The sequence below is a fragment of the Pseudomonas sp. PF05 genome (assembly GCF_056521845.1).
Window position 1 is genome coordinate 346,029 of sequence record NZ_JBWLPW010000002.1, and the last position, 55,753, is coordinate 401,781.

Annotated in this window: 56 protein-coding genes (1 of these 56 running past the window's edge); 25 read left to right on the forward strand and 31 right to left on the reverse strand. The window is 62.1% G+C overall.

Annotated elements, in window-relative coordinates:
- Positions 1 to 312: 312 nt before the first annotated feature.
- A complete protein-coding gene (locus AC09SL_RS06545) occupies positions 313 to 654 on the reverse strand; it encodes a nuclear transport factor 2 family protein (protein WP_058544412.1) in 342 nt (113 codons plus the stop codon).
- Between the two features lie 51 nt (positions 655 to 705).
- Positions 706 to 1,422, reverse strand: coding sequence for a helix-turn-helix transcriptional regulator (locus AC09SL_RS06550; RefSeq protein WP_058544413.1), 717 nt, complete (start codon positions 1,420 to 1,422; stop codon positions 706 to 708).
- Between the two features lie 286 nt (positions 1,423 to 1,708).
- On the opposite strand from AC09SL_RS06550, the gene AC09SL_RS06555 reads away from it, so the two are divergent.
- Positions 1,709 to 2,179, forward strand: a complete 471-nt coding sequence (locus tag AC09SL_RS06555) for an LEA/WHy family protein (RefSeq protein ID WP_058544414.1) — start codon at positions 1,709 to 1,711, stop codon at positions 2,177 to 2,179.
- Here AC09SL_RS06555 and AC09SL_RS06560 read toward each other — a convergent pair whose 3' ends face one another.
- Positions 2,180 to 3,103: a carbon-nitrogen hydrolase family protein gene (locus tag AC09SL_RS06560; protein WP_058544455.1), complete on the reverse strand. Its 924-nt coding sequence runs from the start codon at positions 3,101 to 3,103 to the stop codon at positions 2,180 to 2,182.
- Between the two features lie 85 nt (positions 3,104 to 3,188).
- Here AC09SL_RS06560 and AC09SL_RS06565 point away from each other — a divergent pair, with 85 nt between their 5' ends.
- On the forward strand, positions 3,189 to 4,097 hold the full coding sequence (locus AC09SL_RS06565) for a LysR substrate-binding domain-containing protein (RefSeq protein WP_058544415.1): 909 nt from the start codon (positions 3,189 to 3,191) through the stop codon (positions 4,095 to 4,097).
- A gap of 3 nt (positions 4,098 to 4,100) precedes the next feature.
- On the opposite strand, the gene AC09SL_RS06570 is transcribed toward AC09SL_RS06565, so the two are convergent.
- Positions 4,101 to 4,355 (reverse strand): hypothetical protein, encoded by a 255-nt coding sequence (locus AC09SL_RS06570; RefSeq protein ID WP_003181187.1) that lies wholly within the window; start codon positions 4,353 to 4,355, stop codon positions 4,101 to 4,103.
- 160 nt (positions 4,356 to 4,515) lie between these two features.
- Here AC09SL_RS06570 and AC09SL_RS06575 point away from each other — a divergent pair, with 160 nt between their 5' ends.
- Positions 4,516 to 4,833 (forward strand): ElaB/YgaM/YqjD family protein, encoded by a 318-nt coding sequence (locus tag AC09SL_RS06575; RefSeq protein ID WP_014338130.1) that lies wholly within the window; start codon positions 4,516 to 4,518, stop codon positions 4,831 to 4,833.
- A gap of 127 nt (positions 4,834 to 4,960) precedes the next feature.
- On the opposite strand, the gene AC09SL_RS06580 is transcribed toward AC09SL_RS06575, so the two are convergent.
- The 3 genes from AC09SL_RS06580 to AC09SL_RS06590 form a co-directional block, all read right to left on the reverse strand.
- Complete coding sequence (locus tag AC09SL_RS06580) at positions 4,961 to 6,838, reverse strand: feruloyl-CoA synthase (RefSeq protein WP_058544456.1); 1,878 nt, start codon at positions 6,836 to 6,838, stop codon at positions 4,961 to 4,963.
- Between the two features lie 141 nt (positions 6,839 to 6,979).
- Positions 6,980 to 8,428, reverse strand: coding sequence for an aldehyde dehydrogenase (locus AC09SL_RS06585; RefSeq protein ID WP_058544416.1), 1,449 nt, complete (start codon positions 8,426 to 8,428; stop codon positions 6,980 to 6,982).
- Positions 8,429 to 8,536: 108 nt separating this feature from the next.
- Positions 8,537 to 9,367 (reverse strand): p-hydroxycinnamoyl CoA hydratase/lyase, encoded by an 831-nt coding sequence (locus AC09SL_RS06590; protein WP_003202420.1) that lies wholly within the window; start codon positions 9,365 to 9,367, stop codon positions 8,537 to 8,539.
- 213 nt (positions 9,368 to 9,580) lie between these two features.
- Here AC09SL_RS06590 and AC09SL_RS06595 point away from each other — a divergent pair, with 213 nt between their 5' ends.
- On the forward strand, positions 9,581 to 10,066 hold the full coding sequence (locus tag AC09SL_RS06595; RefSeq protein WP_058544417.1) for a MarR family winged helix-turn-helix transcriptional regulator: 486 nt from the start codon (positions 9,581 to 9,583) through the stop codon (positions 10,064 to 10,066).
- Positions 10,067 to 10,190: 124 nt separating this feature from the next.
- Here the strand turns inward: AC09SL_RS06595 and AC09SL_RS06600 are convergent, their stop codons facing one another.
- Complete coding sequence (locus tag AC09SL_RS06600; RefSeq protein ID WP_058544418.1) at positions 10,191 to 11,498, reverse strand: OprD family porin; 1,308 nt, start codon at positions 11,496 to 11,498, stop codon at positions 10,191 to 10,193.
- Between the two features lie 312 nt (positions 11,499 to 11,810).
- Between AC09SL_RS06600 and mhpT the strand changes: the two genes are divergently transcribed.
- The gene (mhpT, locus tag AC09SL_RS06605; RefSeq protein WP_116642344.1) at positions 11,811 to 13,037 is read left to right on the forward strand and encodes a 3-(3-hydroxy-phenyl)propionate transporter MhpT; all 1,227 of its coding nucleotides are present in this window, start codon (positions 11,811 to 11,813) and stop codon (positions 13,035 to 13,037) included.
- 106 nt (positions 13,038 to 13,143) lie between these two features.
- Here the strand turns inward: mhpT and AC09SL_RS06610 are convergent, their stop codons facing one another.
- The 4 genes from AC09SL_RS06610 to AC09SL_RS06625 form a co-directional block, all read right to left on the reverse strand.
- Positions 13,144 to 14,601 carry an amidase gene (locus tag AC09SL_RS06610; RefSeq protein WP_058544419.1) on the reverse strand — a complete coding sequence of 486 codons (1,458 nt, stop codon included), beginning with the start codon at positions 14,599 to 14,601 and terminating at the stop codon, positions 13,144 to 13,146.
- Between the two features lie 17 nt (positions 14,602 to 14,618).
- A complete protein-coding gene (locus tag AC09SL_RS06615; RefSeq protein ID WP_058544420.1) occupies positions 14,619 to 15,875 on the reverse strand; it encodes an MFS transporter in 1,257 nt (418 codons plus the stop codon).
- A 12-nt stretch (positions 15,876 to 15,887) separates the two neighbouring features.
- On the reverse strand, positions 15,888 to 16,820 hold the full coding sequence (locus AC09SL_RS06620; RefSeq protein ID WP_058544421.1) for a SphA family protein: 933 nt from the start codon (positions 16,818 to 16,820) through the stop codon (positions 15,888 to 15,890).
- 69 nt (positions 16,821 to 16,889) lie between these two features.
- A complete protein-coding gene (locus AC09SL_RS06625; RefSeq protein ID WP_058544422.1) occupies positions 16,890 to 17,882 on the reverse strand; it encodes a helix-turn-helix domain-containing protein in 993 nt (330 codons plus the stop codon).
- 148 nt (positions 17,883 to 18,030) lie between these two features.
- On the opposite strand from AC09SL_RS06625, the gene AC09SL_RS06630 reads away from it, so the two are divergent.
- The gene (locus AC09SL_RS06630) at positions 18,031 to 19,041 is read left to right on the forward strand and encodes a GlxA family transcriptional regulator (protein ID WP_116642347.1); all 1,011 of its coding nucleotides are present in this window, start codon (positions 18,031 to 18,033) and stop codon (positions 19,039 to 19,041) included.
- Between the two features lie 27 nt (positions 19,042 to 19,068).
- Here the strand turns inward: AC09SL_RS06630 and AC09SL_RS06635 are convergent, their stop codons facing one another.
- The gene (locus AC09SL_RS06635) at positions 19,069 to 20,010 is read right to left on the reverse strand and encodes a LysR family transcriptional regulator (protein ID WP_058544424.1); all 942 of its coding nucleotides are present in this window, start codon (positions 20,008 to 20,010) and stop codon (positions 19,069 to 19,071) included.
- A gap of 415 nt (positions 20,011 to 20,425) precedes the next feature.
- On the opposite strand from AC09SL_RS06635, the gene AC09SL_RS06640 reads away from it, so the two are divergent.
- From AC09SL_RS06640 to AC09SL_RS06660, 5 genes are all read left to right on the forward strand, one after another.
- Positions 20,426 to 21,877, forward strand: coding sequence for an ATP-binding protein (locus AC09SL_RS06640; RefSeq protein WP_058544457.1), 1,452 nt, complete (start codon positions 20,426 to 20,428; stop codon positions 21,875 to 21,877).
- On the forward strand, positions 21,874 to 22,524 hold the full coding sequence (locus AC09SL_RS06645; RefSeq protein WP_058544425.1) for a response regulator transcription factor: 651 nt from the start codon (positions 21,874 to 21,876) through the stop codon (positions 22,522 to 22,524). The genes AC09SL_RS06640 and AC09SL_RS06645 overlap by 4 nt, the downstream gene beginning before the upstream one ends.
- Before the next feature lie 102 nt (positions 22,525 to 22,626).
- Positions 22,627 to 23,001 (forward strand): response regulator transcription factor, encoded by a 375-nt coding sequence (locus AC09SL_RS06650; protein ID WP_058544426.1) that lies wholly within the window; start codon positions 22,627 to 22,629, stop codon positions 22,999 to 23,001.
- Positions 23,002 to 23,237: 236 nt separating this feature from the next.
- Positions 23,238 to 24,440: an NAD(P)/FAD-dependent oxidoreductase gene (locus tag AC09SL_RS06655; protein ID WP_058544427.1), complete on the forward strand. Its 1,203-nt coding sequence runs from the start codon at positions 23,238 to 23,240 to the stop codon at positions 24,438 to 24,440.
- A 214-nt stretch (positions 24,441 to 24,654) separates the two neighbouring features.
- Positions 24,655 to 25,566, forward strand: coding sequence for a LysR substrate-binding domain-containing protein (locus AC09SL_RS06660; RefSeq protein ID WP_003201562.1), 912 nt, complete (start codon positions 24,655 to 24,657; stop codon positions 25,564 to 25,566).
- Between the two features lie 315 nt (positions 25,567 to 25,881).
- Here AC09SL_RS06660 and AC09SL_RS06665 read toward each other — a convergent pair whose 3' ends face one another.
- From AC09SL_RS06665 to AC09SL_RS06685, 5 genes are all read right to left on the reverse strand, one after another.
- Entirely contained in the window at positions 25,882 to 26,862 is a 981-nt protein-coding gene (locus tag AC09SL_RS06665) for an ABC transporter substrate-binding protein (RefSeq protein WP_413468856.1), read from the reverse strand.
- Positions 26,863 to 27,106: 244 nt separating this feature from the next.
- Positions 27,107 to 28,276, reverse strand: a complete 1,170-nt coding sequence (argE, locus tag AC09SL_RS06670; RefSeq protein WP_058544429.1) for an acetylornithine deacetylase — start codon at positions 28,274 to 28,276, stop codon at positions 27,107 to 27,109.
- Entirely contained in the window at positions 28,269 to 28,943 is a 675-nt protein-coding gene (locus AC09SL_RS06675; RefSeq protein WP_058544430.1) for a DUF1028 domain-containing protein, read from the reverse strand. The genes argE and AC09SL_RS06675 overlap by 8 nt, the downstream gene beginning before the upstream one ends.
- Before the next feature lie 10 nt (positions 28,944 to 28,953).
- Complete coding sequence (locus AC09SL_RS06680; RefSeq protein ID WP_003201555.1) at positions 28,954 to 29,364, reverse strand: RidA family protein; 411 nt, start codon at positions 29,362 to 29,364, stop codon at positions 28,954 to 28,956.
- On the reverse strand, positions 29,364 to 30,689 hold the full coding sequence (locus AC09SL_RS06685; protein WP_058544431.1) for a flavin-containing monooxygenase: 1,326 nt from the start codon (positions 30,687 to 30,689) through the stop codon (positions 29,364 to 29,366). The genes AC09SL_RS06680 and AC09SL_RS06685 overlap by 1 nt, the downstream gene beginning before the upstream one ends.
- A gap of 24 nt (positions 30,690 to 30,713) precedes the next feature.
- Here AC09SL_RS06685 and AC09SL_RS06690 point away from each other — a divergent pair, with 24 nt between their 5' ends.
- Genes AC09SL_RS06690 through AC09SL_RS06720 form a run of 7 tightly spaced genes read left to right on the forward strand, consistent with a single transcriptional unit; the run spans position 30,714 to position 36,130 of the window.
- Entirely contained in the window at positions 30,714 to 31,118 is a 405-nt protein-coding gene (locus tag AC09SL_RS06690) for a hypothetical protein (protein WP_479571939.1), read from the forward strand.
- Between the two features lie 46 nt (positions 31,119 to 31,164).
- Positions 31,165 to 31,587: a nuclear transport factor 2 family protein gene (locus AC09SL_RS06695; protein ID WP_058544432.1), complete on the forward strand. Its 423-nt coding sequence runs from the start codon at positions 31,165 to 31,167 to the stop codon at positions 31,585 to 31,587.
- Complete coding sequence (locus tag AC09SL_RS06700; protein ID WP_058544433.1) at positions 31,584 to 32,339, forward strand: SDR family NAD(P)-dependent oxidoreductase; 756 nt, start codon at positions 31,584 to 31,586, stop codon at positions 32,337 to 32,339. The genes AC09SL_RS06695 and AC09SL_RS06700 overlap by 4 nt, the downstream gene beginning before the upstream one ends.
- A 3-nt stretch (positions 32,340 to 32,342) precedes the next feature.
- Positions 32,343 to 33,590, forward strand: coding sequence for an NAD(P)/FAD-dependent oxidoreductase (locus AC09SL_RS06705; protein ID WP_058544434.1), 1,248 nt, complete (start codon positions 32,343 to 32,345; stop codon positions 33,588 to 33,590).
- Positions 33,587 to 34,411: a DUF1365 domain-containing protein gene (locus tag AC09SL_RS06710; protein ID WP_058544458.1), complete on the forward strand. Its 825-nt coding sequence runs from the start codon at positions 33,587 to 33,589 to the stop codon at positions 34,409 to 34,411. The genes AC09SL_RS06705 and AC09SL_RS06710 overlap by 4 nt, the downstream gene beginning before the upstream one ends.
- Positions 34,374 to 35,642 carry an SAM-dependent methyltransferase gene (locus tag AC09SL_RS06715; RefSeq protein WP_058544435.1) on the forward strand — a complete coding sequence of 423 codons (1,269 nt, stop codon included), beginning with the start codon at positions 34,374 to 34,376 and terminating at the stop codon, positions 35,640 to 35,642. Before AC09SL_RS06710 ends, AC09SL_RS06715 begins: the two co-directional genes overlap by 38 nt.
- On the forward strand, positions 35,642 to 36,130 hold the full coding sequence (locus AC09SL_RS06720; RefSeq protein WP_058544436.1) for a DUF2878 domain-containing protein: 489 nt from the start codon (positions 35,642 to 35,644) through the stop codon (positions 36,128 to 36,130). Before AC09SL_RS06715 ends, AC09SL_RS06720 begins: the two co-directional genes overlap by 1 nt.
- 46 nt (positions 36,131 to 36,176) lie before the next feature.
- Here AC09SL_RS06720 and AC09SL_RS06725 read toward each other — a convergent pair whose 3' ends face one another.
- The 4 genes from AC09SL_RS06725 to AC09SL_RS06740 form a co-directional block, all read right to left on the reverse strand.
- A complete protein-coding gene (locus AC09SL_RS06725) occupies positions 36,177 to 36,482 on the reverse strand; it encodes a DUF6482 family protein (protein ID WP_058544437.1) in 306 nt (101 codons plus the stop codon).
- The gene (locus AC09SL_RS06730) at positions 36,479 to 37,003 is read right to left on the reverse strand and encodes a DUF3833 domain-containing protein (RefSeq protein WP_058544438.1); all 525 of its coding nucleotides are present in this window, start codon (positions 37,001 to 37,003) and stop codon (positions 36,479 to 36,481) included. The genes AC09SL_RS06725 and AC09SL_RS06730 overlap by 4 nt, the downstream gene beginning before the upstream one ends.
- A gap of 11 nt (positions 37,004 to 37,014) precedes the next feature.
- Positions 37,015 to 37,581 carry a chalcone isomerase family protein gene (locus AC09SL_RS06735; RefSeq protein ID WP_058544439.1) on the reverse strand — a complete coding sequence of 189 codons (567 nt, stop codon included), beginning with the start codon at positions 37,579 to 37,581 and terminating at the stop codon, positions 37,015 to 37,017.
- 122 nt (positions 37,582 to 37,703) lie between these two features.
- Entirely contained in the window at positions 37,704 to 38,162 is a 459-nt protein-coding gene (locus AC09SL_RS06740) for a metallophosphoesterase family protein (protein WP_058544440.1), read from the reverse strand.
- Positions 38,163 to 38,289: 127 nt separating this feature from the next.
- Between AC09SL_RS06740 and AC09SL_RS06745 the strand changes: the two genes are divergently transcribed.
- The 3 genes from AC09SL_RS06745 to AC09SL_RS06755 all read left to right on the forward strand — a co-directional run bounded on the left by AC09SL_RS06745 (position 38,290) and on the right by AC09SL_RS06755 (position 43,941).
- On the forward strand, positions 38,290 to 39,858 hold the full coding sequence (locus AC09SL_RS06745; protein ID WP_058544441.1) for a sensor domain-containing diguanylate cyclase: 1,569 nt from the start codon (positions 38,290 to 38,292) through the stop codon (positions 39,856 to 39,858).
- Positions 39,859 to 39,976: 118 nt separating this feature from the next.
- Complete coding sequence (locus AC09SL_RS06750) at positions 39,977 to 41,977, forward strand: peptidase U32 family protein (protein ID WP_058544442.1); 2,001 nt, start codon at positions 39,977 to 39,979, stop codon at positions 41,975 to 41,977.
- A gap of 224 nt (positions 41,978 to 42,201) precedes the next feature.
- A complete protein-coding gene (locus AC09SL_RS06755; protein WP_058544443.1) occupies positions 42,202 to 43,941 on the forward strand; it encodes a dipeptidase in 1,740 nt (579 codons plus the stop codon).
- Positions 43,942 to 44,169: 228 nt separating this feature from the next.
- Here AC09SL_RS06755 and AC09SL_RS06760 read toward each other — a convergent pair whose 3' ends face one another.
- The gene (locus tag AC09SL_RS06760) at positions 44,170 to 44,403 is read right to left on the reverse strand and encodes a DUF3079 domain-containing protein (RefSeq protein WP_081264407.1); all 234 of its coding nucleotides are present in this window, start codon (positions 44,401 to 44,403) and stop codon (positions 44,170 to 44,172) included.
- 203 nt (positions 44,404 to 44,606) lie between these two features.
- Between AC09SL_RS06760 and AC09SL_RS06765 the strand changes: the two genes are divergently transcribed.
- From AC09SL_RS06765 to AC09SL_RS06780, 4 genes are read left to right on the forward strand one after another with little or no spacing between them, the layout of a single operon-like run.
- Positions 44,607 to 45,137, forward strand: coding sequence for an iron transporter (locus AC09SL_RS06765; protein ID WP_058544444.1), 531 nt, complete (start codon positions 44,607 to 44,609; stop codon positions 45,135 to 45,137).
- A 2-nt stretch (positions 45,138 to 45,139) separates the two neighbouring features.
- Entirely contained in the window at positions 45,140 to 45,484 is a 345-nt protein-coding gene (locus tag AC09SL_RS06770) for a cupredoxin domain-containing protein (protein ID WP_058544445.1), read from the forward strand.
- A 22-nt stretch (positions 45,485 to 45,506) separates the two neighbouring features.
- On the forward strand, positions 45,507 to 46,361 hold the full coding sequence (locus AC09SL_RS06775) for an FTR1 family iron permease (RefSeq protein ID WP_058544446.1): 855 nt from the start codon (positions 45,507 to 45,509) through the stop codon (positions 46,359 to 46,361).
- The gene (locus AC09SL_RS06780) at positions 46,349 to 47,716 is read left to right on the forward strand and encodes a 4Fe-4S binding protein (RefSeq protein WP_058544447.1); all 1,368 of its coding nucleotides are present in this window, start codon (positions 46,349 to 46,351) and stop codon (positions 47,714 to 47,716) included. The genes AC09SL_RS06775 and AC09SL_RS06780 overlap by 13 nt, the downstream gene beginning before the upstream one ends.
- Before the next feature lie 186 nt (positions 47,717 to 47,902).
- On the opposite strand, the gene AC09SL_RS06785 is transcribed toward AC09SL_RS06780, so the two are convergent.
- The 8 genes from AC09SL_RS06785 to narJ all read right to left on the reverse strand — a co-directional run.
- Positions 47,903 to 49,522 (reverse strand): methyl-accepting chemotaxis protein, encoded by a 1,620-nt coding sequence (locus AC09SL_RS06785; protein ID WP_058544448.1) that lies wholly within the window; start codon positions 49,520 to 49,522, stop codon positions 47,903 to 47,905.
- 112 nt (positions 49,523 to 49,634) lie between these two features.
- Positions 49,635 to 50,330, reverse strand: coding sequence for an anaerobic ribonucleoside-triphosphate reductase activating protein (locus AC09SL_RS06790; protein WP_058544449.1), 696 nt, complete (start codon positions 50,328 to 50,330; stop codon positions 49,635 to 49,637).
- Complete coding sequence (gene nrdD / locus AC09SL_RS06795) at positions 50,327 to 50,488, reverse strand: anaerobic ribonucleoside-triphosphate reductase (protein ID WP_058544450.1); 162 nt, start codon at positions 50,486 to 50,488, stop codon at positions 50,327 to 50,329. The genes AC09SL_RS06790 and nrdD overlap by 4 nt, the downstream gene beginning before the upstream one ends.
- Positions 50,489 to 50,519: 31 nt before the next feature.
- Positions 50,520 to 52,535 carry a ribonucleoside triphosphate reductase gene (locus AC09SL_RS06800; protein WP_058544451.1) on the reverse strand — a complete coding sequence of 672 codons (2,016 nt, stop codon included), beginning with the start codon at positions 52,533 to 52,535 and terminating at the stop codon, positions 50,520 to 50,522.
- A gap of 350 nt (positions 52,536 to 52,885) precedes the next feature.
- Positions 52,886 to 53,878 carry a GTP 3',8-cyclase MoaA gene (gene moaA, locus AC09SL_RS06805; protein ID WP_058544452.1) on the reverse strand — a complete coding sequence of 331 codons (993 nt, stop codon included), beginning with the start codon at positions 53,876 to 53,878 and terminating at the stop codon, positions 52,886 to 52,888.
- 25 nt (positions 53,879 to 53,903) lie between these two features.
- A complete protein-coding gene (locus tag AC09SL_RS06810) occupies positions 53,904 to 54,872 on the reverse strand; it encodes a peptidylprolyl isomerase (protein WP_064106813.1) in 969 nt (322 codons plus the stop codon).
- Between the two features lie 10 nt (positions 54,873 to 54,882).
- Positions 54,883 to 55,563: a respiratory nitrate reductase subunit gamma gene (narI, locus tag AC09SL_RS06815; protein WP_064106812.1), complete on the reverse strand. Its 681-nt coding sequence runs from the start codon at positions 55,561 to 55,563 to the stop codon at positions 54,883 to 54,885.
- A protein-coding gene (gene narJ / locus AC09SL_RS06820) for a nitrate reductase molybdenum cofactor assembly chaperone (protein ID WP_058546162.1) crosses the window boundary here: on the reverse strand, positions 55,556 to 55,753 show its end. Its footprint extends 558 nt past the window's final position; only the last 198 of its 756 coding nucleotides appear in the window; the start codon falls outside the window, past its right edge — the gene reads right to left on this strand; it ends in the stop codon at positions 55,556 to 55,558. The genes narI and narJ overlap by 8 nt, the downstream gene beginning before the upstream one ends.

A 55,753-nucleotide genomic window follows, 5' to 3' on the forward strand; every position in this document is an offset into this window, starting at 1 on the left:
TCCGGAAAACGAAGGTGGGGAGTATGCCATGACAGCGATGGCGGATGGAGCTTGCTCCTGCTGGGCTGCGTCCGTAGGAGCTGTGTAGGTGCCTGTGTAGGAGCTGTGCAGGAGCTGTGTAGGAGCTGTCGAGTGCAACGAGGCTGCGATCTTTCCCCAGACGCTTGAATCCCAAGCGAAAGATCAAAATCAAAAGATCAAAAGATCAAAATCAAAAGATCGCAGGCTTCGCCAGCTCCTACAGAGCCCAGCGGGAGCAAGCTCCCTTGCCACAATAGCGTTCTCCTGGCACAACAGCGCCAGGCGCAGAACTTAGATCGAGATATCCAACCGACTGATCTTGCCCTGCTCATTGAGCCGGAAGGTATAACGCAACTCCAGCGGGCTGCCGGGGAAAGTCCCGGAAATCAGGTTGTGCACCAATACCTTACCGGTGCGCTGCTGCACATTGAGGACTTCCACCCGCGGCTGGAAGCGCCGGGCAGTGTCTTCCATCCATTGGGCGATGGCCTGGGTGCCGACACGGTGCTGGCCTTCATCGAACACGTTGGCATCCTCGGCGAAGAAACGCGTCACCGCCGAACTGTCACGGGCATTGGCGGCCGCAATGTAGCCGGCGATGGCCGGGGCCAGAGAAGAGACGGGATTGGACATGGTACGGCTCCTTGTTTTATCGATCTGGCACCATGCTAGAACAGCACTGTGTCAGTTTTTGTCAGGAGTGAAACGCCCGGTTTCGTCCAGCTTCATCAGCGCAAACCAGTCCCGCAGCAAGTCGCTGCGTCGGCCCGGATACCGCTCGCCCTGCTCGATGGCAGAGGCAATCCGGTCGGTGCGAAAAGTCCGATAGGCGCCGCGCAATTCGCACCAGGCCACCACCACCCGCGCCTCATTGAAAAAGCCCAGGGCCAGCGGCCAGATCAAGCGTTGGCTCGGGGTCTTGTTCACGTCGGCGTAATCGATGTGCAGCTTGGCCTGGGCGCGAATGGCCTGGCGGTACACATTCAGTTCCACCGCGTTCTGCGGATAGCCATAACCCGGTGGGCCGGGCAGTACCGTGGGGTTGCGCAAGGCGTCTCGCACATCGGGAGCCAGCACTGCGGCGACCTTCGCCAGGGCGTCGGCGGCCGCTTTGCCCAGTACCTCGTCGGCACGCTGATCAACGTAGCGCAAGCCCAGCACAATGGCCTCGATTTCATCGGCGGTGAACATCAGGGGCGGCAGGAACAGGCCGCTGCGCAAGACATAACCGATACCCGCCTCACCCTGGATCGGCGCGCCGAGGGCGGTGAGTTCGGCGATGTCGCGGTACAAGGTGCGCTCGGAGACGTTCAGTTCGCCCGCCAATGTCGCAGCGGTGACCGGGCAACGCTTGCCACGCAAGACTTGCAGCAAAGTGAGCAGCCGAGAGGTACGCGACACGATGGACTATCCAGAAGGAAAAAGTTGACGCAGATTAGCAGAGGCTGGTGTCAGAAACTGTCAGGAGCCATGAACCTTGTTTTGGACCCAAAGCAGGGCGGACTTTGCCCACAAGGCCGTGGGAGCAAAGCTTGCTCGCGAAACAGACACCTCGGTTCCTGAAAGAGCGCATCGCCTTCATCGCGGGCAAGCCTTGCTCCCACTGGGTGGTTTGCCGTTGTCATGGGGCCGCTGTGGGGTATCGTGCTTGATCGCTTGCGTTTTTTCATTCATTGAGAGCCTATCCATGCGCAGAATCCTCGGCCTTTTCGTCTTCCTGATACTGCTCAGCCTGAGCGCCTGCGCCCTCTTCCCGCACCGTGACCCGCTGAACATCAACGTGGTCGGCATCGAACCCTTGCCCAACCAGGGCTTGGAGGTGCGTTTCGCCGTGAAGCTGCGCGTGCAGAACCCCAACGAAACGGCCATCGACTACAACGGCGTGGCGCTGGACCTGGAGGTCAACGGCCGTACGCTGGCGACAGGGGTCAGTGACCAGACCGGCTCGATCCCGCGCTTTTCCGAGGCAATTCTCAGCGTCCCGGTGAGCATTTCGGCGTTTTCGGTGTTGCGCCAGACCCTGGGCCTGAGCCAGACCCAAAGCCTGGACAACCTGCCCTATGTGCTCAAGGGCAAGCTCGCCGGTGGCGTATTCGGCACCCTGCGCTTCGTTGACCGCGGAACCCTCGACTTGCCGGGCTCCGCCGCCAACTGGTGATCAGGCGGTGAAGCGAACACCGGGCTTGGCGCGCTCGTCCACCACCAGTTCGAACACATCCGGCCTGGCGTAATGCCCGACCACGTCATAGTCGTAGCGCGCCCGCACCAGTTCATCGGTATCGATTTCGGCGGTCAGTAACCCCGCCGTGTCTTTCAGCGGCCCGGCCAGCACGTCGCCCATGGGCCCCACAATCACACTGCCACCGGCAATCAACGGCCGCTCGGCCGGCCAGTTAGCAACGTCGATACCCAGGGCCTGCGGCGAAGCCTGGACCTGACAGGCACTGACCACAAAGCAGCGACCTTCGTGAGCGATATGGCGCATGGTCACCTGCCACATGTCCCGCTCATCGACGGTTGGCGCACACCAGACTTGCACACCTTTGGCGTACATCGCGGTGCGCAGCAGCGGCATCATGTTTTCCCAGCACACCGCCGCGCCGACCCGGCCGACCTGGCTGTCGATCACTGGCAAGGTCGAACCATCGCCCTTGCCCCAGATCAGCCGCTCGGTGCCGGTGGGCATCAACTTGCGGTGCCGGGCCACCAGGCCCGCATCGGGCTCGAAATACAGCGCCGTGCAGTACAGGGTGCTGCCGACACGCTCGATGACGCCCAGCACCAGGCTCGCCCCCGTACGCGCCGACAGCCCGGCCAACGCTTCGGTTTCCACGCCGGGCACGTCAATGGCATTGGCAAAATAGCGGGCAAACGCCTCGCGCCCCTCCGGCAGCCGGTAACCCAGTTGAGTCCCGAACCCCTCGCCCTTGGGATAGCCACCCAGCAGTGCTTCAGGCATCACCACCAGGCGCGCGCCGGCCTGGCGAATGGCCTCTTCGTAGGAAAGAATCTGTGCCAGGGTCTCGCCCTTGCCGCCAGGCAACGAGCCGATCTGCAGGGCAGCCACAATGGATTTGGGCATGGTTTTCAACTCCTTGATCATCAGGTGTTGCTGATTCTCAAGCAGCGGCCGATCATGAATAAAGCCCCGAATGCTGCTAAATGATATGAGCCTTATGAATATCGCCGACATCGACCTCAATCTGCTCAAGACCTTCGAAGCCCTGCACGACGAATCCAGCGCCAGCCGCGCTGCCGTGCGCCTGGGCGTGACCCAGTCGGCCATCAGCGCTGCGCTGCGCAGGCTCCGCGGTTTGTATGACGATCAATTATTCGTGCGCACGGGCCGGGGCCTGGCGCCGACGCTGCGAGCCAACCAGCTGAAGCCGGTGATCAGCGAAGCACTGGATAAATGCCGCCAGAGCCTGGCGATGGTCGACCCGGACGCCAGCCATTACGAAGGCCGCTCGGTCATCGTCGGCCTGTCGGACGATTTCGAGATTGCCCATGGGCGGCGCCTGATTGACGAAGTGGCCCGACGCGCGCCGGGCCTGCGCTTGATTTTCCGCCAGACCCACAGTCAGATCGTCGGCCGGGCGCTGATGGAGCGCGACCTTGACCTGGCGATCACGGCGGGCGGTTTCGCCCAGCGGTTGCTCAGCCGCCAGGTGTTGGGCGAAGGTGATTACGCCTGCCTCCTGGACCCGGCGAGCCTGACGCAAGGCCAACAGTCCCTCAGTTTGGAGGCGTTCGTGGCCCGTGAACATCTGCTGGTGTCTTCGGGTGGTTTCATCGGCATCACCGACGAAGGGCTGGCCGAGCTTGGCCTGAGCCGACGGGTGTGCGCCTCGACCACCCACTTTGCCGCATTGCCGTTCCTGCTCAAGGGCAGCCAGGCCGTGGCGACCATCCCGGCTCACGCCGCCCGGGCCGTCGCCGACCTCAGCGGCCTGGCCTTGCTGCCCTGCCCCCTGGCCTTGCCCCGCTACCCCATCGAACTGGGATGGCGAACCCACACGCAAATGGAACCGACAATGCTCAAGGTTCGCGAGGCCATTGCGGCAACATTCGCCTAAGGCTTACTTGTTGGCAGCCATCAGTCGATTGACTTCACTGCGCACCATGTTGGCGTACTCCGGGGGCGACATGCCGTCCAGTTCGGCACGCACCCACTCGGCCCACTTGCCCTTGCGTTTGGAGCGCTCGCCGAACAAGCGGGCAGCATCGCCCTTGGCTTTGCCCAGGTTGTTTTGCCACAGTTCAAAAAGTCGGGATTTTTCGTCTTCCAGCGCGGCGCGCTCGGCCAGGGGCTTGTCAGCCAGATTGAAGCTCATGGGAATTACCTGTTGCGTAAATAGGCGCCATCTTACACCTTGAAGGGAAACGTCTTAACCACGATTTGTGATGGGGCTGCGCTGCCAAGGCGAACGTTGCAACTTTTGTACAAGCGCAGCACTCCATTGTTCAATGCCATCATCAGCAAGGAGTACTTCAATGGCCCGTAAAAGCACCGTGCAAGCGAATGGAGAGCAAATCAAGGATCAAGCCTTCAGCGAACTGAAGGCATTGATCGAGGAGTCGGAGAAGCTGCTCAAGAGCAGTGCCTCGCTGGTGGGTGAAGAAGCTGACGACCTGCGCGGCCAGATCTCCCAGAAACTGCAGCAAGCGCTTGATTCGGTCGCCAGCGCACGGGAGCGCACACGTCCCATGGTCGACGCCACTGAGGTCTACATTGGCGGCCACCCTTGGCAGACCGTAGCAATTTCCGCGGGGTTCGGGTTGGTGGTGGGTTTGCTGCTGGGGCGGCGTTAAATAACACACACCAGCCCCTGGACCTGATGTGGGAGCGAGCTTGCTCGCGATGACGGTGTGTCAGGCAACATCTTTGCTGCTGAACCACCGCTATCGCGAGCAAGCTCGCTCCCACACAGTTTTGTGCCTAGCCTAAGGCTCCCGCCCGCAGGATCGACGCATCCTCCCCGCGATACAGCGCCTCGACCTTCACCGCCCGCCACTGCAACACTGCCCGCTGGTTGATCGAGCCCTTGTCGGTGATTTCACCGCGGTCGATGGAAGCCGGTTCATCGAGCAAGGCTATCCATTCCACGCGACTGGCGTTGCCACTGGCTTCGCGGTTCAGGCGTTGCAACCAGTCGGCGAACCATTGACGCACCGCCGCACTGGCAAGGACCTGGGCGTCGCTGGCGTCCGCGCCCAGGCCTGACAGGCGTCGGCATTCAGCAAGCCGCGGGAACACCAGCGCTCCCAGGCACTCTCGATCCGGGGCGGTGATCACCAGGTCCTGGACGTAGGGCGTGCCCTCCAGCACCGCCCGGTTGCGCAACGGCCCGACGCTGACGAATACACCGGAAGATAATTTGAAATCCTCGGCGATGCGCCCATCGAACATCAGCCCCAGTTGCGGATGGCGGGCATCGGCCAGCTTGATCGCATCCCCCGAGCAGTAGAAACCGTCCTCGTCGAACACCTCGGCAGTTTGCTGCGGCGAGCGCCAGTAGCCGGGCATGATGTGCGGCCCGCGAAAACGCCCTTCGAACTTGCCGTCCACCGGCACTAGGCGCACTTCGCAGCCGGGGGCCGGAAGGCCAATGTAGCCGGCCATGGACAACGGCCCAGTGGTGAAGGTGCAAGACGGCGCCGCCTCGGTCATGCCCAGGCCCGCCATCATGCGGATACGTTCGCCGCAGTGCTGCTCGGCGACCTTGTCCAGCCGGTCCCAGGTACTTTGGGACAGGCCCGCCGCGGCAAAGAAAAACAGGCTGATGCGCTTGAAAAAGCGCTCGCGCAACTCACCGTCCTGCTCCAGGGCGTTGACCAGTTCCTCCCAGCCCTTGGGCACGGTCAGGTAGGCAGTCGGCGAAATCTCCTTGAGGTTGCGCAGGGTTTCGGCGAAGCCCTGGGCAGTGGGTTTGCCGTCGTCCAGATAGAACGTGCCGCCGTTGTACAGCACGATGCCGACGTTGTGGCTGCCACCGAACGTGTGGTTCCACGGCAGCCAGTCCACCAGCACCGGCGGCGCCTCGCCGAATACCGGAAAGGTCTGCAGCAGCATCTGTTGATTGGCGCACAGCATACGCTGGGTGGTAATCACCGCCTTGGGCAGCCTGGTGGAGCCCGAGGTAAACAGGAACTTGGCGATGCTGTCCGGGCCGGTGGCGGCGAACGCCTGCTCGGCCTCGACGCCGCCGGGTTGGGCCAGCAGGCTGGCGAAGCTTGTCCTCGACCGGCCCGCCATTTCGCCACGCACCGTGATCAAGGGCACGTCCGCCGGCAATACGGTGCTGATCGCCCGCTCGAACGGTGCAGCTTCGCTGACAAATACCAGCCCCGGCTGCAACAGATCGCAGACGTGACGCAGCTTGGCGAAATCCTGGGACAGCAATGAATAGGCCGGTGACACCGGGCAATAGGGAATGCCGGCGTACATCGCGCCGAGGGCCATTTGCAGGTGCTCGATGTCGTTGCCGGAGAGCAGCGCCAAGGGTTTTTCCGCCGACAAACCGTAACCAAGCAGGCTTTGGGCGATGGCCCGGACACTGTCGAGCATCTGCCCGTAGCTGACTCGACGCCAGTCACCGCCCGCTTCACGGGCCGCGATAAACGTCTGCTGTGGGCGCACCTCGGCCCAGTGCACCAGACGCTCGAGCAAACGTGCCGGCAGCGGGGCCAGGGGTTCCAGCGAGCGCATGTGCAAGATGCCACGCTCTTCCCGGACTTCGACGGCAGGATGACCAATCGACACCTGGCGATACCGCCCGGCCTCGGGTCGGGAGGACGATCTGGACTCGGAACTCACGTACATTTCCTCCACCAAGGCACGCTCGGGTCGCGGTGCGAGCGGAGCGTGGCAGCACTGGGCTGCGGCCTTGTCATTATTATTCTGGCCTGCATCGGGGCGACGGCGTTCAAGGCACGACCGCCCGCGATGCAACGGGTTTCAGATCGGGTAATGCCGGGGACCGTTCTGCAAGGTCACCCAACGCAACTGGGTGAAATGCTCGATGGACGCCTTGCCGCCAAAGCTGCCGTAACCGCTGGACTTGACCCCACCGAAGGGCATCTGCGCCTCGTCGTGCACAGTCGGCCCGTTGATGTGGCAAATGCCTGACTCGACCCGCTGGGCCAAGGCTAGAGCACGGCTCGTGTCACGGCTGAAAATGGCGGCCGAGAGGCCGAACTCGGAATCGTTGGCCAGGCGCAGCAGTTCTTCATCGCCGTCGCCGCGCAGCAGCACCGCCACCGGCCCGAAGGACTCTTCGCGGTACAGGCGCATCTGCGCAGTGACGCCGTCGAGCAAAGTCGGCTGCAGGATGCTGCCTTCCAACTGCCCACCCGTGACCAGCGTTGCGCCCTTGGCCAGGGCATCGTCGATCAGCCCCTTGATCCGTTGACCGGCACTGGCATCGACCAACGAGCCCAGCACCGAATCAGCGGCCGCCGGATCGCCGGCGCGCAGGGTGGCGATCTTGGCGGTCAGCAGGGCAATGAACTCATCCGCCACGCGGGCATCAACGATCAGTCGCTCGGTGGACATGCAGATCTGGCCCTGGTTGAAGTACGCGCCGAAGGCTGCCGCTTGCACTGCGGCGTCAAGGTCGGCGTCGTCCAGCACCAGCAGCGGCGCTTTGCCACCCAGTTCCAGCAAGGCCGGCTTGAGGTGGCGCGCCGACAGTTCGCCGACGATGCGCCCGACGTGGGTCGAACCGGTGAAATTGACCCGGCGCACCGCCGGGTTGGCGATCAACCGCTCGACAATGGCCGGCGCATCCGCGGGTGCGTTACAGATCACATTGACCACGCCGTCACCCAGCCCTGCGTCCTGCAACACCTGGCCGATCAGCCGGTGCACCGCCGGGCTTATTTCCGAAGCCTTGAGCACCACGGTGTTACCGCAGGCCAGCGGCATGGCGATGGCCCGGGTGGCGAGAATCACCGGGGCGTTCCAGGGCGCGATGCCCAGCACCACGCCGCAAGGCTGACGCAGGGCCATGGCAAAACTGCCAGGCACGTCCGAAGGAATGATTTCGCCATTGATCTGGGTCGTCATGGAAGCGGCTTCGCGAAGCATGTTCGCCGCCAGGTGCACGTTGAAACCGTACCAATTGGCCATGGCACCGGTCTCGCCGGCAGCAGCGACGAATTCACTGCTGCGGGCCTGCAACTGCTCGGCCGCACGCAACAACCGCGTGCGGCGTTCGTTGGGCGCCAACGCGGCCCAGGCGGGAAACGCCGCTTGGGCTGCGGCCACCGCGGCGTCGGCATCTTCAAGGGTGGCGGCGGCCACGCGAGACACCACCTCACCCGTCACCGGGTTGCAGCGTTCGAAGGTCCGGCCGTCACGGGCCGGGCACGACTGGCCGCCAATCAACAGGGGCACGTCCAGCATGGTGATTCCTCTTTATTGTCTTTATCGGGAATACAGCGCAGCGGTGTAACAGTAGCGCCAGGGCGACGCAGCGAACAGCGGGATGCGGCCCGCCATTCACCGGTCGATTCAGCGCTTATAGGTTTGCAAGCCTGGCTTGATGCTCTTGTCGTCCAGGAACTGCTTCATACCCTGCTCGCGGCCACCTTCGGTGTCGAGCAGACGCGACTGGTCGAGCTTGGCGTACAGGTAATCCTCGTTCTGCTCCCAGGTCAGTTCACGGCAGCGTTTGAAACCATGCTTGGCGGCCCGCAGCACCACCGGGTTCTTCTCCAGCAGGTTGCGCGCCAGCTCCACCGTGACTTCACGCAGCTGCGCCAGGGGCACGCTTTCGTTGACCAGGCCCATTTCGGCGGCTTTCTGCCCGCCGAACGTCTTGCCGGTCATGATGTAGTACAACGATTGGCGATGGCCCACGGTATCGGCCATGGCCTTGCTGACGAGGTTGCCCGGTGGGATGCCCCAGTTGATTTCCGAGAGCCCGAAGGTTGCTTCGTCGGCGCAGATCGCCAGGTCGCACGCCACCAGCGGGCTGAAACCGCCACCAAAGCACCAGCCGTTGACCATGGCGATGGTTGGCTTGGCATACATGCGCAGCAACTTCCATTGCCATTGCGACGCTTCGCGACGGATTTTTTCCTGAAGGATTTCCGGCCCGGCATCCACTTCGCGGAAATACTCCTTGAGGTCCATGCCGGCGGTCCAGGCATCACCGGCCCCGGTCAGCACCAATACGCCAGCGGCCGGATCCTGCTCCAGCGTCTCGAGCACGTCGATCATCTCGCGGTTGAGGGTCGGGCTCATGGCGTTGCGTTTTTCCGGGCGATTGAGGGTGACCCAGGCGATACCCTCCTCGATATCGACCTTGACCGTTTTCCAGCGACCTTCGTAATTGCTCATGATGCGTGCTCTCTTGTTCTTGGCTGAAGATGATCAAAAACTAAACCGGAAAATTAGTTATGTCAATTAACTATTAATCGATTTATCTGTATTTTCCCGACCCTGGATCGAAGGTTAAAAATTTCGAATATGCGCAAGGCCATAGCCAGGGCGCCACAACACCGGCAAACTGGATAGCCTTGTTAATCACTTACCTTGAGGAAGCTCACTTCGATGGCCAAGTCTTCCAAGCTTGCCGAACCCGCCGAGCCCCTGGCCGCCGGTACCGATGCGCAAGCGCCGCTGGACTCTGCACTGGACGACCTGATCGGTTACGCCCTGCGCCGCGCTCAGTTGAAACTGTTCCAGAACCTGATTGGCCGGCTCGCCGTCCACGATCTGCGCCCTGCCCAGTTCTCTGCCCTGGCGATCATCGACCAGAATCCCGGCCTGATGCAGGCTGACCTGGCCAAGGCCCTGACGATCGAACCGCCGCAAGTGGTGCCGCTGCTGAACAAGTTGGAAAGCCGGGCCCTGGCTGTGCGCGTGCGCTGCAAGCCGGACAAGCGCTCCTACGGGATTTTCCTGAGCAAGACCGGCGAAACCCTGCTCAAGGAACTCAAGCAGATCGCCGCCCAGAGCGACCTTGACTCCACGGCTACCCTCTCCGGGGCCGAGCGTGAGGAGTTGCTGCGGTTGTTGAAGAAGGTTTACCTGTAGGAGCTGCCGAGCGAAGCGAGGCTGCGATCTTTCCATTGTCCATTGAATCGAAAGCGAAAGATCCAGATCAAAAGATCGCAGGCTTCGCCAGCTCCTACGCAGACCTGAGCTGCGCCTCGGCGTATCACCAGATCGGCACGCTGTACGTTACCAGGAACCGGGTCTGGTTCTCGTCGCGAAACGCCGCCGTGCCCGGGAAGTCGTTGCGATAGATCGATTTGCGTGCCAGCAGCCCGACGTTCTTCAGCGGACCACTCTGGATCACGTACCCCAGCTCCATCTGGAACTCGCGCTCCTTGCGATCCTCGGCATTGAGGGCCGCCAGTTCGATGTGATCGCCACGCACATACCGCAGCCGACTCCGCAGGCCCGGCACGCCCACGGCGGCAAAATCATAGTCATGGATCACCTGCCAGGTGCGTTCCTTGGCATTGAGGAAGTCCGAGCTCATGGTCATTTCGCTCAAGCCCATCAGTTCGGTGCCCGACACATAAGGCGTGGCCGTATCGCCACTGGCATGCATGTAGCCCAGGCTCACGCGATGCCCGCCCAGGCGATAGCCGACCAGCGCCGAGACATTGCGGTTATCCACCTTCCCGGCCTTGGCCGCGCCGTCTTCGTCACTGAAAAAACTGCGCAGGTCGGTGGTCAGGACGCCATCGCCCAAAGGCAGGTTATGCAACAGCGCCAGGGTGTCCTGTTGGTACAAGTCTGCCACTTCGGCATGGTAAACCCGCAAGCTGAGGTCTTTGTTGACCTGGTAGTCGCCGCCCACATACGCCATATGGGAAGACGTCGCCGCGCCGTTGAAACGACGGTTGGGCGAAGCGATGCTCATCGCCTGGTAGTCGGTGGAGTCACGCCGGTTGATGCGGTCGATGTAACCTGTGTTCAACGTCAGCCCGTCGATGTCCTTGGAACTGAGGGTCGTCCCACGAAAGGTCTGCGGCAGCAGCCGAGACGGGCTGGCAAAGGCAAAGGGCAGGAAGATCGACACATCGCCGGTCTTCACCGTGGTCTGGCCCACGCGCAGTTTGCCAGTCAGTGCCAGGCGTGAATACTCGTCCGCGGCGCGCTTGTCGCTGCTGGACACTGGCAACAACTCCGTGCCGCTGCGATCCGGCGAAGAATCGAGCTTGATCCCCACCAACCCCCGAGCGTCCAGGCCGAACCCAACCATGCCGGGGGTAAACCCCGACTCCACGTTCATGATCAGGCCTTGGGCCCACTCCCTGGCTGCGGTTTTGGCGCCGTCGTCCTTGTAGTCGCGATCGATGTAGTAATTGCGCAGGGTCAGGGTGCCGTGGCTGTCGTCGATGAAACCCTGCGCCCGTAAGGCGGCAGATCCCAGGCTCAGCCCGAGGCAGGCCAGTAGATGGACGAGCGATAAAACAGGGCGCACCGTCAGGGCGGCCCGGGCAAGGTTTGGCATGTTCGATATCCAGTTATTGTTGTTGTTTTGATCGGCCCAGCCTTGGTGATGGGGGCCGTGCGCACCAAGAATGGAAACGGTACGGGCGCTTCGTCAATCAACAATGACCGATAATCGAACGTTAATATCATTAACTAATTTACCAATTTACTCGTGGATTCTTTCCAACCCCCTGATTTTCATAATGATCTCACCCGTTATGGGCTCCCTCTTGGCACCCTTCATTTTTTAGTTAGCTTTGTTAATCTTAAATGCACCGACCGGTAGTCCTCCGAGCCGGTGTCCCTCACAAAAACAATAAGAGGATTTGCCATGAACCGTCCGGCGCGTCGTGCGACGCTGACCATCGCCTTGTGTTTCATCGTCGCGTTGATCGAGGGTTTCGACCTTCAGTCAGCCGGTACCGCAGCTGCAGGGCTGCGACAGACGTTTGCCCTCGATCCGAAAATGATGGGTTGGGTGTTCAGCGCCGGGATCATCGGGTTGTTGCCAGGTGCGTTCTTCGGTGGCTGGATCGCTGATCGCATCGGTCGCAAGAAAATCCTCGTTGCCGCGGTCTTGCTGTTCGGCGTGTTTTCCCTCAGCACCGCTTATGTCGAACACTTCTCAAGCCTGTTGCTGGTGCGCTTCATGACCGGCCTGGGCCTGGGCGCCGCCCTGCCCAACCTCATTGCCCTGTGCGCCGAAGCCGTGGGCGAGCAGCGCCGCGGCACGGCCATCAGCGTGATGTATGCGGGAGTGCCGTTGGGTGGTGCGTTGGCGGCAGTGGTCGCCATGTTGTTTGGCGAACACTGGCAGATGACGTTTTTCATCGGTGGGTTGGCGCCCTTGCTGGTGGTCCCGTTGATGCTCCTGTGGCTCCCCGAGTCCAGCGCCTTTCGCCAGGCGCGGGATGGCGACGGCTCATCGCGCGGCTCCACCGCCCAGGCGCTGTTCGGTGAAGGTCGCGGCCGTACCACCTTGGCGCTGTGGCTGAGTTATTTCTTCACCTTGACGGTGATGTACATGTTGCTCAACTGGCTGCCGTCGTTGCTGCTGGAGCAGGGTTTCAGCAAACCCCAGGCCGGCCTGGTGCAAATGCTGTTCAACATCGGCGGCGCCCTCGGTTCGTTACTCGGAGGCCTGCTGCTGGACCGTTGCAACGGCATCAAGGTGGTGCTGTTCGTCTATGCCGGTCTGCTGAGCGCCCTGGCCGGGGTCGGGCTGTCCGTCGGTATCGTGCCGATGGCCATGGCCGGATTCGCCGCTGGGCTGTTTGTCATGGCTGCGCAATTGGTCCTCTATGCCTTGGCACCGCCCTCCTACCCTACGGCCGTACGTGCGACGGGTGTTGGTGCAGCGGTGGCCATCGGACGTTTGGGGTCAGTGGCCGGGCCTCTGGCCGCTGGACAGATCCTGGCGGCCGGGGGTGGGACCACTGCCGTATTGTTGGCGACTTCGCCTGGGTTGGTGGTTGCGACGCTGGCTATTCTCAGTGTGGTTCGTTATTCGGCCGGGCCGCGGTTGGGTGCTTCTGAGCCGGTCGCTGGGAACTCCTGAATCGCGTTTCTCCTGTGAGAGCGGGCTTGCTCGCGAAAGCGAACTATCAGTCAACGATGATGCCGACTGACCCAACGCCTTCGCGAGCAAGCCCGCTCCCACATTTTTAGCGCCGGCAGGCGTTGACCGGGGGTACTCGGCCGCGCCAGGGTTGGGCGCGTTCCAGTTGGGCGGCCAGGGCCAGCAAGGTGCTTTCCTCGCCAAAGCGACCGGCAAAATGCGCCCCCATCGGCAGGCCATTGGCGCTCCAGGACAATGGCACTGACATCGCCGGCTGGCCGCTGGCGTTGAACAGCGCGGTGAACGGCGAATAGCTGTGGAAACGCTCGATCAGTTGATCAAGGCTCATGCACACATCCTGCAGATCCAGTTCGCCAATCGACACCGGTTCACGGGTCAGGACCGGGGTCAGGATCACATCATAATCCTGCATGAACATCGCCAACTGCCGGCCGAGGGCATGAATCCACTCCACCGCCGCAGCATATTGGGCGCCGCTGACGTTGCCCTTGTCCCGCAAGATGATCCGGGTACGCACCTCCAGTTCTTCCGCCTGCACGGCGACCCCACGCATCTGGCCCAGCAGGTCGACATAGTGCCGAGAGCTGGCGCCAATGATGGTGAACACGTGGTCGAGAAACTCCAGCAACCCCACCGGCAAGGTCACCGGTTCGACACGGTGCCCCAACGACTCGCACAACCGCGCGGCCTCGCCCACCGCCTGAAGGCTTTGTGGCGACGTAGGCCAAGGCTCGAGTTGCTCGACCAGGGCAATGCGCAAGGGCTTCGGATCAGCTTGCAGCGCCAGCACATAAGGCAGCGCCTGGACCGGTGCGGCATACGGCGCGCCCAAGTCCATCCCGGCGGTGGCATCCAGCAGCGCCGCACTGTCGCGCACCGACAAGGTGATGGCATGCGGCGTGCCCATCCCGGCCCAGCCCTCGCCCACTATCGGGCCCGACGGCAGCAGGCCACGGCTGGGCTTGAACCCGAACACGCCACAGCAAGACGCCGGCACGCGCAATGAGCCGCCGCCATCGTTGCCGTGGGCGAACGGCACCACGCGAGCCGCCACCAGGGCCGCCGCGCCGCCACTGGAACCACCGGCGCTATGATCGATACTCCAGGGATTGCGGGTGGCGCCGAAACGCGCGGATTCGGTGGTGTACGAGGTGCCGAACTCCGGCGAGGTGCTGGTGCCCATCACCTGGCATCCGGCACGCCGCAAACGCGCCACGACTTCCGATTCAAAATCCGCACGACAGTCGCCCAGCGCCCGCGAACCGTTAGTCATCGCCGCGCTGTTGACCGGTGAAAACAGGTCTTTGATCAAGGTCGGCACACCGGCCAGCAAGCCCCGGCCAACCTCCGGCGTGCGCGCCGCCTGCCGGGCCGAATCGTACAAGCGTTCGGCCACTGCATTGAGCTGCGGCTCGACCTGTTCGAGGCGCTCGATGGCAGTCTCCAGCAGTTCGCCGGGCTGAACCTCGCCACGCCTGACCCACTCGGCCAACGCCGTGGCATCTTCACTGTCCATCAAGTGGTGGATGTCTTGCATACCCATGTTTCCGATTCCTTATGTCATGACGATTGATGTGATCCGACGGTATTCGCCTGCCTCTGGCCCCGTGCCCGCAGGCCGGCAACGACCCAGAGCAGCGCCAGGGCAAAACTGGCCAGGGCCAGCCATTGGATGGCGTGACGCAGGTCACCGGCGAAGACAATCACCAAGGCCACCACCAGCGGACTGACGAACTGGCCGATATACAGGCACGAGGTAAACCCACCCAAGCCTCGGCCGCGGGTGCTGGCGGTCAAGGCATTCATCACCGGCGCCATCACGTTCGGCACCAGCAACCCGGCCCCCAGGCCCTGGATGAATACCGCCACCAGCACGGCGTTGTAGCTTTGCCCGCGCATCAGCAGCCACAGCCCCAGGCCCATCAGCCCGAGCAGCAGCGCGTTGCAACCAGCGATACCGAAACGGCGACGCAGCAACGGCCACATCAGCGAACCGCCCAAGGTCGCCAACAGGCTCAACCCCGCGGCCAGGCCGATCATCGTGCTGGAGGTGATACCCAGGCTGACCAACAGCGTCGGCGCCTGGATCGGCATGATGAACGTCAAGACCATGCCGCACAGGATCATCAGGTAGCCGACCAGCAATTGCAGCAAGGCGACCTTGGCCGGACCCGGCTCATCGACGCGCTGCTCGACCCTCTGTAGCTTCGCCACCGGTGGTTCCCAGAGCACCTTCATCATGGCCGGCACCAGCAGCAAGGGCAGTAAGTACAGGAGGAACGGCGCGCGCCACGAGTGCTCGCCGAGTGCACCGCCCACCACGAAAAACAGTGCCCCCACCAGGCCAATGGTCACCACCTGCCGGTTGACGTAGCGCAACCGCTCCTCGCCCTGCCAATAGTCGGCGATCAAGGTTGCGCAGCAGGTCATCACCGCCGCCTCCGTGCAACCGAACAACAGCCGCGCACCGACAATCGAGGGCAGGCCGTCGAGCAGCGCCGGCAGTGCGCCGAGCAAGGCATAGAGCACCGTGGCGATCACCAGCAGGGCCTTGCGCCCGACTCGATCGGCCAACCAGCCGGCCAAAGGCGCACACAAGGCAATCGTCAGGGCAGGTCCCGTGACCGCCAACGGCACCAGCAGATCGGCGCGAGGCTCCATGGGTCCGAATTCGGCACCCAACCTGGGCAGGATGGGTGCGACCATCACCGAGCCCATGATCGTCAGACTGCTGCCCAGCATCAGCACCAGCCCTTCACGCCAACTGGCTTGGCGCGACGGGCTGGCCGCCGCTGAAACAGAACTTGATTGGTTCATGGCGAGCCCCTTTTAGAAACTGTGAGAAATACGCAGCGCCGCGGTGTAGCCCTCGGCGCGGTTTCGCGCATCGAGCTCCTTGTAGACATGCAGCCACACCGGGGGGATGCCGGGCTTGAAGTAGCTCACTGCCGGCCCGACCGCCAACACCCGAGCGCGATTGCCCGCTTCCAGGCCCGGCGCATCGTCATCGGTGAATTGCCGGTAGTAATAGCCGCCCACACCCACCGTCCACGGGCCGACGTGTTGACCCACGGCGAATTCGTGACGGTACTCGACACCGTTCTTGTAGTCGGTGGCGTGGTTGCGGGTGTTGATATCGGCCTCAAAGCTGGAAGACACCTCGAAGCCGCTGTCGGAGATGTAGGTGGCGTTGAGGATCGGCGAGAAGGTCCAGTGATTGAGGCCCGGCGAGATCAAGCGATCCTTGTCGTAGTCGCCGGTGGGGGCCTGGATCTGGAACTGGGCATTGACGAACAAATTCGGTGAAAGGGTCCACTGCAGGATCACCGGCAACACCTGGATATCGGCCATGCGAAACGGATCGGCTTCCAGATCCAGCGGGCCGACAGGCGTCTGCACCTGTACCGAGGCGTCCATCTGGAAAAACGGCACGACGGTGCCGAAGCCATACTTGGCGCCCAGCACGGTGTAATCGGTCATGCGCATGTAGGCGACGCCGATGGACAAGACATCCAGGGAAAAATTGTTGTCCGCAGACTTGCCGTGGCGATCTTTCTGCACGTTGGCCGAATAGAACGCGGTTCGCAGGCCGACGGTGCCAAAGGGCGTGGCCGGCGGCATCATGCCCGCGCCGAAATCGTAGACCCCGACCGCCGTGGTCGGCGCGCCATTTTCGGTGCCATGGGCAGCGGTACAGACAGCGATCAACCCCAGGCTTAACCAGGTACAGCGCAAGACGTTGGTTTTATTGTTTTGATACATCGAATGCCCCTCCAACCAAGTGGTGTTGGGGTCATCCTAGGGAGCTGGCCGGTCAGCCGTTATCCGTTTTCAGCACAGATGCGAGCGCCGCAGGGTTTGTGACGGGGTCTCGCCGAACAGCACCCGATAGTCGCTGGAAAACCGGCTCAAATGCCAGAAGCCCCAGCGTGCCGCCGCCTCCTGTACACCTTGGGCGGGGCTGCCGCTGCGCAGTTCACGACGCACGGCATTGAGGCGCAACGCCCGCAAATAGGCCACGGGGTTGATGCCCAGCGTCTCCTGGAAGCAATACTGCAGTTTTCGCCGGCTGGCACCGATGTGGTTGCACAGGTCGAGGATCGACAGCGGCTCATCGACATGGGCCAAGGCGTATTCCCGGGCGCGGTCGACCATGCGCTTGCGCGCCGTGGGGTTGAGCGGCGGCGCCTCATCCGGTGCCACCAGTTCCAACATGTGCAGCATCACCGTGTCACGCAGGCCACGGCGGATCGACTCGTAGCCCAGCAACGAGTCACGTCCCTGCTCGCCGCCCTCAAGCTCATCGAACAACGCCGCAAGCTCGGCCGGCAGTGTCGAATTGCCGAGACGGTAACACTTGGGAAGATCGGTAATTCGAAAGCGACTGCCCTGTCGTTCCAGCACATGTTCCAACGCCTGCTCTTCGATGGCGACACCGAGCAGATCGAGATGCTGGGGTGTGCGCAGCTCGGGCAGGTTACGGCCACGGGCAACCATCAGGCTGGGCTCGATGATCGGGTGCCCGGAGCAAAAGACCGGCCCATCGGCACTCAGCGGCACGCTGAAGGTGATAGCGCCCTCCCAGGCCATGCCTTGCTTGGTCAGTGCCTGGTTAGAGCGGTCGCGCACCAGTTGCATCCAGTCCGAGCGAAACTCGATCAACTCGCCGTCGAAGCGTCCGGGGGTCAATTGGTCATAGCAAACCTGCCAGCCGCCCATGTTCCGGGCGTGTTCGTCGATGTCTGCGGTGCGGAACCGATTGATCGGCAGCGTCGGCAACAGGTCCGACGAGACCGCCGGCTGCACCATGTTGGAATTGTTCATTGACCCGACCTTTGATGATTCCAGGGCTTATGGTCAAAGCTCAGGCAAGTTCCATTCCGCCCCGTGGGCCAGTCGTTCAATTGTGCCGAAAACGGATAGACTCCCTGATCGTCCCTGAAGAACCCAGCGCGAAACGACCATGAACGAGATGACCCTGGATGTCGGCACCACCACCGAGTCCATTTCCCAACCGCGCACATTGGTATTCCTGGCCTACCCGCAGATGGGCCTGTTGGACCTGACCGGTGCCCAGACCGTGTTCTGGGCCGCCACCAAAGCCATGACCGAACGCGGCCTGCCCGGCTACACCCTGCACACCGCGAGCCTGGAAGGCGGGTTGATGCAGACCGCCGAAGGCTTGGTCGTGGACACCCGTGCCCTGCGCGAGCTCGACGCAACGGCCATCGACACGTTGATCGTGCCTGGCGCACCGGACATACGACAGGCAATGATTGACTGTGTCGACCTGGTCCAGTGGCTACGCGATGCCTCGGCCAAGGCCCGGCGCACCGCATCGGTATGCAGCGGCACGTTCCTCATGGCCCAGGCCGGCTTGCTGGACGGGCGTCGGGCCGCGACCCACTGGGCCATGTGCGACATGCTCAAGAGCGGCTTCCCGTCGATTGAAGTGGACCTCGACGCGATCTTCATACAGCAGGACACCGTGTGGACCTCGGCCGGTGTCAGCGCCGGCATCGACATGGCCCTGGCACTGGTCGAAGCCGATTGTGGTCGCGACGTGGCCCTGCAGGTAGCCCGTGAGCTGGTGGTGTTTCTCAAGCGCCCCGGCGGACAGGCGCAGTTCAGCCAACTGTTGCAGGTGCAGATGCAGGACAGCGCCGGGTTCGACGAACTACACGCCTGGATGAGCGAACACCTGGATGACAATAACCTCACGGTCGAACGGCTGGCCCGCCAGGCCAGGATGAGCCCGCGCAATTTTGCCCGGGTCTACAAATGCCAGACCGGCCGAACCCCGGCCAAAGCCGTCGAGATGTTCCGCCTTGAAGCCGCGCGTCGAATGCTGGAAGACTCGCAGCGCAACATCGACCAGATCGCCCGGTCCTGCGGCTTCGGTGACGAGGAACGAATGCGCCACACCTTCCAGCGCCATCTTTCGATTTCCCCCCGGGAGTATCGCAAGCGGTTTTCCCGCTGAGCGCAAAACCCTTGCGATACAGCCCCGTCAGGCCACTCGCCTGGAACGCTCCTGCGGGTCGGCCTGCTCGGCCAGGAACGCGCTGCAACGCGAACGCAGCCACCGCTCCCCGGGATCATTGTGCGAGGCGCCGCGCCAGGCCATGGAAAGCTCGTGCTCGGGCAAGCAGATCGGTGCCGCTTGCGCCCTCATGCCTGTCGCCACCGACATGGCCTGGGCGACGTAATCCGGCACGATGGCGATCATATCGCTCTGGGCCAAGAGCACAGGCAAGGCGCTGAACTGCGGCACGCTCAACACCACCCGGCGCTGTCGGCCCATCAGGCATAACGCGCGGTCCGAGTCATCGATGACATTGCCCATGGACGACACCATTGCATGGGGCCGACGGCAGAATTCGTCCAGGGTCAGTTCACCGGGCTGCGAATCGGCGCGCAACAGCATCGGTCGAATCGGCCGCAGTGTCTTGCGCCGGGCATTGGCCGGCAGTTCCAAGGTCGGGCTGATTCCCAGGGAAATCTCCCCGCTGCCCAACAGCTGGGACAACTGCCATTGATCGGCCCGGCGCACCACCAATGTGGTGCCAGGGGCCTCGACCCGCAGGCGTCGCAGCAGTTGCGGCAGCAGCGCGTACTCGACGTCATCGCACAGCCCGATATGGAAGGTCGCCTCGCTGGTGGCCGGCTCGAACGCCTGGCACTGGCTCAAGGCGGCGGCGATGCCGTCCAGTGCCGGAGACAGATTGGAAAAGATTTCCTGGGCCCGGGAGGTCGGTTCCATCAGCCGCCCCGAACGGATGAACAACGGATCGTCGAACATCAACCGCAAGCGCGCCAGGGCACTGCTGATCGTGGGCTGGCCGAGAAACAGCTTTTCGCTGACGCGGGTAACGTTTTGCTCGTGCATCATGGTTTCGAAGACCACCAGCAAATTGATGTCAGCACGACGCAGGTCATTTCTGTTCATCATAGTCATCGCCTCAGGCGCCAGGCCATTGAGTCAGGGGTGAACAAAATCATCGCCTGCGCCCTTCATCAAGGCCACGGCGACGAGGTGTTGAAAGCGTAATCCCCGAGGCGGCCCCATGTCTGTCGTACGTGGGGACACTTGACTCACCCTTTGGGCGGCGTCATCGATACTTCGGTATATACCCTCGCCACAAAGGATGTGTCGGTGCGACTTGGCGCGATTTCAGGGTTTTATGTCCTACCTCAGGCAAAGGTGCGCTTCTAAGATACGAACCGATGCTCTGTTTCCCCGACATCCCAGAGCGAGACCCAGTAAAAACAAAAGGTCTGCCAGCGTGCCCCTACCCTCCGCGATGCTCAAGAATGTCTATGACAGCCTGCGATACACCCCAAGCCAGCGGGGGGGCCGACCGTCCATGGGCATCAGCGCCAACCCGCTGGTCAACGTCTTGGGCTGGGCGGTGGGATTGGTGGTGGCCTGCGGCATTCTCATCATCAATTCCGAAACCCATTCCGACCTGGCCCCGACCCTGCTGTACATCACCTTGTTGTTGATGGCAGCCAACCTGTTTTCGATCAACCTGGTGATCACCGTCGCGCTGATGTGCATGCTCTTGCTCACCGCGACATTCTTGTACAACGGTGGCTATTACCGCTGGGACACGACCACCGGGTTCTTCCGCTGCCTGACCGCATTGTCGGCCATCGCCTTCCTGGCGTTGCGCAGCAAGCAGGCGTCCGACAGCCTGCGGCATAACGAGGCCTATCTGATCGGTGCCCAGCGCCTGAGCCAGACCGGCAGCGTGGGCTTTCACGGTGATCGGCAGCAAATGTCCTGGTCGGAGGAGTCGGCACGGATCTTCGAATACCCGCCCAACAAACCACCGACGGTGTCGATGATGCTGGAGCGCATCCACCCCGAAGACCTGGAGTCGGCACGCCAAGTTTTCCAGCAGGCCGCCGTCGGCGAACCGCAGATCGAGGTCAAGCTGCGCCTGCTGATGCCTGATGGGCGTATCAAGCATATCCACATGATCGCCAGTCCCCTGCTCCTGCAGCATGGCCGTTTCCAGTACCTGGGCGCACTCATGGACATTACCGCCAGCAAGCAGGCCGAAGAAGCGTTGTTCCGCGCCCAGAGCCAACTGGCCCATGTCACTCGCTTGACCTCCCTAGGGGAAATGGCCGCGTCCATTGCCCACGAGGTCAACCAGCCGCTGACGGCCATCACCAGCAGCGGCGAGGCCTGCCGCCGGTGGCTCAAGCGTCCGGAGCCCGATCTCGGGGAAGCGCTGGATTGCCTTGACCGGATCGTCACCAACGGCTGTCGTGCCAGCGAGGTCATCAGCGGTATCAGGGCGCTGTCGCGCAAGTGCGATCCATTGCGCCAACCCGAGCGACTGGACGATATCGTCAGTGAGACCCTGAGCCTGGTCCAGCAACAAATGACTCATCATAAAGTGCGGGCGAAGGTGGACCTGGCAGCGGCCGGCGGCCCGGTCAACGCAGACCGGGTGCAATTGCAGCAAGTGATCATCAACCTGATCATCAATGCCTGCCACGCCATGGACGAGGTCAAGGTACACGAACGAATCCTGCACATACGCACCTGGACGGAGGATGATCAAGCGTTGCTGGAGGTGACTGACCATGGAACCGGCATTGCACCCGAGATCCTGCCGTCCTTGTTCAATGCGTTTTTTACCACCAAGGAGAACGGCCTGGGCATGGGCCTTTCCATCTGCCGGTCGATCATCGACTTCCATGAAGGCAGGATCTGGGCGACCAGCGAGGCCGGCCAGGGCACTTCATTCAGGTTCGCGTTGCCGCTGCTCGCTTGCACCGCCCTGGCGGGGAACGTCCAATGAACCCCGAACACACCAGCAACCCGGTCATCGGCACCGAGCCCGTTGTCTACATCGTCGACGATGACGCACCGCTGCGCCAATCCCTCGGCAGCCTGCTACGTTCCATCGGCCTGCAAGTCCATCTGTTCGGTTCGGTTGCGCAGTTCATGAACCATCCAAGGCTCGACCTGCCCAGTTGCCTGGTACTGGATGTACGGCTGCAAGGCACCAGCGGCCTGGATTGCCAACGCGAACTGACCGCGGCCAACGTCCACTTGCCGATCGTGTTCATGACCGGTCATGGGGACATCGCCATGACCGTGCGGGCAATGAAGGCCGGTGCCGTGGATTTCCTCGCCAAACCGTTCCGCGAGCAGGACCTGATCGATGCCGTCGCCGCTGCCCATCACCTGGATCGGCTGCGGCGAGAGTCCGAACGCAGCCATCAGCAACTGATCGGTCGCTACGCCACATTGACGCCTCGGGAGCAGCAGGTCATGGCGCTGGCGGTGTCGGGCCTGATGAACAAGCAGATCGCCGGGGAAATAGGCCTGAGTGAAATCACGGTCAAGATTCACCGCGGCCAAGCCATGCGCAAAATGTGCGCGCGTTCGTTTGCTGATCTGGTGCGCATGGCCCAAGTGCTGGAATTGCTTGGCGAACAGTAGAAAGTTCATACACACGTATACTTGGCGGGACCATTGGAGGGCGTATCTTGCACTGATAACGGGCGCCTTTATGGCTATCCGATATCACCTCCAGGTATCGACATGTCCAATACCGCAATTATTTCAATTATTGATGACGATGAATCCGTTCGAATTGCCCTCGATGGCTTGTTACGCGCCCACGGATATCGGGTTAGAACATACGCCAGCGCCTTGGACTTTTTATCTTCCTGCGAACTTCAAAACACAGCATGCCTGATCTCGGATATACAAATGCCGGGCATGACGGGTATTCAGATGTACGATCGCCTGTCGACCCAGGGTGTTCATATCCCGATCATATTCATTACCGGATACCCAGGCGTGCCGCCCCGTGTCAGCGCTGCTACGCCCGAGCCGGTGGCATTTTTTCCGAAACCGTTCGACTGCGCTGAATTGATTGCCTGTATTGAATCGGTAATGGCCGGGGCTGCTTGACTGCGTCGTCCCCTCATACCTTCGTATAGAACCCCCCTACCCAGGCATAGGTCCGATGACCTTATGTAGAAGTGTTAAACACGGGCCCAACCAATAAGATTTATTTCAGCGAACCGAAACTGAATGTGCTCAATGTCAATTCATTGAAGCCAGGCGCTTTTGGAGTACTTCGCGATACGGTCACGCTGAAGCAGTTAAACAATTCAACGTATCGATTTTGTCTTCGGGAGCTCATTATGAAACAACATATTCTGGTTGTTGGCGCAGGTTTCGGCGGGGTCTGGAGCGCATTGAGCGCGGCCCGGCTGTTGGACCAACACGATCGCAATGACGTGCAGATCAGCGTCCTGGCCCCCCAGGCCGAGCTGCGTATCCGACCTCGTTTCTATGAGCCGGACGTCCACACCATGGCCGCGCCGCTGGGTGGCCTGTTCGATGCGGTGGGCGTGCAATTCGTACAAGGCTCGGCGAACAGCATCGACGTCAACAGTAAGCAGGTTGGCTATGTGGACGTATCCGGTACCCAGGGCACCCTGGGCTACGACCGCCTGGTACTCGCGGCAGGCAGCCAACTGGTTCGCCCCGACCTTGAAGGCATGATCGAGCATGCCTTCGACGTTGATGAAATCGAACAGGCAGCCCGCCTCGAAGCCCATATCAGGTCCCTGGAGAAGCTGCCGGACAGCCCGGCCCGCAACACCGTGGTGGTGGCCGGTGGAGGCTTTACCGGGATCGAAACCGCTACCGAGATGCCCGCACGCCTGCGCGCTGTCCTCGGCGATGACGCGAACATCCGGGTCATCGTCGTGGATCGCGGGCCACAGATCGGCGCAGCGTTGGGCGACGGCATTCGTCCCTCCATTGTCGAAGCGTCCGAGCACCTGGGTATCGAGTGGATCCTCAACGCCTCGGTCGAATCGGTCGATGCCGGTGGCGTCACCCTGTCGGACGGCCAGCGTATCGAGTCCCATACCGTGATCTGGACCGTGGGCTTCTGTGCCAGCCCGTTGACCCAGCATGTGCCGGGCACGCGTGATCGCCAGGGTCGCCTGCACGTCGACGGTCATTTGAAAGTGTTGGGACAAAACGACATCTTCGCCGCCGGCGACGTGGCCTATGCCGCCACCGATACCTTGGGCAATTACGCAGCGATGTCCTGCCAACACGCCATCGCCCTGGGTCGCTATGCCGGCAACAACGTCGCGGCCGACTTGCTGGGCGTGGCGCCGATGCCCTACAGCCAACCCAAGTACGTGACCTGCCTGGACCTGGGCGCCTGGGGCGCGGTATACACCGAAGGGTGGGATCGCCAGCTCAAGCTGGTCGGGCAAGAAGCCAAGGAACTCAAGACCCAGATCAACACGGTGTGGATCTACCCGCCGGTCGCTGATCGCGCGACCGCCCTCGCCGCAGCCGACCCGTTGATTCCGGTGGCCTGACTTCCGTTCCCTACCCCGGCCAGCCCCCTACTTTCTGCGCCGGTTTTCCCAGACGCCTGCCAGTGTTCCTTGGGCGGGCGTCTTTTTTGCCCAGGCGTCCACCCAAGCCAGTCTGAATATCGTCACTGCCCAGCAAAATCCGTATCAATACCCGCCCCCTGCCTCCACGTGCACAAGGTATGGTAGGTAGAAACCATCCGGATCGAGGTGTGCCGTGGCGTCCTATTCCCTGCGTCAGCTGAAATACTTCGTCACCACCGTCGAATGTGGCAGCGTCGCCGAGGCATCCCGCAAGCTGTACATCGCCCAGCCATCGATTGCCACCGCCATCAAAGGGCTGGAGGACAGCTTCGGCGTGCAATTGCTCATCCGTCATCATGCCCAGGGCGTATCGTTGACGCCCGGCGGCGCGCGCTTCTATCGCAAGGCCCAGGAGCTGCTGCGCATGGCCCGGGAGTTCGAGCAGAACGCCCTGGCCGATAACGATGTGGTCAGCGGACAGATCGACATCGGTTGCTTCGAAACCGTCGCCCCGCTCTACCTGCCACGCCTGATCGCGGGCTTTCGCCAACGCTTCCCGGGGGTGGAGATCCGCGTGCAGGATGGCGAGCAACAAGAGCTGGTGCAAGGTTTGACGGGGGGGCGTTTCGACCTGGCGATTTTCTATGAGCACGACCTCGACAGCACCATCGAGACCGAGGCGCTGACGGCGCCACAACGGCCCTATGCGTTATTGCCGGCGGGGCATCGCTTCGCCGATCAGGCCCAGGTGTCGCTGCGCGACCTGGCGCTGGAACCGATGATCCTGCTGGACGTGCAGCCCAGCCGCACCTATTTCGTGAGCATCTTCGAGGAGCTGGGCCTGACGCCCAACATTGTCTTCAGCTCGCCGTCCATCGAGATGGTCCGTGGCATGGTCGGCCAGTCTTTCGGTTTTGCCGTGCTGGTAACCCGACCGCACTCCACCTGCACCTACGATGGGCAACACCTGGTGTGCGTCGACATCGCCGAGGACGTGACCGGTTCGGCCCTGGTGGCGGGTTGGCTCAAACGCACGCACCTGACCAAACCGGCCCAGTTGTTCGTGGATTACTGCAAGGAGCAGTTCAGGCAATGGCTGGCCTGACGCCCACTCAAACACCAAACCCTGCGGCGAAGGAGCCAGCTCGCGTCCTGTAGGAGCTATGTAGGAGCTATGTGGAGCTGTGTAGGAGCTGTGTAGGAGCCGTGTAGGAGCTGTCGAGTGCAACGAGGCTGCGATCTTTCCCCTAACACTTGAATCCCAAGCGAAAGATCAAGATCAAGATCAAGATCAAGATCAAGATCAAGATCAAGATCAAGATCAAAAGATCGCAGGCTTCGCCAGCTCCTACACAGCTCCTACACAGCTTCTGCGCCCCCGGCGCGAGCGGGCTCCCGCGCCACAAGAGCGGTTCGGTGGCTAGCGAGCCGCCCAGGCGTTGAAGCGTTGCTCCAGTTCCTCGCCATGGTCAACCCAGAACTCCGCATCCACGGCTTGCGCTTCAGCCAGGTTGGCCTCGGCGGTGGGCAATTGTTCCTGTACCGCCGTCGGCAACAAGGCGAGTGCCTTGCGGTGCACCGGCCCATAGGGGATGTTTTCTGAAAACACCTTCTGGGTCTGCGGCTGGCTGGCGAATGCAATGAACTGCTCGGCCAGGGCCTTGTTCGGCGTGCCCTTGACCACGGCCCAGTACTCCGGGTCGTACAGGCTCTGCGGCCAGACAATGCTCAGCTTCATGCCTTCTTTTTGCGCCGACGCGATGCGCCCGTTATAGGCGGCACTCATCGCCACATCCCCCGCCACCAGCCATTGCGCCGGTTGGGCGCCGGCTTCCCACCATTGGATATTCGGCTTGATCTGATCCAGTTTGGCGAAGGCCCGGGACACGCCCTCCGGTGTATTCAACACCTTGTACAAGTCCTGCGACTTGACCCCATCGGCCAGCAAGGCAATTTCCAAGGTGTACTTGGCCCCTTTGCGCAGCCCGCGCTTGCCCGGGTACTGGGCAACGTTCCAGAAGTCCGCCCAGGAGCTGGGCGCCTTGGCGAGTTTGCTCTGGTCATAGGCCAGGACCATCGACCAGACGTAGGTGGCGACGCCACACTCATTGAATGCGCCGGGCACGTAGTTGGCCGGGTCGCCAAGGCCTGCCAGGTCAAGCTTTTCGAACAAGCCTTCCTCACAGCCTCGCAGCAACTCGGGGCTTTCCACTTCGACCACGTCCCAACTGGTGTGACCGGCCGCGACCATGGCCTTGATCTTCGACAATTCCCCGTTGTATTCGCCGGCCACGATGCTTCCTGCACCGCTGGCGTTGAAGGGTTGAAAGTAGGCCTTGTCCTGGGCCTGTTTGGTGGCGCCGCCAAAGGAAATCACGGTCAAGCTCTGGGGCGCGGCCATGACGCTGGAACTCAACAACGCCAACGCACACGCAATATTGCAACGCAAGGATCTGGACATGAAGCGGTTCCTCGAAAATGCCGGCTCGCCCGCACGAGCCGGCGACGGGACTCAAGGGTGGCCGTAAGCGCGGGCGGTGTGGTCTACAGCAATAAGGCTCTTGTCGGCCCATTCGTTGATGTCGGCATGACTGGCCGCCAGGATTTTCCTGATATTGAAATCGTTCACCTTGGACACCTCGTGGTCACAGGCCAGTGGGTTCAGCGAGATAGCTCGCCAACCGATCCATCAAGCGATCGCAGGCGGCCATTTGTTCAACGCTCACGTATTCGTCGGGCTTGTGCCCCTGGTCCATGCTGCCTGGGCCACAGACCACCGTTGGCACGCCGGCCTGGTGAAACAGGCCGCCTTCGGTGCCGAAAGCGACGGTGCTGAACGCGTCACTGCCGCACAGGCGCGCAACCAGTTGTGCAGCAGCGCTGTCGGGCGAAGTGGCCAGGCCCGGGTAGGCGGACAGTGGTTCAAAACGGATCGCCGTATCCCCCGCCACCGCCTGCATCGCCGGCAGCAGTGCCTGTTCGGCAAAGTCCTGCAATTGCTCGGCCACCCCCTGGGGATTGAAATCCGGCAAGGCGCGTACTTCGAAATCGAAACGGCAATCGGCCGGGACAATGTTCAGCGCCGTGCCGCCGTGAATCAGCCCGACCTGTACCGTGGAAAACGGCGGATCGAAGCGCGAGTCATGCCGCGATGGTTCGGCCAGCTGTGCACCGATCTCGCCCAAGCGACCCATCAGGCGCGCCGCCTGCTCGATGGCGTTGACCCCGTAAGGTGCATAGGCCGAATGACAGGCCGCCCCTCGCACATGACAACGCATCGCCAGCTTGCCTTTGTGTCCCAGCACCGGTTGGAGTTGGGTGGGTTCGCCAATCAGGCACAGGGCGGGTTGGGGAATTCGCCGAACCATCACGTCCAACAGGCTGTGAACGCCCAGGCAGCCCACCTCTTCGTCATAGGAAAACGCCAGGTGCAGCGGTCGACAAAGCCCGCTGGCGAGGAACGTCGGCACCGCTGCCAACACCGATGCCAGATACCCCTTCATGTCCGCCGTACCACGCCCGAACCATTTGCCGTCCCTCTCGGTCAGGCAGAACGGCTCGACCGTCCAGGCCTGCCCATCCACCGGCACCACATCGGTGTGCCCGGACAACACCACGCCACCGGGCACCGATGGGCCCATGCTCGCCAGCAGATTGGCCTTGGTTCGCTCGGCGTTGTAGATCAGCTCGCTATCCACGCCCAACCCTTGCAAGTAATCGCGCACGAACTCGATCAGGGCCAGGTTCGACTCGCGACTGACCGTGGCAAAGCCCACCAACCGCTCAAGCAGGGCGCGGCTGCGCAGCTCACTCATCGCCCGGCACTCCATAACTGGGCGCCAGGGTCGGGTTGAGCGCGCGGGTCAGGTAATCCTGCAATTGCGGCTGATAGGCGAGCCAAAGCTTGTCCAGTTCGCCGATGGGGTTTTCCTCAGCCCAGTCCACCCGCAAATCGACGATGGGCCAGGTCAGGTCATCGACCACCGACAGCGCCGCCGAGTGCACCGCGCCGGCCTCCCCGCCTGCCGCCTGCCCGGCCTGCAACGCGCTCATCAAGCGGGCTGCAAGGCAACCGCCGCTATGCTCGAAGGCCGCGACCATCGCCTCGATCACCGCACCGTCGGCCAACAGATTGCCGGCCGCCACACATTGCTCACCGGCCACGGCGTTGTGGGTGCCCAGGGTATGCTCGCCACTGAAAATCGCCGTGCGCCCCTCGGCATCGATCACCGCCACCTGGCGATACTGGCTGTAGCCATTGCGCGCCAGGGTCCGCTCCAGCGCCGCTTGCGCCGCCAGGCCGCCGGCCAGTTCATCAAGAATCTGCGGCCCCAGGGCCGGCAGGGTAATGTTCTGGCTCGACACCGCGCCGACACCCGCGCGCAACCAGGGGCAACGGGCGCCGACGGCAATGCTCGAGGAACTGATGGCGATGCCCAACTGGCCGGTTTCGGCGCAGCGCCCAACGATGGAAAAAGTCATGCTCCGCTCCTTATTCAGGGATCACCGCGATCACGTCGATTTCCATCAGCCACTGCGGCTGGCCCAGGGCACTGACCACCAACCCGGTGGAGATCGGAAACACACCCTTGAGCCACTTGCCGACCTCCTGGTACACCGGCTCGCGGTAACGCGGGTCGATCAAGTAAGTCGTGGTCTTGACGATATGGCTCAGGTCGCTGCCGGCCTCTTCCAGCAGTTGCTTGACGTTGCGCATGGCCTGCTCGGCCTGGGCGCGAGGATCGCCCAGGCCCACCAGTTGACCGTTGAAATCAGTGCCGACCTGGCCGCGCACATAGACCGTGTTGCCGGCGCGCACGGCCTGGCACAGATCGTTGTCCAGGGTCTGGTTCGGGTAGGTGTCCTTGGTGTTGAACATGCGAATACGTGTGTGAGTAGGCATCAACGGACTCCCGTGAGACTGGTTTTCGAACGATACGAATCGCTGTCGAGTGCAAGGGCCTGGCGCTGGTCGGCATCTTGGTAGGCGAGGTAAATGCGTTGCTTCACGATGTGGTCGGCAATATGCCGGGCGTCATGCCACACGCCCCAGATGAACGCCGAGCCTCGTCGCGACAACCAGGGCAAACCGACGAAATACAGGCCCGGTTCGCTCGATACGCCACGCTGATGCCGAGGCTTGCCGTTGGCACCGAGGGCGTCGACCTTCAGCCAGCTGTAATCCACCGAATAGCCGGTGGCCCAGATGACGCTGGTCACACCGGCGGCGACCAGGTCCAGCTCCAGGATCGGCTGGGTCAGGCATTGCGGGTCGGGCAGCAGGTCGCGGGCTTGAGGTTCGAGCGGCAGGTCCAGGCCATTGCGGGCAATGTAGGCATCGGCGGCATCCAGCAGCGCCAGGTAGTTCTCGTCGCCACGGGCGATGTTTTCGGCAAGATTCGGTTCAAAGGTCACCACGCCGCCGTTGAACGATTTCGTCAGCCCCACCAGGGTGATGCCCTCGTGGGCGAGCCTGCGGAAATCCACGGTATGGCCGCCACGGGCACCGCTCACCGCGATGGTGACGTGCTCCTTGCCAGGCTGGACCGCCTCCGCATCCCACTCGCCCAGCACGCCCAGCCACCAGCAGAAATCGCGGTTGCGATAGGCCCGTGGCGGACGATCGTGGGCCCCCACCGAGAGGTAGACCTGCTTGCCGGCGCGCCGCAGTTCATCGGCGATCTGCACCCCCGACGACCCGGCGCCCACCACCAGCACCGCCCCCTCGGGCAATTGCCGAGGATTGCGGTACTGGGCCGAGTGCAGCTGGGTGACCGTCGCCCTCTGCGGCGCAATCGGTGGAATCACCGGCCGCTGGAAAGGCCCGGTGGCGACGACGACATGGATCGCCTCGATCAGGCCTTCAGAGGTGTCCACGGTGAAACCCGGACGGCCGACATTGCGCTCGACGCGCCTGACGTCCACGCCGGTACGGATCGGTGCGTTGAACTTGCTGGCGTAGGCTTCGAAATAATCGGCCACCTGGTCCTTTGTCGCGAAGGCATCCGGGTCGAGCCCTTCGAATTCCAGCCCCGGAAAACGGTCATGCCAGGCCGGCCCGTTGGCCACCAGCGAATCCCAACGTGAGGTGCGCCAGGCTTCGGCAATGCGGCTTCGCTCCACCACCAGATGCGGCACGCCTTGCCTGCTCAAGTGCTCACTCATGGCCACGCCGGCCTGGCCGGCGCCTATAACAAGCGTATCGATGCGTAGGGTTTCAACGGGCATGTCTGTGCACTTCCGGCAGTAGGTTTGGTTCAGGCGGACATGGCGCCGCCTCGGGTTCGGTTTTTTGTTGTTCGGCGCTTGCAGTTATCGAGATCAGGTGTCGAGGCGATTGTGTTGGCGGGGGGAGATTTGCGAAACGAGGGTTTTTATCGTTGCAGGGAAGGAAAAAACTGGGGTGCAACTGGCCTGGGTATCGAAGATTTTCTGGCCGTGGAAGGTGGTGTAACGAGGTCGACGCAGGGATGGGGCAAGGCCAATAGACTTACCTGCTTCATCAGCAACCCGCTGGTGATCTTCGACTACACCGTCAGGATGCTCAGCCGCTATGGCCCGGCTTATTTGCGCGTGCTTCGCTTGGGCTCGTACAAAATAGTGAAATTACTTGTACAAAACCCTTTAATTTGTACAAGGCGTGCAGTAGGCTTCTGAAAACTTGTACAGGAATCATTTCCTGTACAACAATCGGAGCCTATGCATGTCCGTCTACCTCCAGCGTTTCGCCCACGCTTTCGCCGAGCTGGACGCCAGTCGCCTGGCTGAGCTCGATGAGCTCTACAGCGCCGACATACAGTTCCAAGACCCTTTGCACCGCATCGAAGGCTTGCCGGCCCTGCGCACTTACTTTGCGCAGTTGTACGCCAACGCCAGCAACCTGCGCTATGACTTCCACGCCTTCGATGAAGTCGGCCCCGGAGAGGGCTATCTGCGCTGGACCCTGCACTTCAGCCATCCTCGCCTGGCGCAAGGAGCACCCATCGCGCTGCAAGGCTGCAGTTATCTGCGCTGGAATGATCGAATCTACCTGCATCAAGATTTTTTCGACGCCGGCGCCCTGCTCTACGAACATCTGCCGCTGTTTGGATCGGTGATTCGCTGGCTCAAGCGGAGGTTGGCATGAGCCGTGTCTGGCTGACCGGCGCCAGCAGTGGCATTGGCGCGGCATTGGCGGCAGTCCTTCTGGAACAAGGGCATCGCCTGGCTGTGAGTGCGCGCCGCAGCCAACCCCTGGAGACATTGGCCACGCGCTATCCAGACCAGATATTGGTGCTACCGGGCGACCTGACCGACCCGCATCAGGTCGCCACGATCTGCCAACAGATTGACCTTCATTGGGGGGCACTCGACCTGGTGATCCTCAATGCCGGCACCTGCGAATACCTGGAGCCGGGCCACTTCGACACCCACCTGGTCGAACGGCTCATCAACACCAACCTGCTGGGTACTTGCCGTTGCCTGGAGGCCGCCTTGCCCTTGCTGCGCCGGGGCCAGCGTCCACATCTGGTGGCGGTGAGCAGCGCGGTCACCTGGCTGGCCTTGCCTCGTGCCGGCGCCTACGGAGCGTCCAAAGCCGCGTTGCGTTATCTGATCGAATCCTTGCGCATCGACCTGGCCGCCGAGGGTATCGATGTCACCCTGGTCAGTCCCGGCTTCGTCGACACGCCACTGACCCAACGCAACGACTTCCCCATGCCCATGCGCTGGTCGGCGCAACGAGCCGCCCGCCATATCGCGCAACGCCTGCCGGCGCGCCCGCTGGGCATTACGTTTCCATGGTCCTTCACGCTGGTCCTGCGCCTGCTGGGGCATTTGCCCGCCCGCTGGCGGCTGGCTCTTGGCCAACGCCTGGCACGCCCTTCCAAGGAGTCTTGAAGCATGCGCATCGCGATCATCGGCAGCGGCATTTCCGGGCTGACATGTGCTTACCTGTTGGCCCGCAGGCACCAGATTACCCTGTTCGAAGCCGACGACAGGATCGGTGGCCATACCCACACCGTGGATGTCGATTGGCAGGGGCAGCGCTATGGCGTAGACACAGGCTTCATTGTGTACAACGACTGGACCTACCCGAATTTCATCCGTCTGCTGGACCAGTTGGGTGTCGTGTCTCGCCCCACTGAAATGAGCTTCTCGGTGCATGATCCGGCCACCGGCCAGGAGTATAAGGGCCACACCCTGCGCAGCTTGTTCGCCCGCCGACGCAATCTGTTTTCGCCCGGGTTCTGGGGCATGCTGTGGGACATACTCAGGTTCAATCGGCAGGCCACCGCCGACCTGGAGGCGCAGCGCATCGACCGCAGCGCCCGGCTCGGCGACTACCTGCACAGCCAAGGGTATAGCCAGCGTTTCATCGATCACTACATCGTCCCCATGGGCGCAGCAATCTGGTCGATGTCCCCCGCCGGGATGCTGGAATTCCCGCTCGAGTTCTTTGTGCGCTTTTGCCACAACCACGGCCTCATGTCGGTCAATCAGCGCCCCCAATGGCGAGTGATCGCAGGCGGCTCACGTGGTTACATCGAGCCTTTGTGCGCTTCCTTTCGCGAACACATCCGGCTCAACTGCGCAGTGCAGTGTGTGAGTCGCAACATTGCCGGGGTAAGCGTGACCAGCAGCGCTGGCACCGAGCATTTCGACAAGGTGGTGTTCGCCTGCCACAGCGACCAGGCCCTTGCCCTGCTCGAGGCGCCGAGCATGGCAGAGCGTGAGGTACTCGGCGCCCTGGCCTACGCCAGCAATGAAGTGCTGCTGCACACCGACACCCGCCTGCTTCCCCAGCGACCCCAGGCCTGGGCGAGCTGGAACTATCGCCTCGGCGGCCCTGCGCAAGCACCTGCCGCGGTGACCTACAACATGAACCTGCTCCAGGGCCTGGACGCCCCGGTGACCTTCTGCGTAAGCCTCAACCAGAGCGACGCGGTCGATCCGGCCAAGGTGCTTGCGCGCTTCGATTATGCGCATCCCCAGTACAGCCTTGCCGCCATTGCCGCCCAGGCCCGCCAAGGTGATCTGCAAGGGCATCAGCACAGCTACTTCTGCGGCGCCTACTGGGCCAACGGCTTCCATGAGGATGGCGTGGTCAGTGCGCTCGACGTGGCCAAGCATTTCGGAGAACAGCTTTGAACAGCAGTGTGTGTCGAGGCTGGATCGATCATCGGCGCCATACGCCGCGAATCCATGCCTTCCGCTATCGGATCGGCATGCTTTACGTGGACCTCGCCGAACAGGAACACATGCTGGGGTTGTCACGCCTGCTGCGGCCCTGGTCCTGGGCCCCCCTGTGCTGGCGCGAGCGCGACTACCTGCCATCGCACACCCGCCGTGGGGTTCCCTTGGTCGATGCCGTGCGCCAGGTCCTCGACGAAGCCCTGGGTGCCGCTCCCCAAGGGGCAATTCACCTGCTGACTCAACCGCGCAGTTGGGGCCTGTCGTTCAACCCGGTGAGCTTCTATTTCTGCCATGAAGCCAACGGGCGCCTGGGGGCGATCCTCTGTGAAGTGCGCAACACCCCATGGCGCGAGCGCTATCACTACGTATTGCCGGTGCCTCCTGGCGAGTCCTGTGCCTTCAGGGTGGCCAAGGCGTTTCACGTATCGCCGTTCCTGCCCCGGGATATGGACTATCACATGGGGTTCCTGGTCCAGGACACGCACATCCGCATACGCATGGAGAACTGGCGCGACGGCCACAAGGTGTTCGAGGCCGACCTGGCGCTCAAGCGCCAACCCCTCGACGCCTCCTCGCTGCGCCGACATGTCCTGGCCTTCCCCTGGATGAGCCTGCGCACCGTAAGCGCCATTTACTGGCAGGCCCTGCGCCTGCTTTTCAAACGCACGCCCCTCTACGCCCACCAGGCCAGCGAAGACGGCCTGAGCCTGGGTCAAACCGCCCACAAGGATCCCGATCATGCCCGAACCGACCCTGAGCGCTACCAAGGCTGGTAGTTGCGACCTCTCTAACGGAGGATTTTTCAAGCAAGCCGTGCTGGGTCAGTTGCGCCGCCTGCGTCACGGCCACCTGCGGCTGCTACTCAATGGCGAGCCATTGAGCTTCGGCGACCTGGCCAGCCCCTTGATGGCCGAGGTCGAGATCCTCGACGACGCGGTATGGGGCATGGTTGCCTGCAACGGTTCCATCGGCGCTGGCGAGGCGTATGTCCACGGCTATTGGCGCAGCGGCGACCTGACGGCCGTGACGCGCCTGTTCGTTGCCAACCTGGATGTGCTCGATGCCATGGACAGCGGCCTGGCACGTATCGGCCGCCCGCTGTTGCGCTGGCTGCACTGGCTCAACCGCAACAGCCGACGGGGTTCGCGGCGCAATATCATTGCCCATTACGACTTGGGCAATGCGCTGTTCGAGCGCCTGCTCGACCCCACCATGATGTATTCAGCCGCCCTCTTCGAAAGCCCGGAACAGAGCCTGGAAGAGGCCCAACTCAACAAGCTCGCCCGTATCTGCCGCAAACTCGACCTGCGTCCCAGCGACCATTTGCTGGAGATCGGCACGGGCTGGGGCAGCCTCGCCATTTACGCAGCCAGCCATTATGGCTGCAAGGTGACCACCACCACGCTGTCCCTGGAGCAATACACCCACACCCGTCGGCGTGTCGAAGAATTGGGCTTGCAACAGCAGGTTCAGGTGTTGCGCAAGGACTACCGTGACTTGCAAGGACGCTACGACAAGCTGGTGTCCATCGAGATGATCGAAGCCGTCGGGCATCGCTATCTGCCCGAGTACTTCCGGCGCTGCGCCGCGCTGCTCAAGGACGACGGGCTGATGCTGCTGCAATCGATCACCATCCGCGACCAGCGATATGAGCAAGCCCGACGCTCGGTGGACTTTATCCAGCGGCATGTTTTTCCCGGTGGCGCGTTACCGTCACTGTCGATCCTGCTCAAGACTGCCAGCACCCAGACGCCGCTCAACCTCCTGCATCTCGAGGATTTCGGCGCGCACTACGCCCGCACACTGCGGCACTGGCACGACAACTTTCGCCAATCGCACCAGGCATTGGCGCAGTTGGGCTACGACGAAACCTTCCAGCGCCTGTGGGAGTTCTACCTGTGTTACTGCGAAGGTGGGTTCATCGAGCGTGCGATCGGCGTGGCCCAACTGCTCTTCGCCGGGCCCGGCGCTCGTCGACCCGCCCTGCTGGAGTACCAGGATACGTGATGAGCCGCACCGGCCTGATCGTCAATGCCCTCTGGTTGCAACTGGGTTGGTGGGGCTGTGTGCTCGGGGCACAGGATCCGTGGTGGCTGTTGCTGGTAGTCATCGGGTTGCTCGCCCACCTGTGGCTGTGCCCGGCTCCCCGGGCAGAGCTGTTTGCGGTGATGCGTGTCGGGCTCAGTGGCATGCTGCTGGACTGGAGCCTGGGCGCGCAAGGCTTGTTCATATTCAAACAAACCCCACTGCCGCTCTGGCTGGCACTGCTCTGGCTGGTGTTTGCCACCGGCCTGCGTCATAGCCTGGCCTGGGCCATGCGGCCGGTATGGCGTGGTGTATTGCTGGGCTTGGTCGGCGGCCCGCTGGCCTATTGCGTGGGGGCGCCGCTGGCGGGTGTCGCCTTGCCGCTGGGGGTCGTTGGCACCGCCCTGTTCCTGGCACCGCTCTGGGCGCTATGGCTCCCGCTGGCGCTGCGCCTGGCCGATCCGAACTGAGCTGAGCTGAACTGAGCTGAGCTGAACTGGCCCCAGAACGCCGTCGCTACCAGGGCTCGTCGAGGAAAAGTGGCATGCGCAACGGCTCGATCGGCCCCTCGCGCTGGCCGCACATCTCATCATGGACAACGTATTGCACCAGCGTGCAGGGCAGCCGCGGGACGAAACGCAGCAGCTCACGCAAATGGGTGGTGGAACGAATGTGCAAAGTCTTTCCCGACTCATCGAGCAATGTACGCAGGCCACCGTCCAGCCGGGCACGCAGTAGGTAGATGCCGCCCTCCAGCGACAACAACTCCAATTCATGGATCCGCCCGTCGATGGCCAACTCCGTAAGCGCCTGCAAGTTCATGGCAAGCTCACGGCCTGACGACGGAAAAACAGGGTCACCTGCCCCAACTCGACACCCAGCTTGCTCATGCTGGAGCGGTTGATCAGCGTGTCCTCGTCCATCAGGTACATCCAGTCATCAAAGTCCACCTCATAGGTCGAGCCATCGACCGACAGGTTCAACCGATAACGCCAGCGCAGCGCATTGCCGGCCACTTCTCCTCGCGCCTGGCCGATCACATCGTCAGCGCGACCGCGCCACAGGCCCGGGCCCTCGGGGGTCAACGTCCAGACCCGTCGCTGACGGCTGCCGTCGCTATAGAGAAAGCGCTCATCGAGGATCAGGTTCTCTCCCTCGTGACGGCTGGAAATGTCCACCTCAAAGCGCTTGATTACCTCCCCCGAGCGCTTTTGATAGATCCCCCAGGCCTTGACGGGATGGCTGAAAAAACGCTCCAGATCCAGTCGGGGTTGCTGGTCGGCATAACGTTCGACATTTACATTCCCGCAACTGGTCAGGCCCAGTACCAGCAGCAATGCCATCAAAAAATGCCTCACTGTTTTTCTCTCCTTTCACTTGAGATTTGGATTCCAAGCAATTGATTTCTAAGCTCAGGCTCTCGAGTACGAGGATCGAGCCAGATGGCAAAAAAAGCCCGGGCGAATAGCGGGTCCATGACCGCCAGAGACAGTTTTTCACCCACATAGAAACGACAGCCCTGCCCCGGCAGGTACAGGCCAGTGATACGACTTCCGGGCTTCACATCAATAAAGGCACGGCGCATTTGAGCGCCCCACTCGTCCCGGCGCTTGGCGTCCAGGGGCGCAGCGTTGAGACGCTGCATTTCCTTCAGGCTCGTTTCGACCAAAGACTCTTTGTCGATGGCGCGTCGGTAGTTGAGTTCCAGGGCAAACGCCGTTTCCAGGCTTGGCGCAGCGGCCGCACTCCAGAGCCTGGCCTGATAGATATCGAACCCATACCAGTGGAAATCGGCTTGCCCGACCAGGCGCGTGCCTGGCAATGCGCCGCGCCAGTCCGACAAGGCTTGGGGGCAATAAAGCGTAACCATGCAAAGCGCCATGGCGACCAGGCTTTTCCTGAGCGCGAACGACCGGGCCATGAGAACGGTATCCGTTTATCAAGGGAGTCCTGATAATTGTACAAGAACTTAGATTTGTACAGCTTTTTGAGAAAACATCGTTTGGAGGGCCGTCGACACGTATCGCAAGTAAACCGTGTTCATCATGGGAGCAGCGGCACGATCCGCGGCTCGATCGCCTGGTCACTCACCTCGAGCAGCGCCAGCGTCACCGGCAGCTTGAACCGTCGGCGGCCGGCGCTGCCGGGGTTTAGATAGAGGCGCTCGCCCCGCCATTGGATCGATGGTTTATGGGAGTGGCCGGTGATCACTAGCCTTACGCTGCAGTCAAGCGACGCGGGCACGTCCGTGATGTCATGGACCAGCAATACCTGCCATCCGCCCAGGTCGAATTGCAGGCAATCGACAAGGTGTTTCGCCCAATCGGCTTCCAGATCGTTGTTTCCGCGCACCACGTGCAGCTCGCCAATGGCGGCCAGCGCGCAGAGGATCTCCGGGCTGCCGATATCGCCAGCATGGATGATCCGCTCACACCCCTGCAATGCTGCCAGCGCCTCCGGGCGGAGCAGACCGTGGGTGTCGGAAATGACGCCAACTTTCATGAAACCTTTCTCCCCAATCGTGTGTCGCCGGTTATACCCACCTCGTCGCAGCGAGCTAACGTGCTGAAATCGAATAGGATAGGCTGCGCATCAATAGTGCGCAGACCCGTCGTAAAAGGAAATGTTGATGCTCGGACGCAAACGGCCAGAGCCAGAGATTGAAAACCCTGATGAGGCCTTTTCTCCCCAGAGCACACGGGCTGGAGCGGCATTGCGACTGACCGTGAGTTTCATGCTGGTGGTCATCATCGCGTTTCTGGCTGTCGAAGGCTGGCGCACCTGGCGCGATTACCGCGCGGCCTTTTCGGCCGCCCAGGATTCGGTGACGAACCTGGCACGGGCGACGGCCCAGCACGCCGAAGATACCATTCGACAAGTGGATGTGGTCACCGCTGCCCTCAGTGAACGGGTGGAGGGCGATGGCCTGCAGAACATGGACGTTGCGCGCATCCATAAGCTATTGGTGCAACAGGCGGCCATCATGCCGCAATTGCACGGGTTGTTTATCTATGGCCCGGACGGCCAATGGCTGGTAACGGACAAGAAAATCTTTCCGGAAACGGCGAACAACGCCGACCGCGACTACTTCCAATATCACCGTACCCACGAGGACCGCGGCGTGCACATCGGCGCAGTGATCAGGAGTCGATCCACCAACGACCTGATCATCCCTGTGTCCCGTCGCTTGAACAATCCCGACGGCTCGTTCGCCGGTGTACTGCTCGGAACGGTCAAGGTCAGCTATTTCGTCGACTACTACGGCGACTTCAAGATCGACGACAAGGGTGCGCTGGTACTGGCCACACGCAGCGGGACCATCCTGGTACGTCGCCCCTTCGTCGAATCCGTGATCGGCAAGAGCCTGGTCAACAGCGTGATCTTCAGGAACTACCTGCCCACGTCGAACCAGGGCATCGCCGAGGCCAGGGCCGTGATCGACGACACCGAACGCCTGTATGGCTATCGGGCCCTGACCACCTACCCGCTGGTGGTAGAAGCCGGGTTGTCGCGCGAGTCCATTATCGCCCCGTGGCGGCGTGACCTGTTCAAGACCAGCATGGTGCTGATTTTCCTGATCGTGATCCTCGTCGGCTTCGGGCTCATCGTGCTGAGCCAGTTGCGCCACCGGATGACCATGGAAAAGCAGATTCGCAGTGCCCACCAGACCATGCGCGACATGGCGCTGACCGACAGCCTGACCGGGCTGGGCAACCGCAGGCGGCTGGACATCGCGTTGGCCGACGAGATTCGCCTGGCCAAGCGTCACGGTTCTTCCCTGGCGTTGATCATGCTTGACGTCGATTACTTCAAGCGTTTCAACGACAGATACGGTCACGCTGCCGGCGACGAATGCCTGCGCGCGATTGCCGCCGCGGTCAGGCAGACCATCAAAAGGCAGGGCGACCTGGCGGTCCGCTATGGCGGTGAAGAGTTCACCGTGTTGCTACCCAACACTGACAGCGCCGGTGCCGCCAAGGTCGCGCAGCAAATCCTCGAAGCCGTCAGGGCCCTGACCATCGAACATGGCGATCATCCCTTGGGAATAGTGACCATCAGCGCGGGCATCACCACCAGCCAGCCGAGCGGCGAGGACGTCACCCCGGCCATGCTGATCAAGGCTGCGGACGCCTTTTTGTACCTGGCCAAGAACACCGGGCGCAACCGTTGGTGCAGCGTCGGCTCGACGTCTGGGTGAACCCTGCGGGACCGCCGCGTATCGGTCAGGGTCGTGCAAACCCAAGTCCACAGGTGCCTGCAAGGCGCCTGACGGCTACAATGGTCGCTTCGACCGTGACCAGCCTGACTAAAAACAAATGTCCTTGCCCAAACATCATCTGGAATTGCTCAGCCCCGCCCGCGACGTAACCATCGCCCGCGAGGCCATCCTGCATGGCGCCGACGCCGTGTACATCGGTGGCCCGAGTTTCGGCGCGCGTCACAACGCTTGCAACGAAGTGGGCGATATTGCCCGGCTGGTGGAGTTCGCCCACCGCTACCACGCCCGTGTGTTCACGACCATCAACACCATCCTGCACGACAACGAGCTGGAGCCGGCCCGCCAACTGATCCACCAGTTGTACGATGCCGGCGTCGATGCGCTGATCGTCCAGGACCTGGGGGTGATGGAGCTGGATATTCCGCCCATCGAGCTGCACGCCAGCACCCAGACCGACATTCGCACCCTGGCCCGGGCAAAATTCCTCGACCAGGCCGGTTTCTCGCAACTGGTCTTGGCCCGTGAGCTGAACCTGCAGGAAATCCGCGCCATCGCCGACGAGACCGACGCGGCCATCGAGTTCTTTATCCATGGCGCGCTGTGCGTGGCGTTTTCCGGCCAGTGCAACATCTCCCACGCCCAGAACGGCCGCAGCGCCAACCGTGGCGACTGCTCCCAGGCCTGTCGCCTGCCCTACACCCTCAAGGACGACCAGGGCCGGGTGGTCGCCTACGAAAAACACCTGCTGTCGATGAAAGACAACAACCAGAGCGCCAACATCCGCGCCCTGGTCGAAGCCGGCGTGCGCTCATTCAAGATCGAAGGCCGCTACAAGGACATGGGCTATGTGAAGAACATCACCGCCTATTATCGCCAGCGCCTGGACGATGTCCTCGAAGACCGTCCGGACCTGGCCCGCGCGTCCAGCGGCCGCACCGCGCACTTCTTCGTCCCCGATCCGGACAAGACCTTCCACCGTGGCAGCACCGACTATTTCGTCAGCGAACGCAAGATCGACATTGGCGCCTTCGATTCGCCGACCTTTACCGGCGTGCCGGTGGGCGTGGTGGAAAAAGTCGGCAAGCGCGACCTGCAAGTGGTGACCTTCGATCCGCTGTCCAACGGCGACGGCCTCAATGTGCTGGTCAAGCGCGAAGTCGTCGGTTTCCGCGCCAACATCGCCGAGCCCAAGGGTGAGTTCGAAGAGGACGGCCAGAAGCGTTACCGCTACCGCGTCGAACCCAACGAGATGCCGGCCGGCATGTACCAGTTGCGCCCCAACCACCCGTTGAGCCGCAACCTGGACCACAACTGGCAGCAAGCGCTGCTCAAGACCTCCTCCGAACGCCGTGTCGGCCTGGCCTGGATTGCACGCCTGCGCGAAGAGCGTCTGGAGCTGACCGCCACCAGCGAAGAAGGCATCAGCGCCAGCGTCGCCCTGGACGGACCGTTCGGCCAGGCCAACAAGCCGGAGCAGGCCCTGGAGCAACTGCACGACCTGCTCGGCCAGCTGGGCACCACCGAATACCACGCCACCGCCATCGAGCTGGATGCGCCCCAGGCGTTCTTCGTCCCCAACTCGCAGCTCAAGGCCTTGCGCCGCGAAGCCATCGAAGCCCTGACCGCCGCCCGCATCAAAGCCCACCCACGCGGTGGCCGCAAGGCCGAGACCAGTCCGCCACCGGTATACCCGGAGTCGCACCTGTCGTTCCTGGCCAACGTCTACAACCAGAAGGCCCGGGATTTTTATCACCGTCACGGCGTCAAGCTGATCGACGCGGCGTTCGAGGCCCACGAGGAAACCGGTGAAGTGCCGGTGATGATCACCAAGCACTGCCTGCGCTTCTCGTTCAACCTGTGCCCCAAGCAGGCCAAGGGCGTCACCGGCGTGCGCACCAAGGTGGCACCGATGCAGCTGATACACGGCGATGAAGTGCTGACGCTGAAGTTCGACTGCAAGCCCTGCGAGATGCATGTGGTGGGCAAGATCAAGGGGCACATCCTGGACTTGCCATTGCCCGGCAGCACGGCGCAGCCGGTGGTCGGCCACATCAGCCCTGAGGACCTGCTCAAGACGATCCCACGCGCGCCGCATTGAGCCCATACCCAGCCCTGCCCCTGTGGGAGCAAACTTGCTCCCACATGGGTTCTCGGGTGTTTGATGGCCCTGCGCCATTTTTCATTTCTGCGCCGTTTTTGCTTCGCTGTGCGACAGATTCCCCCGCAAGACTCCCCTGCCCCGCGCTCGCCTGTTAGGTTGTAAATGTTTGTGTCATCAAATCAGACACTTCCCTCCTACAGCCTGCAAAGGAATGCCCAGCAATGGATTTCTCGCTCAAACACCTGGCCGTGACCACCCTGCTACTGTCCAGCCTCGCTTCGATCACCACACCAGCATTCGCCAACATCACCGCCCAGCAGGGCGCAGCCATCGTCAAAACCTTCTCCAACACCTCCGTCACCGATTTCAGGCAGTTCCTGGCAGAGGTGGCCAAGAGCGACCTGGGCAAAACCGCCAACCTCGGCCCAGCCATCAGCGCGTTCCAGGGCGACAAAGCCCTTTCGGCAGAACAGCGCAATGAAATCCATCGCCTGCTGGGCCTCTATGCCCGAGTGAAATACGGCCAAGCGGCCACTGAGACGCTGAAGGAACTGGTCGCCATCCCGACCTTTCGCAAGGACGGCGTTGCCCAGCACGAGAACCCGGAATTCCTCAAGATCGCCGACAAGATCAAAAGCCTGGCCGAGTCGTTCAACCTCAACTTCCGCAACATCGACAACCGCGTCTATGAGATTTCCCTCGAAGGCAGCGGCGACGAAGTCGTGGGCATTCACGCCCATGCCGACGTGGTGCCAGTAACCCCTGAAAACTGGGTATTGAAAGATGGCACCCGCCTCGACCCGTTCAAGGTCACCCTGGTGGGCGACCGCATGTATGGCCGCGGTACCGAGGACGACAAGAACGGTATCGTCGTGGCGCTCTATGCCATGAAAATCATCAAGGAAGAAAAACTGCCACTGGCGCGCAACTTCAAGCTGCTGGTCGACACCACCGAGGAAACCACCGGCGACGCCATTCCCTATTATTTCGAACGCAACCCGACGCCCAACTACAACTTGGCGCTGGATGGCGGCTATCCCGTGGTGATTGCCGAGAAAGGCTACGGCACCGTCATGGCGAACTTCACCCGGCGCGCCGCACAGGGCAAGGGCGCAGAAATCACCGCGCTGACGGGCGGCCTGGCGACCAATCAGATTCCGTCGACGTCCGTTGCCACCTTCGCCAGCGACAAGCCCGCCGAACTGGCCGCCAGTCTGCTCAAGGCCGCTAGCGACTATGCCAAGCACAACGGTGGCAACTTCGAAGTGAGCACCCAGGTCGTCGGCAAGGACGTCAATCTGACCTTCACTGGCGTGTCGGCCCACTCCTCCGAGCCCGAGTCAGGCGTCAACCCGGTGGCAAGGATGCTGGACTTCATCAATGGCCTGGACGGCAAGGTCGCGCTTAAACGCAACCACATCACCGATGCAGCCCGCTACGCCGCCGACAATTGGGGCCTGGACTACCTGGGGAGCAAACTGGGCATTGGCTTTTCCGATGCTTTCATGGGCCCGCTGACCGCGTCCCTGACCTACGTCGGAATGGATGAGAAGACCTTCAAGCTGGCGGTCAACCTGCGGGTGCCAGTGGGCAAGACCACAGCAGCCCTCAAGACTGAAATCGCCGACAAACTGGCGACCTGGAGCAAGAACTCCCAGGTCGACGTAACCTTCGATTACTCCATTGATGAGCCGATGTACCGCAACCCTGAGGGTGAATGGGTCAAGGCGCTGCTGGCCGTGGCGAGTGAAAACCTGGGCATGGAACACAAGTACGGCACCTCCGCCGGCGCCACTTCGGTTCATGACTTGCCCAATGGCGTGCAGTTCGGCCTGGCCATGCCCGACGTCAAGTACACCGGCCACAACGACAACGAGTTCAAGACGGTCGAGCAGTTCCTGCTGGACTTGCAGATCGTGACCGAGATGATGGGGCGGATCGGGCAGTTGCCGAAGTTGTAAAACACCGTGGCCAGCGTTTGCCCCGCAGCGGCATAAGAGCTGTGCAGGAGCGGTGTAGGAGCTGTGAGCTGTGTAGGAGCTGTGTAGGAGCTGTCGAGTGCAACGAGGCTGCGATCTTTCCCCAGACACTTGAATCTCAAGCGAAAGATCAAAAGATCAAAAGATCAAAAGATCGCAGGCTTCGCCAGCTCCTACAGAGCCCAGCAGGAGCAATCTCTGGCCACAGGTTTATTTCATTCCTTCAGGTAAGTGGCACTTGGATCGATGATCCTTGGCGGTAATGTCGACCAGCTCCAACCCCCAATCCCCATGCAGATACCAATCCTCCCCGATCATCTCGGCCGGGTGCATCGTACGATCGGCACCGTTGCCGCAAGCCAGCGCACTGGTCGGACAGTAACGATCACACCCCCAGCAAATGCGCTCGGGATGTTTGGGACTGATAGGAAAAGGCTTTGCCATGACGACCCCGTATAACCGATGGGTGTACCCGCACCCTACCGCGTCAGGGCACTGCCGCCCTTGATTCTGATCAACAACAGCCGCGCAGGAGCGACGCGACGTTCACTGGCAAAAAATCGCGCTAAAAATTGACAAGAATCATTATTATTCGCAGCAAAGCTTCCTAGACTCGGCGCCATCATTTAGCCAACCAGGAAGTCATCATGCGCACACTTGCCACTCTGCCTCTCGCCCTGCTGTTTCTTACGCCAATGGCCCAGGCCAAGGAATACCCCATCGGTGAACCGCAACTGTGCCCAGGGCTGGAGGTCGGTGCGGTGTACCTGCAGCCGATTGAAATGGCCCCGGCCGGGATGATGCGACCCACGGCAGATTCCGACGTGCACCTGGAAGCCGACATCCGCGCCACGGCGGACAACCAGCAAGGCTTCCAGGAAGGCAGTTTCGTGCCCTACCTCAATGTGTCGTTCCAACTGAAGAAACAAGGCAACGACGCCGAGCTCAAGGGTGACTTCCACGCCATGGTCGCCAACGACGGTCCGCATTATGGCGACAACGTCAAGCTGCTTGGCCCTGGCAAATATCAACTGATGTTCACCCTCCTGCCGCCTGGCGGCCATGGCTCCCTCGGTCGTCATACCGACAAGGAAACCGGCGTGGCGCCATGGTTCGAACGCTGCGAACTGCATTACGAATTCGTCTACGCCGGGATCGGTAAAAAAGGCGGGTACTGAGCATGCGCCGCCGATCCTGGCCGTCATGCCTGGCCTGGTTGACGCTGGCCGGCTTGCTGCTGCCCTCGATCGCCCTGGCCGAACTGCCGACCTACGAGCTGCGCATGCGCGACGGGCATTTCACGCCGTCGCAACTGCAAGTGCCGGCCGGGCAACGCTTCAAGATCGTGCTGAAGAACGTCGGCCAGGGCCCGGCGGAGTTCGAAAGCACGCCTTTGCGCGTCGAGAAAGTGCTCTCGCCCGGCGTCACGACCTTCGTGGTTATCCACCCGCTGCGTCCCGGGCACTATCCGTTCTTCGACGAATTCAATCCGCAGCTGCCCGAGGGCGGGATTCTCGCCCAGTGATCAGTCAGCAGGAGGCATTTGCATGACTCAATCGATGTTTATTGTCTGGCGCGAAAGCGTCGAGGCGTTGTTGGTGATCGGGATTCTCCAGGCCTGGGTCAGTCGGCAGCAACAGGCCAGTCAATTGTTGCGCTATGTATGGACGGGCGCGGCGCTGGGCTTGCTTCTTTCCGGCGTACTGGCCGGCCTGATCCTGCTCGCTGGCGAGGCCATGAGCGGGACGGCCAATGAATGGTTCCAGGCGTCGTTGGCACTGGTCGCCAGCCTGCTGATCGTGCAGATGGTCGGCTGGATGCATCGAAACGCGAGGACGCTCAAGCACGACCTGGCACGCCACGCCGACCAGCGCCTGAGCCGTCAGGGCGGCCTGGGGCTGTTGGTCCTGGCGTTGCTGGCAGTCAGTCGCGAGGGCAGTGAAACCGTGGTGTTCCTGTATGGCGCCGGTGCGCGCCTGCAAGGGCCGCAACTGGGCCTGTTCGCCATCGGCGCGCTGGCCGGGCTGGTGCTCTCGCTGCTGACCGTGTCCTTGCTGCACGGCAGTCGCCGGTTCATCTCCTGGCCGCGGTTCTTTGCCATCAGCGAAGCAATCCTGCTGTTGTTGGGGGCGGCGTTGCTGGTGAGCGGTATCGAGCGGGTCGGCGGGCAATTGCTCGCGATGGATTGGCCCGAGGCGGTGTATCGCGGCATTGGCGACGCGCTGTGGGACAGCAGCGCGATACTCGACGACGGCCATGGTTTCGGCGGGTTCGTGGCGGATTTCACCGGCTATCGGGCCAGCCCGAGTGCGATGACATTGCTGGTGTGGCTGGGCTATTGGGGCGTCGTCGCGGGCTGGCTGCGGCCGCGCAAGGCGCAAAACCTGCCATGCCCGACTTGAACCCCTGGCTCCAACGCCTGGGCGACGGCATGCGGCGCCACGGTGCAACCATTCGTGCCGTGCAATGGGCGGTGGTGCTGTTCTACGCGGTGCTGCTAGTGGTGCCGGCCCTGCTGCCATTGCCCAGCGGCCAGGCGCGTCTGTTCGACAATCTCACGCTGCTGGCGCAGTTTCTGTTCTGGGGCCTGTGGTGGCCGTTCGTGTTGCTGTCGATCGTGTTGTTCGGGCGGCTCTGGTGTGGCGTGCTGTGCCCGGAAGGCGCCTTGAGCGAATGGGCTAGCCAATACGGCAAGGGCTTGGGAATGCCACGCGCGTTGCGCTGGGCTGGCTGGCCCACCTTGGCGTTCTGCCTGACCACCCTCTACGGTCAACTGATCAGCGTCTACGACTATGCCCAGGCTGCGCTGTTGATCCTGGGGGGCTCGACCGTCGCTGCGGTGATCGTCGGCCTGTTGTTCGCCAGGGGCAAGCGGGTGTGGTGCCGTTACCTGTGTCCGGTCAGCGGCGTCTTTTCCCTGCTTGCTCGTTTGGCGCCGGTGCACTTTCAGGTGGACGAACGACGCTGGCTGGAAAACCCCGTACCGCGTCGCCCTCCTCCCAACTGCGCGCCCTTGTTGGACATCCGCCGTATGCGCGGCGCCGCCGATTGCCACGCCTGTGGGCGCTGCAGCGGCCAGCGCGATGCGGTGCGGCTGATTGCCCGCTCCAGCAGCGAGGAAATCCTTCACTCGACGGCTGACACCCTCTCGCCCTGGGATGTTCGCTTGCTGTTGTTCGGTGTCATCGGCCTGGCCATGGGCGCCTTCCAGTGGACTGTCAGCCCATGGTTCATTGCCCTCAAGCAAAGCCTGGCCCAATGGCTGGTCAGTCATGATTGGCTCTGGGCCCTCCAGGACAACGCGCCCTGGTGGCTGTTGACGCACTATCCGCAACTCAATGACAGTTTCAGTTGGCTCGACGGTTTTTGCATCGTCGCGTACCTGGGCCTGAGTGCGCTGCTGATAGGCACTTCGCTGATGCTGCTGATGCGCCTGGCGGCACGATTCTCGGGGGATAGCGCACAATATTGGCCCTTGGCCATCACCCTGACGCCCCTTGGCGGTGCAGGGTTGTTCCTCGGCTTGTCGGCCACCACGGTCAAACTGCTGCGCTATGAAGGACTGCTGCTGGAATGGGTACAACCGGCACGGGCCGGGTTGCTGGTAGCGGCGATAGCCTGGAGTTTGTGGCTGGGCTACCAACGCCTGCAACAGACGGATGGCTCACCGACTCAACGCCTGTCAGCCATGACATGCCTGGTCTTGGCCAGCAGTCTGGTGGGTTATGGCTGGTGGTTGCAATTCTGGGGGTGGTGATCAAGGGATTGCGGGGGGTCACAACATCCGGATTCGACACAAAACCCTGTGTGCGAGCTTGGCTCGCGAAGGCGCCGGCACATCCAACATCACCACAAACTGACCCTCCGCCTTCGCGAGCAAGCTCCCACAGGGAGTTTTAGGTGAGCACGACTTCTGCGGGCATCTCGCCCCGCAATAAGCGATCTACACCTTGAACCGCGCCACCGTCTCATGCAGCGACCCGGCCATCTGCGCCAGGTCCTGGCCGGCGGTATCGGTATGGCGGGCGCCCAGCATGACCTGTTCGGACAGGTTGCGAATGCCCACCAGGTTGCGGTCTACCTCACGGGCCACCAAGGCCTGCTGTTCCGTGGCGCTGGCGATCATCAGGTTGCGCTCGTTGATCTGCGAGATCGAATGGGCGATTTCATCCAAAGCATCGCCGGAACGCTGGGCCACTAGCAGCGTGGCCTGCACCAGTTCGCTGTTGTTTTGCATGGAGCTCACCGCGTGCCCGCTGTCCAGCCGGATGTTACCGATCATGCCCTCGATTTCCCGAGTCGAATCCTGGGTCCGATGGGCCAGCGCCCGGACTTCATCGGCCACCACCGCAAAGCCACGCCCGGCATCACCGGCACGGGCGGCTTCGATGGCGGCGTTCAGTGCCAGAAGATTGGTCTGTTCGGCAATGCTGCGGATCACGTCCAGCACCGAACTGATGTCCTGCACCCGCCCGGCCAATTGTTGGATTCGCCCGGAACTGTCCGTCACCCCTTCGGCCAGCGCGGTAATGGAAGCCACCGTTTCCTGGACCTGTTCACGACCGCGCTGGGCCGTTTGCTCGGACACTCGCGAGGCTTCGCTGGTACTCACCGCATTGCGCGCCACTTCATCCACCGCAGCGGTCATCTGGTTCACCGCTGCGGCCGCCTGTTCGATTTCATGCCCTTGCAACTGCAAGGTACTGCTGGTCTGGCTGCTCACCGCGCTCAGTTCTTCGGAGGAACTGGCCACCCGATCCACCGAGGCCGCAATCTGCCGGACCATGCTGTTGAGGCTCTGCTGCATGTCGTGCATGTTGCTCATCACACTGTCATTGGCGCCGACGCCCACCGGCACGCGGATCGTCAGGTCGCCCTGGGCGATGAGGTTAAGCACCCGCGCCGCGTCATTGGGTTCACCGCCCAGGGGACGGGTCACGCTGCGGGTCACCAGGATCGCCACGGTCGTCACCAGGGCCAGGCAAGCCAGCACCAACGCCAGCATGTTGCGTCGCGCATCGTTGTAACGTGTCTGGGCCAGATGCTCACGCTCGACGAAGACCTTGCCCTGCATCGCCATGATCGCTTCGAGACTCTTGTACACCTCGCGCTCCGCCGGAATCACCCCTTGCTTGAGCTGCGTCATCGCCTCCTGCGTCGCGCCCTGGCGGATCAACGCCTGCACCTGGACGAAAGCCGCCACATAGGCCTCGCGACGCTTCTTCAACTCGGCATAGGCGGCCTTGCCTTCAGGCTGATCGAACAGCGGTTCCAGCGTGGCGAAGGCCTGGGTAATCCGTTGCCGGGTGGCGTCGATGGATTGCTGGACCTGCGCATTGTCCTTGTCGATCAGCAAGTCCCGGGTGTTCCTGGCGTTGTCGCGCACACCCGTGGCAATTACCATGATCGGGTCGATCTTCGGCCAATCCTGCCTGACGATCTGCTCGGCCTGGTCGCGCAGCATCGCCAGGTCGCTCAAGGCGTAGAGCGCCAAAGCGATCAAGGCCAGCGGCGCGATGGCAAAGCCGATCACGATGCGTTGGGCGGTGGTGAGTCTGGTCATATCAAATGCTCCCTGTTCAACTACCTGCCGGTTGGCAGCGCATTTGAAAACCTTAAAAAAAGTGTGGCCCGGTCATCCCGGGCCGCTGTCGGTCGTTCACCCCTGCGCTCGCTCAACTGCGTAAGACGAACGAGGGGAACAACTCGCGCATCGCGGCCCACAACTCAGGCTGCAAGGCTTGTGCCGAGACGCTGGAAAGATGGGGATCGAGCATCCGCGCGGTGCGCACCAGTTGCACGGCGAAACGCGTGACGCCGCGTTCGCGCAGGCGCTGGGCCAGGGTCAGCAACCGCTCGGGATCGAACAGATGCCAGTGCACCGTCGTGCGACATTCATAGTCCACGCCGCTGGCCAGCAGGTGGTCGAGGCTGCGCCAGTTGGCGGTGCCGCTGCCTTCCACCCGAGTCACCTCGAGGGCATCTTCGGGCAAGGCCTTGACGTCGAAGCCCACCCAGTCGGCAAGCCCGACCACTTTGGCAAAAGCCGCCGGCTTGATGCCGGCGCTGTGCAAGCCGATGCGAAAGCCCATCTGCCGCACTTCCTCCATGGCCGGCGCCAGGCCGTCCTGCAAGGTCGGCTCGCCGCCGCTGAACACCACGGCGTCGAGCAGATCCTGGCGACGTTGCAGGAACGCCAATACCCGGCACCAATCCACCTCCTCGCTGCCGCGCGGCGGGATCAGTTGCGGGTTATGGCAATAACGACAACGCCAGGCGCAACCCTGGCAAAACAATACGCACGCCAGTTGGCCCGGATAATCGAGGGTGGTCAGGGGCACCATGCCCCCGATCCGTAGCACTCGACTCATGGACGCCCGGCCGCGCGTTCGGTGAAGTGCACCCGCTCGCGATGCTCGGACTGCTTGCCTGGGTTGAAGGCCGCCACCGGGCGGTGATAACCCATCACTCGGGTCCAGACTTCGCAACGTTGACGCTGTGCCTGTGGCAGGGTTTGTGATGCGTTCATGGATGAAGCTCCTTGCGGTCGATGGATCGGATCAGTGGACGCTGCCCGCCAATTGCTGTTGCAGCAGCAAGGCCTCGTCGCATTTGGGGCAAAACTCGTGTTCGCCGGCCAGGTAGCCGTGCACCGGGCAGATGGAAAAGGTCGGCGTGATGGTCAGGTACGGCAGGCGGAAACGTCCCAAGGCCTTGCGCACCAGTTGCTTGCAGGCCTGCGTGGAGGAAATCTGCTCGGCCATGTACAGGTGCAACACGGTGCCGCCGGTGTATTTGCATTGCAGTTCGTCTTGCAGCTCCAGGGCTTCGAACGGATCCTCGGTGAAACCCACCGGCAGTTGCGACGAGTTGGTGTAGTACGGCGCAACCGGGCTGCCGGCCTGCAGGATATCCGGGTAGCGCTTGAGGTCTTCCTTGGCGAAGCGGTACGTGGTGCCCTCGGCGGGCGTGGCTTCGAGGTTGTAGAGGTGGCCGGTTTCCTCCTGGAATCGCAGCAGCGTGGCCCGCACGTGATCCAGCAGTTTCAGGGCAAATTCACGACCTTGCTCGGTATGCAGGCCTTGCTGGTCATCGGTGAAGTTGCGCAGCATTTCGTGCAGGCCATTCACGCCGATGGTGGAGAAGTGATTGCGCAAGGTGCCGAGGTAGCGCTTGGTGTAGGGATACAAGCCGGCATCCATGTGATGCTGGATGACCTTGCGCTTGACCTCCAGGCTCTCTTTCGCCAGTTCCATCAGGGTATCGATGCGTTGCAGCAACGCGCTGCTGTCGCCCTTGTACAGGTAGCCCAGGCGGGCGCAGTTGATCGTCACCACGCCCAGGGAACCGGTCTGTTCCGCCGAGCCGAACAAGCCGCCGCCGCGCTTGAGCAGCTCGCGCACGTCCAGTTGCAGGCGGCAGCACATCGACCGCACCTGGTTGGGTTGCATGTCCGAGTTGAGGAAGTTCTGAAAATACGGCAAGCCGTAGCGGGCGGTCATTTCGAACAGCCGGTCGGCGTTCTCGCTGTCCCACGGGAAGTCGTGGGTGATGTTGTAGGTCGGAATCGGGAAGGTGAACACCCGACCTTTCGCATCGCCGGCCTGCATCACCTCGATGTAGGCGCGGTTGATCAGTTCCATTTCCGCTTGCAGGTCACCGTAGGCGAACGGCATCTCTTCACCGCCGATGATCGGGATCTGTTCACGCAGATCCTCCGGGCAGACCCAGTCGAACGTCAGGTTGGTGAATGGCGTTTGCGTGCCCCAGCGCGACGGCACGTTGAGGTTGTAGATGAACTCCTGCAACGACTGGCGGACTTCGTCGTAGCTGAGCTGGTCCTTGCGCACATAGGGCGCCAGGTAGGTGTCGAACGAGCTGAACGCCTGGGCACCGGCCCATTCGTTTTGCAAGGTGCCGAGGAAATTCACCATCTGTCCCAGGGCACTGCTCAAATGTTTGGGCGGCCCGGCCTCGACCCGCCCCGGCACGCCGTTGAGGCCTTCGTGCAACAGCGTGCGCAACGACCAACCGGCACAGTAGCCAGCGAGCATGTCCAGATCGTGGATATGCAGGTCAGCCTCGCGGTGCGCCTCGCCGATGGCCTGGCTGTAGACCTCGTCGAGCCAGTAGTTGGCGGTGACCTTGCCCGAAACGTTGAGGATCAGCCCGCCGAGGGAATACCCCTGGTTGGCATTGGCCTGCACGCGCCAGTCTTCGCGGTCCAGGTATTCGTTCATCGACGTGGCGACTTCCACCAGCGTACGGCGATCCCGACGCAGGCGTCCGTGTTGCTCGCGATAGACGATGTAGGCACGCATGGAGAGAAAGAAACCGGCGTCCATCAGCACCCGTTCGACGCGGTCCTGGATCTGCTCGACGTTCAACCGTGTCTGCCCTTCCAACCGCGCCAACACCGCCTCCAGCAACGCCTCGGCCTCGGCTTCGGCATATTCGCCGGTGGCCTTGCCGGCGGCGATCAGCGCCTGGCGGATCTTGTCCGCATCAAAGGCGACCACACTGCCATCGCGCTTGTGCAAGCGGTTACACCCTACTGAGATCAATGTGCTCTGCATTTCGGCTCCAGACACTACATATAGGCTTTTCGAGATCTTCAAACACAATATGCAGTGGAGAGTACGGGCAAAAGGCACGGTTGCAATTGATCGACGTCAAGAATCGGGAGCAACCCACATTCAGGCGGGAAAAGTCATTCTTGCAAGCGCCGCAGATCCCTTGTGGGAGCTTGCTCGCGATAGCGGTGGATCAGTCGAGATCGATGCAGCTGGAGGGCTGTAGGAGCTGTCGAGCGAAGCGAGGCTGCGATCTTTTCGGCACCCATTGAGTCTCAAGATCAAGATCAAAAGATCGCAGCCTTCGGCAGCTCCTACAGTCCTGCGGGGGCAAGCTCCCTCGCCACAGGTGCCTACCCCCCACTCATGTTCATGAACCGCACGATCTGCACTTCCCCTCCCGGGTTGAAGTCATGGCGCAGTGGCTTGCCGCGCAATGCCTGTTGCACCGCCTGGATCACCGGCTGGTCATCCAGCGGATAACGCCGCAGCAAGCCGCGCAGGTCGAGGGAGTCCTCTTGTCCCAGGCACAACAGCAAGCGCCCTTCGACGGTCATGCGCACGCGGTTGCAACTGGCGCAGAAGTTATGGGTGTTGGGCGAAATGAAACCGATCCGGGTATCCGGATGACGCTCCAGGCGCACATAGCGCGCCGGCCCGCCGCTGCTCTCGGCGCTGTCGAGCAGGCGATGATGGCGGGCGATCTCGGCCCGTACCTCATCGCTGGAACAGAACGACTCGCCCCGGGAACGCCCGACCTCCCCCAACGGCATTTCCTCGATGAAGCTGATGTCGATGCGTTGATCGATGGCGTACTGCACCAGCGCCGGGACTTCATCGAAGTTGCGTCCCTTCATGACCACGCAGTTGAGCTTGATCCGCTCGAACCCGGCGACCTTCGCCGCTTCGATGCCGGCCAGCACCTGGTCCAGGTTGCCGTTGCGGGTGATCGCCCGAAAACGGTCGTCGTCCAGGCTGTCGAGGCTGATGTTCATGCGCTTGACCCCGGCCTCGACCAGCGGCTGGGCCAGTCGCCCCAGCTGCGAGCCGTTGCTGGTCATCACCAGTTCCCGCAGGCCGGGCAATGCCGCGATCTCGCGACACAGCCCGACGATGCCTGGACGGATCAGCGGCTCGCCACCGGTCAGGCGGATTTTCTTCACCCCCAGGCCGACGAACAGCCGCGCCAGGCGCTGCAACTCCTCCAGGGTCAACACTTGCTGACGCGGCAGGAAAGTCATGTTTTTCGCCATGCAATACACACAACGAAAATCACAACGATCGGTCACCGACATCCGCAAATAATCGATCTGGCGCCCAAATCCGTCCTGCAACACCGCGTTCATGAAGATCTCCCGATTGAGCCCGTGCTCACTGCACCAGCGGCGAGTCGGCACCCTGAAGGTGAATGCCGCGAATGTCCGCCGCACCGATCAGGGTTTGCAGGTACTGCACCAGCGCTTTTTGCCAAACACCCTGCTGCAACTGGGTACGAATCGCCGTCGCCACCGCCTCGCACGGCAATGGTTGACCATCGATTCGCTGGTCGATGCTGATCACGTGCCAGCCATAGCGACTTTCCAGCGGTTTGCCAGCCAGGCCCGCCGGCAGGGTGAACAACTGGCGCTCCAGTTCAGGCACGGTCTGGCCCTTGCTGATCTGCCCCAGCGAGCCGCCCTGTGCCTTGGATGGACACGCCGAATGCTTCAGCGCCAACTCGGCAAAACTGCCCGGGAACTGATCCAGCCGCTCCAGCAGCAGCTCGGCCTGTACATGGGCCAGGCTGCGCGCCTCGGCATCGTCCGGCGCACATTCGAGCAGGATGTGCCGCACCGCCAGCAACGGCGCGCTGTGAAAGCGCGCCCGGTTGCTTTCGTAATAACGCAGGCAGGTGGCCTCGTCGCACTGCGGCACCTGCACCTCGCGTTCGAGCAACAGCCGCGTGGCCGCTTCCTCTTCGTTTTCACCGGCACCGACCTGCAACGCCAGGCCCAGTTCGGCGATACGTTGCTGCAGCAACTCACGAATCACCAAGGCCCGTGCCGCTTGGTAAACCGCCTCCTCGCGGCTGTCCGCCGGGTGATATTGCAACTCCAGGGCCATCGCCTGCGGGGTGATCGACACCCCGTTGACGCTGATGATCGGCCACTCCTGCTCACTGCTGGCAATCAACTGTGGCGCTTCATCTTCCGCCACCGGCCCGGCCTGGGCCGGCTCGAACTGCACCGCCCCCGCCGATTCGGCATCGGCTACCGGCGCGATCACCGGTGCCGCTTTTGCCGAAGAACCGCAGCCGCCGCTGCCGCCACCACTACCGCCACATCCGCATCCACTCGCCATGATCTTCTCCTCAGAACTTCTGCCGAACGATTTGATAACGACGCCCCAGGTACCAGACCGGCGCACTGACGATATGGACCAGACGGGTGAAGGGGAACAACACAAACAGGGTCAGGCCCAACACCACGTGGAGCTTGTAGACCAGGCCCACCGGCGCTATCGCGGTAGCGGCTTCAACCGGACGCAACAGCACGGTGTTCTGGGCCCAGTCGGCCAGCATCACCATCACCGAACCGTCCATGTGAGCGGTGGACGCCACGATGGTCATCAGCCCCAGCACCAGTTGCACCAGCAACACCACCAACACCAGGATGTCCGACGTACTGGAAGTGGCGCGAACCCGTGGGTCGGTCAGGCGACGGTTGAGCAGCATCACCAGGCCGATCAGGCCCAGTACGCCGAAGAAACCGCCGGAGACCATCGCCAGCAACTGCTTGTTCTCGGTGCTCAGCACATGGTGGTAGATCGCCGAGGGTGTCAGCAGGCCGACGAAGTGCCCGGCCAGCACAAACAGCACGCCAACGTGAAACAGGTTGCTGGCCACGCGCATGCCGCGCTTGTTCAGCATCTGGCTGGAACCGGCCTTCCAGGTGTACTGGGACAGATCAAAGCGTGCCCAACTGCCGAGCAGGCAAATCGCCAAGGCGACATAGGGGTAGACCCCGAACAACAACAGATCCCATTTAGACATTGCCCACCTCCCCGGCTGGCGCTGCGGCCAACCCTTCATGCTGAAAATCCACCCAGTGCAGCGGCACTGCACTTTCGTCCCGCGCCTTGCCCGGCGCGCTAGGCAGTGAACTGCAACGGTCCTGCTGTTCGGCCTTCATGAAATCCACCGCCTCTTCTTCCCAGATCTTGTCCAGGGCTTCGAGGGAGTC

Coding starts and splice junctions, on each gene's coding strand:
- AC09SL_RS06545 (WP_058544412.1), bottom strand. CDS start 654: ATGTCCAATCCCGTCTCTTCTCTGGCCCCGGCCATCGCCGGCTACATT.
- AC09SL_RS06555 (WP_058544414.1), top strand. CDS start 1,709: ATGCGCAGAATCCTCGGCCTTTTCGTCTTCCTGATACTGCTCAGCCTG.
- AC09SL_RS06560 (WP_058544455.1), bottom strand. CDS start 3,103: ATGCCCAAATCCATTGTGGCTGCCCTGCAGATCGGCTCGTTGCCTGGC.
- AC09SL_RS06565 (WP_058544415.1), top strand. CDS start 3,189: ATGAGCCTTATGAATATCGCCGACATCGACCTCAATCTGCTCAAGACC.
- AC09SL_RS06570 (WP_003181187.1), bottom strand. CDS start 4,355: ATGAGCTTCAATCTGGCTGACAAGCCCCTGGCCGAGCGCGCCGCGCTG.
- AC09SL_RS06575 (WP_014338130.1), top strand. CDS start 4,516: ATGGCCCGTAAAAGCACCGTGCAAGCGAATGGAGAGCAAATCAAGGAT.
- AC09SL_RS06585 (WP_058544416.1), bottom strand. CDS start 8,428: ATGCTGGACGTGCCCCTGTTGATTGGCGGCCAGTCGTGCCCGGCCCGT.
- AC09SL_RS06590 (WP_003202420.1), bottom strand. CDS start 9,367: ATGAGCAATTACGAAGGTCGCTGGAAAACGGTCAAGGTCGATATCGAG.
- AC09SL_RS06595 (WP_058544417.1), top strand. CDS start 9,581: ATGGCCAAGTCTTCCAAGCTTGCCGAACCCGCCGAGCCCCTGGCCGCC.
- AC09SL_RS06600 (WP_058544418.1), bottom strand. CDS start 11,498: ATGCCAAACCTTGCCCGGGCCGCCCTGACGGTGCGCCCTGTTTTATCG.
- mhpT (WP_116642344.1), top strand. CDS start 11,811: ATGAACCGTCCGGCGCGTCGTGCGACGCTGACCATCGCCTTGTGTTTC.
- AC09SL_RS06610 (WP_058544419.1), bottom strand. CDS start 14,601: ATGGGTATGCAAGACATCCACCACTTGATGGACAGTGAAGATGCCACG.
- AC09SL_RS06615 (WP_058544420.1), bottom strand. CDS start 15,875: ATGAACCAATCAAGTTCTGTTTCAGCGGCGGCCAGCCCGTCGCGCCAA.
- AC09SL_RS06620 (WP_058544421.1), bottom strand. CDS start 16,820: ATGTATCAAAACAATAAAACCAACGTCTTGCGCTGTACCTGGTTAAGC.
- AC09SL_RS06625 (WP_058544422.1), bottom strand. CDS start 17,882: ATGAACAATTCCAACATGGTGCAGCCGGCGGTCTCGTCGGACCTGTTG.
- AC09SL_RS06630 (WP_116642347.1), top strand. CDS start 18,031: ATGACCCTGGATGTCGGCACCACCACCGAGTCCATTTCCCAACCGCGC.
- AC09SL_RS06635 (WP_058544424.1), bottom strand. CDS start 20,010: ATGATGAACAGAAATGACCTGCGTCGTGCTGACATCAATTTGCTGGTG.
- AC09SL_RS06640 (WP_058544457.1), top strand. CDS start 20,426: ATGGGCATCAGCGCCAACCCGCTGGTCAACGTCTTGGGCTGGGCGGTG.
- AC09SL_RS06645 (WP_058544425.1), top strand. CDS start 21,874: ATGAACCCCGAACACACCAGCAACCCGGTCATCGGCACCGAGCCCGTT.
- AC09SL_RS06650 (WP_058544426.1), top strand. CDS start 22,627: ATGTCCAATACCGCAATTATTTCAATTATTGATGACGATGAATCCGTT.
- AC09SL_RS06655 (WP_058544427.1), top strand. CDS start 23,238: ATGAAACAACATATTCTGGTTGTTGGCGCAGGTTTCGGCGGGGTCTGG.
- AC09SL_RS06665 (WP_413468856.1), bottom strand. CDS start 26,862: ATGGCCGCGCCCCAGAGCTTGACCGTGATTTCCTTTGGCGGCGCCACC.
- argE (WP_058544429.1), bottom strand. CDS start 28,276: ATGAGTGAGCTGCGCAGCCGCGCCCTGCTTGAGCGGTTGGTGGGCTTT.
- AC09SL_RS06675 (WP_058544430.1), bottom strand. CDS start 28,943: ATGACTTTTTCCATCGTTGGGCGCTGCGCCGAAACCGGCCAGTTGGGC.
- AC09SL_RS06680 (WP_003201555.1), bottom strand. CDS start 29,364: ATGCCTACTCACACACGTATTCGCATGTTCAACACCAAGGACACCTAC.
- AC09SL_RS06685 (WP_058544431.1), bottom strand. CDS start 30,689: ATGCCCGTTGAAACCCTACGCATCGATACGCTTGTTATAGGCGCCGGC.
- AC09SL_RS06695 (WP_058544432.1), top strand. CDS start 31,165: ATGTCCGTCTACCTCCAGCGTTTCGCCCACGCTTTCGCCGAGCTGGAC.
- AC09SL_RS06700 (WP_058544433.1), top strand. CDS start 31,584: ATGAGCCGTGTCTGGCTGACCGGCGCCAGCAGTGGCATTGGCGCGGCA.
- AC09SL_RS06705 (WP_058544434.1), top strand. CDS start 32,343: ATGCGCATCGCGATCATCGGCAGCGGCATTTCCGGGCTGACATGTGCT.
- AC09SL_RS06715 (WP_058544435.1), top strand. CDS start 34,374: ATGCCCGAACCGACCCTGAGCGCTACCAAGGCTGGTAGTTGCGACCTC.
- AC09SL_RS06720 (WP_058544436.1), top strand. CDS start 35,642: ATGAGCCGCACCGGCCTGATCGTCAATGCCCTCTGGTTGCAACTGGGT.
- AC09SL_RS06725 (WP_058544437.1), bottom strand. CDS start 36,482: ATGAACTTGCAGGCGCTTACGGAGTTGGCCATCGACGGGCGGATCCAT.
- AC09SL_RS06730 (WP_058544438.1), bottom strand. CDS start 37,003: ATGGCATTGCTGCTGGTACTGGGCCTGACCAGTTGCGGGAATGTAAAT.
- AC09SL_RS06735 (WP_058544439.1), bottom strand. CDS start 37,581: ATGGCCCGGTCGTTCGCGCTCAGGAAAAGCCTGGTCGCCATGGCGCTT.
- AC09SL_RS06740 (WP_058544440.1), bottom strand. CDS start 38,162: ATGAAAGTTGGCGTCATTTCCGACACCCACGGTCTGCTCCGCCCGGAG.
- AC09SL_RS06745 (WP_058544441.1), top strand. CDS start 38,290: ATGCTCGGACGCAAACGGCCAGAGCCAGAGATTGAAAACCCTGATGAG.
- AC09SL_RS06750 (WP_058544442.1), top strand. CDS start 39,977: ATGTCCTTGCCCAAACATCATCTGGAATTGCTCAGCCCCGCCCGCGAC.
- AC09SL_RS06755 (WP_058544443.1), top strand. CDS start 42,202: ATGGATTTCTCGCTCAAACACCTGGCCGTGACCACCCTGCTACTGTCC.
- AC09SL_RS06760 (WP_081264407.1), bottom strand. CDS start 44,403: ATGGCAAAGCCTTTTCCTATCAGTCCCAAACATCCCGAGCGCATTTGC.
- AC09SL_RS06765 (WP_058544444.1), top strand. CDS start 44,607: ATGCGCACACTTGCCACTCTGCCTCTCGCCCTGCTGTTTCTTACGCCA.
- AC09SL_RS06770 (WP_058544445.1), top strand. CDS start 45,140: ATGCGCCGCCGATCCTGGCCGTCATGCCTGGCCTGGTTGACGCTGGCC.
- AC09SL_RS06775 (WP_058544446.1), top strand. CDS start 45,507: ATGACTCAATCGATGTTTATTGTCTGGCGCGAAAGCGTCGAGGCGTTG.
- AC09SL_RS06780 (WP_058544447.1), top strand. CDS start 46,349: ATGCCCGACTTGAACCCCTGGCTCCAACGCCTGGGCGACGGCATGCGG.
- AC09SL_RS06785 (WP_058544448.1), bottom strand. CDS start 49,522: ATGACCAGACTCACCACCGCCCAACGCATCGTGATCGGCTTTGCCATC.
- AC09SL_RS06790 (WP_058544449.1), bottom strand. CDS start 50,330: ATGAGTCGAGTGCTACGGATCGGGGGCATGGTGCCCCTGACCACCCTC.
- nrdD (WP_058544450.1), bottom strand. CDS start 50,488: ATGAACGCATCACAAACCCTGCCACAGGCACAGCGTCAACGTTGCGAA.
- AC09SL_RS06800 (WP_058544451.1), bottom strand. CDS start 52,535: ATGCAGAGCACATTGATCTCAGTAGGGTGTAACCGCTTGCACAAGCGC.
- moaA (WP_058544452.1), bottom strand. CDS start 53,878: ATGAACGCGGTGTTGCAGGACGGATTTGGGCGCCAGATCGATTATTTG.
- AC09SL_RS06810 (WP_064106813.1), bottom strand. CDS start 54,872: ATGGCGAGTGGATGCGGATGTGGCGGTAGTGGTGGCGGCAGCGGCGGC.
- narI (WP_064106812.1), bottom strand. CDS start 55,563: ATGTCTAAATGGGATCTGTTGTTGTTCGGGGTCTACCCCTATGTCGCC.